At 46.2% G+C, this 57,671-nt stretch carries 57 protein-coding genes and 1 other annotated feature (2 of these 58 cut by a window edge); of the genes, 56 read left to right on the forward strand and 1 reads right to left on the reverse strand.

Annotation, left to right across the window (positions count from 1 at the left end):
• From KH172YL63_RS07255 to pyrE, 28 genes are all read left to right on the forward strand, one after another.
• On the forward strand, positions 1 to 134 hold the 3' portion of the coding sequence (locus KH172YL63_RS07255) for a DUF881 domain-containing protein (protein WP_173105480.1). 595 nt of this gene lie to the left of the window's left edge; only the last 134 of its 729 coding nucleotides appear in the window; its start codon lies beyond the left edge, outside the window; the stop codon is at positions 132 to 134.
• A gap of 1 nt (position 135) precedes the next feature.
• Positions 136 to 498 (forward strand): small basic family protein, encoded by a 363-nt coding sequence (locus KH172YL63_RS07260; RefSeq protein ID WP_034755840.1) that lies wholly within the window; start codon positions 136 to 138, stop codon positions 496 to 498.
• A gap of 115 nt (positions 499 to 613) precedes the next feature.
• The gene (gene ftsA, locus KH172YL63_RS07265; RefSeq protein ID WP_173105481.1) at positions 614 to 1,912 is read left to right on the forward strand and encodes a cell division protein FtsA; all 1,299 of its coding nucleotides are present in this window, start codon (positions 614 to 616) and stop codon (positions 1,910 to 1,912) included.
• 41 nt (positions 1,913 to 1,953) lie between these two features.
• Positions 1,954 to 3,114, forward strand: coding sequence for a cell division protein FtsZ (gene ftsZ, locus KH172YL63_RS07270; protein ID WP_173105482.1), 1,161 nt, complete (start codon positions 1,954 to 1,956; stop codon positions 3,112 to 3,114).
• 782 nt (positions 3,115 to 3,896) lie between these two features.
• Positions 3,897 to 4,823, forward strand: a complete 927-nt coding sequence (gene spoIIGA, locus KH172YL63_RS07275; protein WP_173105483.1) for a sigma-E processing peptidase SpoIIGA — start codon at positions 3,897 to 3,899, stop codon at positions 4,821 to 4,823.
• Between the two features lie 53 nt (positions 4,824 to 4,876).
• Entirely contained in the window at positions 4,877 to 5,596 is a 720-nt protein-coding gene (sigE, locus tag KH172YL63_RS07280; protein WP_173105484.1) for an RNA polymerase sporulation sigma factor SigE, read from the forward strand.
• 202 nt (positions 5,597 to 5,798) lie between these two features.
• The gene (gene sigG / locus KH172YL63_RS07285; RefSeq protein WP_098350949.1) at positions 5,799 to 6,575 is read left to right on the forward strand and encodes an RNA polymerase sporulation sigma factor SigG; all 777 of its coding nucleotides are present in this window, start codon (positions 5,799 to 5,801) and stop codon (positions 6,573 to 6,575) included.
• A 297-nt stretch (positions 6,576 to 6,872) separates the two neighbouring features.
• Positions 6,873 to 7,160, forward strand: coding sequence for a YlmC/YmxH family sporulation protein (locus KH172YL63_RS07290; RefSeq protein ID WP_173105485.1), 288 nt, complete (start codon positions 6,873 to 6,875; stop codon positions 7,158 to 7,160).
• A 52-nt stretch (positions 7,161 to 7,212) separates the two neighbouring features.
• Positions 7,213 to 8,049, forward strand: a complete 837-nt coding sequence (gene pgeF / locus KH172YL63_RS07295) for a peptidoglycan editing factor PgeF (RefSeq protein WP_232066142.1) — start codon at positions 7,213 to 7,215, stop codon at positions 8,047 to 8,049.
• A complete protein-coding gene (locus KH172YL63_RS07300; RefSeq protein WP_173105486.1) occupies positions 8,036 to 8,710 on the forward strand; it encodes a YggS family pyridoxal phosphate-dependent enzyme in 675 nt (224 codons plus the stop codon). The genes pgeF and KH172YL63_RS07300 overlap by 14 nt, the downstream gene beginning before the upstream one ends.
• A gap of 16 nt (positions 8,711 to 8,726) precedes the next feature.
• Positions 8,727 to 9,173 (forward strand): cell division protein SepF, encoded by a 447-nt coding sequence (locus KH172YL63_RS07305; RefSeq protein ID WP_173105487.1) that lies wholly within the window; start codon positions 8,727 to 8,729, stop codon positions 9,171 to 9,173.
• A gap of 8 nt (positions 9,174 to 9,181) precedes the next feature.
• A complete protein-coding gene (locus tag KH172YL63_RS07310; RefSeq protein WP_173105488.1) occupies positions 9,182 to 9,445 on the forward strand; it encodes a YggT family protein in 264 nt (87 codons plus the stop codon).
• 184 nt (positions 9,446 to 9,629) lie between these two features.
• A complete protein-coding gene (locus KH172YL63_RS07315) occupies positions 9,630 to 10,400 on the forward strand; it encodes a YlmH family RNA-binding protein (protein ID WP_173105489.1) in 771 nt (256 codons plus the stop codon).
• Between the two features lie 89 nt (positions 10,401 to 10,489).
• Positions 10,490 to 11,005 carry a DivIVA domain-containing protein gene (locus tag KH172YL63_RS07320; protein ID WP_173105490.1) on the forward strand — a complete coding sequence of 172 codons (516 nt, stop codon included), beginning with the start codon at positions 10,490 to 10,492 and terminating at the stop codon, positions 11,003 to 11,005.
• A 49-nt stretch (positions 11,006 to 11,054) separates the two neighbouring features.
• Positions 11,055 to 11,288, forward strand: a binding site (T-box leader).
• 104 nt (positions 11,289 to 11,392) lie between these two features.
• The gene (gene ileS / locus KH172YL63_RS07325; RefSeq protein WP_173105491.1) at positions 11,393 to 14,164 is read left to right on the forward strand and encodes an isoleucine--tRNA ligase; all 2,772 of its coding nucleotides are present in this window, start codon (positions 11,393 to 11,395) and stop codon (positions 14,162 to 14,164) included.
• Positions 14,165 to 14,297: 133 nt separating this feature from the next.
• Positions 14,298 to 14,579, forward strand: a complete 282-nt coding sequence (locus KH172YL63_RS07330; protein ID WP_173105492.1) for a hypothetical protein — start codon at positions 14,298 to 14,300, stop codon at positions 14,577 to 14,579.
• Between the two features lie 107 nt (positions 14,580 to 14,686).
• On the forward strand, positions 14,687 to 15,181 hold the full coding sequence (gene lspA, locus KH172YL63_RS07335) for a signal peptidase II (protein ID WP_173105493.1): 495 nt from the start codon (positions 14,687 to 14,689) through the stop codon (positions 15,179 to 15,181).
• The gene (locus KH172YL63_RS07340) at positions 15,153 to 16,064 is read left to right on the forward strand and encodes an RluA family pseudouridine synthase (protein WP_173105494.1); all 912 of its coding nucleotides are present in this window, start codon (positions 15,153 to 15,155) and stop codon (positions 16,062 to 16,064) included. The genes lspA and KH172YL63_RS07340 overlap by 29 nt, the downstream gene beginning before the upstream one ends.
• 186 nt (positions 16,065 to 16,250) lie before the next feature.
• On the forward strand, positions 16,251 to 16,796 hold the full coding sequence (pyrR, locus tag KH172YL63_RS07345; protein WP_173105495.1) for a bifunctional pyr operon transcriptional regulator/uracil phosphoribosyltransferase PyrR: 546 nt from the start codon (positions 16,251 to 16,253) through the stop codon (positions 16,794 to 16,796).
• Between the two features lie 148 nt (positions 16,797 to 16,944).
• Entirely contained in the window at positions 16,945 to 18,276 is a 1,332-nt protein-coding gene (locus KH172YL63_RS07350) for a uracil-xanthine permease family protein (RefSeq protein WP_173105496.1), read from the forward strand.
• A gap of 164 nt (positions 18,277 to 18,440) precedes the next feature.
• The gene (locus tag KH172YL63_RS07355; RefSeq protein WP_173105497.1) at positions 18,441 to 19,373 is read left to right on the forward strand and encodes an aspartate carbamoyltransferase catalytic subunit; all 933 of its coding nucleotides are present in this window, start codon (positions 18,441 to 18,443) and stop codon (positions 19,371 to 19,373) included.
• Entirely contained in the window at positions 19,333 to 20,619 is a 1,287-nt protein-coding gene (locus tag KH172YL63_RS07360) for a dihydroorotase (RefSeq protein ID WP_173105498.1), read from the forward strand. Before KH172YL63_RS07355 ends, KH172YL63_RS07360 begins: the two co-directional genes overlap by 41 nt.
• Positions 20,616 to 21,707: a carbamoyl phosphate synthase small subunit gene (locus KH172YL63_RS07365; protein ID WP_173105499.1), complete on the forward strand. Its 1,092-nt coding sequence runs from the start codon at positions 20,616 to 20,618 to the stop codon at positions 21,705 to 21,707. The genes KH172YL63_RS07360 and KH172YL63_RS07365 overlap by 4 nt, the downstream gene beginning before the upstream one ends.
• Positions 21,700 to 24,912 carry a carbamoyl-phosphate synthase large subunit gene (gene carB, locus KH172YL63_RS07370; RefSeq protein ID WP_173105500.1) on the forward strand — a complete coding sequence of 1,071 codons (3,213 nt, stop codon included), beginning with the start codon at positions 21,700 to 21,702 and terminating at the stop codon, positions 24,910 to 24,912. The genes KH172YL63_RS07365 and carB overlap by 8 nt, the downstream gene beginning before the upstream one ends.
• Positions 24,909 to 25,676 carry a dihydroorotate dehydrogenase electron transfer subunit gene (locus tag KH172YL63_RS07375; RefSeq protein WP_173105501.1) on the forward strand — a complete coding sequence of 256 codons (768 nt, stop codon included), beginning with the start codon at positions 24,909 to 24,911 and terminating at the stop codon, positions 25,674 to 25,676. Before carB ends, KH172YL63_RS07375 begins: the two co-directional genes overlap by 4 nt.
• Positions 25,673 to 26,614 (forward strand): dihydroorotate dehydrogenase, encoded by a 942-nt coding sequence (locus KH172YL63_RS07380; RefSeq protein WP_173105502.1) that lies wholly within the window; start codon positions 25,673 to 25,675, stop codon positions 26,612 to 26,614. The genes KH172YL63_RS07375 and KH172YL63_RS07380 overlap by 4 nt, the downstream gene beginning before the upstream one ends.
• Positions 26,586 to 27,296 (forward strand): orotidine-5'-phosphate decarboxylase, encoded by a 711-nt coding sequence (gene pyrF / locus KH172YL63_RS07385; protein ID WP_173105503.1) that lies wholly within the window; start codon positions 26,586 to 26,588, stop codon positions 27,294 to 27,296. Before KH172YL63_RS07380 ends, pyrF begins: the two co-directional genes overlap by 29 nt.
• Entirely contained in the window at positions 27,293 to 27,916 is a 624-nt protein-coding gene (pyrE, locus tag KH172YL63_RS07390; protein ID WP_173105504.1) for an orotate phosphoribosyltransferase, read from the forward strand. Before pyrF ends, pyrE begins: the two co-directional genes overlap by 4 nt.
• Before the next feature lie 88 nt (positions 27,917 to 28,004).
• Here pyrE and KH172YL63_RS07395 read toward each other — a convergent pair whose 3' ends face one another.
• Positions 28,005 to 29,708: an Rqc2 family fibronectin-binding protein gene (locus KH172YL63_RS07395; RefSeq protein ID WP_173105505.1), complete on the reverse strand. Its 1,704-nt coding sequence runs from the start codon at positions 29,706 to 29,708 to the stop codon at positions 28,005 to 28,007.
• A 206-nt stretch (positions 29,709 to 29,914) separates the two neighbouring features.
• Between KH172YL63_RS07395 and KH172YL63_RS07400 the strand changes: the two genes are divergently transcribed.
• The 28 genes from KH172YL63_RS07400 to rnc form a co-directional block, all read left to right on the forward strand.
• Entirely contained in the window at positions 29,915 to 32,596 is a 2,682-nt protein-coding gene (locus KH172YL63_RS07400; RefSeq protein ID WP_173105506.1) for a calcium-translocating P-type ATPase, SERCA-type, read from the forward strand.
• 120 nt (positions 32,597 to 32,716) lie between these two features.
• The gene (locus KH172YL63_RS07405) at positions 32,717 to 33,592 is read left to right on the forward strand and encodes a YicC/YloC family endoribonuclease (RefSeq protein ID WP_173105507.1); all 876 of its coding nucleotides are present in this window, start codon (positions 32,717 to 32,719) and stop codon (positions 33,590 to 33,592) included.
• Between the two features lie 56 nt (positions 33,593 to 33,648).
• Positions 33,649 to 33,921, forward strand: a complete 273-nt coding sequence (remA, locus tag KH172YL63_RS07410) for an extracellular matrix/biofilm regulator RemA (protein ID WP_034755776.1) — start codon at positions 33,649 to 33,651, stop codon at positions 33,919 to 33,921.
• On the forward strand, positions 33,922 to 34,536 hold the full coding sequence (gene gmk, locus KH172YL63_RS07415) for a guanylate kinase (RefSeq protein WP_173105508.1): 615 nt from the start codon (positions 33,922 to 33,924) through the stop codon (positions 34,534 to 34,536).
• On the forward strand, positions 34,537 to 34,758 hold the full coding sequence (rpoZ, locus tag KH172YL63_RS07420) for a DNA-directed RNA polymerase subunit omega (RefSeq protein ID WP_173105509.1): 222 nt from the start codon (positions 34,537 to 34,539) through the stop codon (positions 34,756 to 34,758).
• Positions 34,759 to 34,894: 136 nt separating this feature from the next.
• Positions 34,895 to 36,124: a bifunctional phosphopantothenoylcysteine decarboxylase/phosphopantothenate--cysteine ligase CoaBC gene (gene coaBC, locus KH172YL63_RS07425; RefSeq protein WP_173108085.1), complete on the forward strand. Its 1,230-nt coding sequence runs from the start codon at positions 34,895 to 34,897 to the stop codon at positions 36,122 to 36,124.
• Positions 36,111 to 38,534, forward strand: coding sequence for a primosomal protein N' (gene priA / locus KH172YL63_RS07430; RefSeq protein ID WP_173105510.1), 2,424 nt, complete (start codon positions 36,111 to 36,113; stop codon positions 38,532 to 38,534). Before coaBC ends, priA begins: the two co-directional genes overlap by 14 nt.
• 31 nt (positions 38,535 to 38,565) lie before the next feature.
• On the forward strand, positions 38,566 to 39,051 hold the full coding sequence (gene def, locus KH172YL63_RS07435) for a peptide deformylase (protein WP_173105511.1): 486 nt from the start codon (positions 38,566 to 38,568) through the stop codon (positions 39,049 to 39,051).
• Positions 39,048 to 39,998: a methionyl-tRNA formyltransferase gene (gene fmt / locus KH172YL63_RS07440; RefSeq protein ID WP_173105512.1), complete on the forward strand. Its 951-nt coding sequence runs from the start codon at positions 39,048 to 39,050 to the stop codon at positions 39,996 to 39,998. The genes def and fmt overlap by 4 nt, the downstream gene beginning before the upstream one ends.
• The gene (gene rsmB, locus KH172YL63_RS07445) at positions 39,991 to 41,328 is read left to right on the forward strand and encodes a 16S rRNA (cytosine(967)-C(5))-methyltransferase RsmB (RefSeq protein WP_173105513.1); all 1,338 of its coding nucleotides are present in this window, start codon (positions 39,991 to 39,993) and stop codon (positions 41,326 to 41,328) included. Before fmt ends, rsmB begins: the two co-directional genes overlap by 8 nt.
• A gap of 164 nt (positions 41,329 to 41,492) precedes the next feature.
• Entirely contained in the window at positions 41,493 to 42,242 is a 750-nt protein-coding gene (locus KH172YL63_RS07450) for a Stp1/IreP family PP2C-type Ser/Thr phosphatase (protein ID WP_173105514.1), read from the forward strand.
• Positions 42,243 to 42,246: 4 nt separating this feature from the next.
• On the forward strand, positions 42,247 to 44,250 hold the full coding sequence (gene pknB, locus KH172YL63_RS07455) for a Stk1 family PASTA domain-containing Ser/Thr kinase (RefSeq protein ID WP_173105515.1): 2,004 nt from the start codon (positions 42,247 to 42,249) through the stop codon (positions 44,248 to 44,250).
• Positions 44,251 to 44,396: 146 nt separating this feature from the next.
• A complete protein-coding gene (gene rsgA / locus KH172YL63_RS07460) occupies positions 44,397 to 45,278 on the forward strand; it encodes a ribosome small subunit-dependent GTPase A (RefSeq protein WP_173105516.1) in 882 nt (293 codons plus the stop codon).
• A 2-nt stretch (positions 45,279 to 45,280) separates the two neighbouring features.
• A complete protein-coding gene (rpe, locus tag KH172YL63_RS07465) occupies positions 45,281 to 45,931 on the forward strand; it encodes a ribulose-phosphate 3-epimerase (protein ID WP_173105517.1) in 651 nt (216 codons plus the stop codon).
• 60 nt (positions 45,932 to 45,991) lie between these two features.
• The gene (locus KH172YL63_RS07470) at positions 45,992 to 46,636 is read left to right on the forward strand and encodes a thiamine diphosphokinase (RefSeq protein ID WP_173105518.1); all 645 of its coding nucleotides are present in this window, start codon (positions 45,992 to 45,994) and stop codon (positions 46,634 to 46,636) included.
• Between the two features lie 111 nt (positions 46,637 to 46,747).
• Positions 46,748 to 46,828: a stage V sporulation protein SpoVM gene (gene spoVM / locus KH172YL63_RS07475; RefSeq protein ID WP_032088878.1), complete on the forward strand. Its 81-nt coding sequence runs from the start codon at positions 46,748 to 46,750 to the stop codon at positions 46,826 to 46,828.
• A 563-nt stretch (positions 46,829 to 47,391) separates the two neighbouring features.
• Complete coding sequence (gene rpmB / locus KH172YL63_RS07480) at positions 47,392 to 47,580, forward strand: 50S ribosomal protein L28 (RefSeq protein WP_034755741.1); 189 nt, start codon at positions 47,392 to 47,394, stop codon at positions 47,578 to 47,580.
• Between the two features lie 199 nt (positions 47,581 to 47,779).
• Positions 47,780 to 48,142: an Asp23/Gls24 family envelope stress response protein gene (locus KH172YL63_RS07485; protein WP_173105519.1), complete on the forward strand. Its 363-nt coding sequence runs from the start codon at positions 47,780 to 47,782 to the stop codon at positions 48,140 to 48,142.
• Between the two features lie 15 nt (positions 48,143 to 48,157).
• The gene (locus tag KH172YL63_RS07490) at positions 48,158 to 49,822 is read left to right on the forward strand and encodes a DAK2 domain-containing protein (protein WP_173105520.1); all 1,665 of its coding nucleotides are present in this window, start codon (positions 48,158 to 48,160) and stop codon (positions 49,820 to 49,822) included.
• A gap of 97 nt (positions 49,823 to 49,919) precedes the next feature.
• Positions 49,920 to 50,582, forward strand: coding sequence for an L-serine ammonia-lyase, iron-sulfur-dependent subunit beta (sdaAB, locus tag KH172YL63_RS07495; RefSeq protein WP_173105521.1), 663 nt, complete (start codon positions 49,920 to 49,922; stop codon positions 50,580 to 50,582).
• A gap of 45 nt (positions 50,583 to 50,627) precedes the next feature.
• The gene (gene sdaAA / locus KH172YL63_RS07500; protein WP_173105522.1) at positions 50,628 to 51,521 is read left to right on the forward strand and encodes an L-serine ammonia-lyase, iron-sulfur-dependent, subunit alpha; all 894 of its coding nucleotides are present in this window, start codon (positions 50,628 to 50,630) and stop codon (positions 51,519 to 51,521) included.
• Positions 51,514 to 53,559, forward strand: coding sequence for an ATP-dependent DNA helicase RecG (gene recG / locus KH172YL63_RS07505; protein ID WP_442858774.1), 2,046 nt, complete (start codon positions 51,514 to 51,516; stop codon positions 53,557 to 53,559). Before sdaAA ends, recG begins: the two co-directional genes overlap by 8 nt.
• A 92-nt stretch (positions 53,560 to 53,651) precedes the next feature.
• The gene (gene fapR, locus KH172YL63_RS07510; protein WP_173105523.1) at positions 53,652 to 54,233 is read left to right on the forward strand and encodes a transcription factor FapR; all 582 of its coding nucleotides are present in this window, start codon (positions 53,652 to 53,654) and stop codon (positions 54,231 to 54,233) included.
• The gene (gene plsX / locus KH172YL63_RS07515; protein WP_173105524.1) at positions 54,234 to 55,232 is read left to right on the forward strand and encodes a phosphate acyltransferase PlsX; all 999 of its coding nucleotides are present in this window, start codon (positions 54,234 to 54,236) and stop codon (positions 55,230 to 55,232) included.
• Entirely contained in the window at positions 55,225 to 56,169 is a 945-nt protein-coding gene (fabD, locus tag KH172YL63_RS07520; RefSeq protein WP_173105525.1) for an ACP S-malonyltransferase, read from the forward strand. The genes plsX and fabD overlap by 8 nt, the downstream gene beginning before the upstream one ends.
• The gene (fabG, locus tag KH172YL63_RS07525; RefSeq protein ID WP_173105526.1) at positions 56,170 to 56,913 is read left to right on the forward strand and encodes a 3-oxoacyl-[acyl-carrier-protein] reductase; all 744 of its coding nucleotides are present in this window, start codon (positions 56,170 to 56,172) and stop codon (positions 56,911 to 56,913) included.
• A gap of 94 nt (positions 56,914 to 57,007) precedes the next feature.
• Positions 57,008 to 57,241, forward strand: coding sequence for an acyl carrier protein (gene acpP, locus KH172YL63_RS07530; RefSeq protein WP_173105527.1), 234 nt, complete (start codon positions 57,008 to 57,010; stop codon positions 57,239 to 57,241).
• 189 nt (positions 57,242 to 57,430) lie between these two features.
• Positions 57,431 to 57,671, forward strand: the beginning of a protein-coding gene (gene rnc / locus KH172YL63_RS07535) for a ribonuclease III (protein WP_173105528.1). 506 nt of this gene lie beyond the right edge of the window; 241 of the gene's 747 nt are visible here — the first part of the coding sequence; the start codon lies at positions 57,431 to 57,433; its stop codon lies beyond the right edge, outside the window.

Genomic DNA, 57,671 nt, shown 5'->3' on the forward strand with positions numbered 1-57,671 from the left:
TAGAAGACTTCTTTATCGATAATCTCCGGGTCAGTATTTCTAAACCATTAGAAGAAGTGGTGTTACCACCATATCAAGAAACAATCCGTGTCCGTCTCATGGAACCGGTTAACGAAAGAGGAGGGGACGATTAATATGTGGCTTCCCGTTTTAGGGTTGCTGGTAGGGGTTGTCTTGGGGCTTCTTACAGACATAAGGATCCCGGAAGAGTACTCGAATTATTTATCGATCGCCGTTCTGGCAGCATTGGATACATTATTTGGCGGTATACGTGCCCACCTGCAAAATATTTATGATGACAAAGTCTTTGTTTCTGGATTCTTTTTTAATATTCTGTTGGCAGCAAGTTTAGCTTTTCTAGGTGTACATCTTGGTGTAGACTTATATTTGGCTGCTGTGTTTGCTTTTGGAGTGAGATTATTCCAGAACATTGCAGTGATTAGACGAATCATGATTAGCAATTGGTCAAATAATCAAGAAAAAAGAGAAAAAAATTAGAATTTTAAAAGGGAATCGTTTTTGTTACGACGAATATCATAATAAGATATACTTAGAATCAGGTTTTTCTAGGATTGTTGTTCCAAACAAACATTCTTTAAGGAGGTGCCATAGAGTGAACAGCAATGAAATTTACGTTAGCCTTGACATCGGTACATCCACAGTGAAAGTGATCATTGGTGAAATGACAAATGATTCCTTGAACATAATCGGTGTAGGAAATGTGAAATCAGAAGGAATCAGAAAAGGTTCCATCGTAGATATAGACGAAACTGTTCAAACGATTAAGAAGGCAGTTGAACAAGCTGAAAGGATGGTCGGTTTATCGATAAACCAGGTCATCGTCGGCATTACTGGAAATCACGTCGCACTTCAATCTTGTCATGGCGTGGTGGCTGTTTCCAGTGAAAACAGGGAAATAGGCGATGAAGACGTCCTGAGGGTGATGGATGCTGCCCAGGTTGTGTCCATCCCGCCGGAAAGAGAAATCATCAATGTAATCCCAAGACAGTTCATTGTTGACGGACTGGATGAGATTACAGATCCCCGTGGAATGATCGGAGTCCGATTAGAAATGGAAGGCACCATCATCACGGGATCGAAGACAATCTTACATAATACTCTCCGTTGTGTAGAAAAAGCAGGACTTGAAATCGTGGATATCGTCCTTCAGCCTTTGGCGGCCGGAACTGTCGCATTATCCAAGGATGAGAAGAGTTTAGGCGCTGCTTTGATCGACATCGGAGGCGGGTCGACCACAATCGCGGTGTTTGAACAGGGTCACCTGAAAGCAACCACTGTACTGCCTGTAGGTGGAGAGCATATTACAAAAGACTTATCCATCGGTTTGCGTACGTCAACCGATGACGCTGAAAAAATCAAGACGAAGTATGGACATGCTTTTTATGATCATGCGTCAGAAGATGAAGTGTTCAGTGTACCGATCATCGGCAGTGATCAACATCAGCAATTTAACCAATTAGAAATTTCTGATATCATAGAAGCAAGGCTGGAAGAGATCCTGGATCTCATCAGCCATGAGTTGAAGCGACTGGGCATCAGGGACCTTCCAGGCGGCTATGTGCTGACTGGCGGTGTAGCTAATCTTCCAGGTGTGTTAGAATTAGCTCAAATCGTTTTCCAAAATCGTGTGCGGGTGGCCATTCCTGATTATATCGGAGTGAGAGAACCCCAATATACGACTGCGGTTGGTTTAATCAAATACGCCCAAAAGAATGCTAGATTGCAAGGAAGATCTGTAAGTGCAGAACCAGTGGCTGTCGAGGCTGCTGAGAAACGTCAATCTAAACCTGTAAATAAAAAGCAGAAGCCTGTAAAGGTAAAAGAAGAAGAACATGAAGATGAAAAGGCCATGTCAAAAGTGAAAAAGTTCTTTGGATACTTCTTTGAATAAATAAAGGAATCCATAGATTCGACGAGTTAGGAGGATTTGTCATGTTGGAGTTTGATACAAATTTAGATTCTTTAGCGACAATTAAAGTTATCGGTGTCGGTGGTGGAGGTAACAACGCTGTCAACCGGATGATCGAACACGGTGTGCAAGGTGTTGAGTTCATTGCCGTCAATACGGATGCTCAAGCTTTGAATCTATCAAAAGCTGAAATAAAAATGCAAATCGGCGGTAAATTAACACGAGGACTGGGAGCAGGTGCAAACCCGGAAGTCGGTAAAAAAGCTGCTGAAGAAAGTAAAGAGCAGATCGAAGAGGCGCTTAGAGGCGCAGATATGGTCTTCGTTACTGCAGGAATGGGCGGAGGTACTGGAACTGGTGCAGCCCCGGTCATCGCTCAAATCGCACGTGAAATCGGTGCTTTGACAGTTGGTGTCGTGACAAGACCGTTTACATTCGAGGGCAGAAAGCGTTCAAATCAGGCAAGCGGTGGTATCGCTGCAATGAAGGAAGGCGTAGATACCCTGATTGTCATCCCGAACGATCGCCTGCTGGAAATCGTAGACAAGAGTACGCCGATGCTCGAAGCTTTCCGTGAAGCGGATAACGTGCTTCGTCAGGGTGTACAAGGTATTTCGGATCTTATCGCAACACCTGGTCTGATCAACCTGGACTTTGCAGATGTTAAGACAATCATGTCTAACAAAGGTTCTGCTTTGATGGGTATCGGTGCAGCATCAGGAGAGAATCGTGCAACAGAAGCAGCGAAAAAAGCTGTATCAAGTCCATTGCTTGAAACATCGATCGACGGAGCCCAAGGTGTACTGATGAACATTACAGGCGGAACGTCATTGAGCCTTTACGAAGTTCAAGAGGCTGCTGATATCGTAGCGTCAGCTTCTGATCAGGAAGTTAACATGATCTTCGGTTCTGTCATTAACGAAGAATTAAAAGATGATATCGTCGTAACCGTCATCGCTACGGGCTTCAACGAAGAAGTCATCCAGCCACAAAAGCAAACAAGACCAACATTTGGCGGAGTGAAGCCGAATCAGAGTCAAAACACAAGCCAACCTGTAAAGCGGGAGCAGCCTAAGCGTGAAGAGCAGCCTCAGCAAGAGCCTGTGAGAACCTCTTCCAACCAAGGTGCTGAAGAAACGTTGGATATCCCAACTTTCCTAAGAAACCGTAACCGCCGCCGATAGGCGACAAGCATAAAATGAGCCACCCGAAAAGGCGCTTTTGCCTTTATGGGTGGCTTATCTTATGACCTCGAGCCCACTAAGCCCGCAGCTGGATAAAATAAAAGCGAAGGGGCTTTGAACAGAGGCGACAAGCATAGTATGAGCCACCCGGAAAGGCGCTTTTTGCCTTTAAGGGTGGCTTATCTTATGACCTCGAGCCTCTAAGCCCCGCAGCTGGATAAATAAAAGCGAAGGGGCTTTGAACAGAGGCGACAAACATAAAAAAATTATAGGCTGGGACGAAAGGGTCCCCGCCAATGGAAAAACCGAGCAATTGATTTGTTGAAAATCAAATTTGGTCGGTTTTTTTGTGTGCGATCACGTTATATATGTATGCAGCGGGTTCCAGCAGTTGATTGGAGTGCTAGTCGAAGACTCCTTCGGAACAGCGGTATTCCAATAAGAATTCCATCTTGTTTTGAATAGGAGGGTACTGAAATGTCCCAGCCCAGTGTCATACATAGATCTTCCCCTCTAAGTCTATCAATGATTTCTCAGCCTAATTCCCTTCTAACCACACTTCTCTTACCACTATGAAAAGACGCCATTCTATTTAAACAATATGACAAAAATATAATGACATAATTCGCTTTTATCTCTGAAAAGTTTTCCTCTCGGGCATACAAAAAATGACAACTTTTAAACGGTATGTAGGATATACTTCTGATAAGTCATTCCCATCGTCAGAAACATTGCTTATGGTATGTATAGAACTGGGTGAAGTTTCAAAAGGAGGGTAGAGATTGGCTTTATATTTAGATGTCATCTGGTTGTTAAATCTGTTAGTGGACTTTTTCTTACTATGGTTTACAGGGATCATCTTAAAGAGACAATATACCCTCTGGAGGATCGGGGTCGGAAGCCTGATCGGGTCGATCATCATACTCATGGCGTTTTCACCTTATGCACACGTAACAGGAAATCCTTTTGTGAAGTTATTGTTTTCAGTTTGTATGGTATATGCAGCATTCGGTTATAGAAGATTGCGCTATTATTTATCAAATCTATTGATGTTTTATTTCGTTACCTTTTTTACTGGAGGAATATTAATCGGTTCCCATTACTTTATCCGCTTCGATCCGGGGGCGGAATCGTCAGTTTTGTTGGCGAATATCCGGGGCTTTGGAGATCCGGTGAGCTGGATCTTTGTCATGCTGGCATTGCCGGTTGCCTGGTATTTTTCAAAAGGTAGGTTCGAAAGCATCGAACATGTGAAGCTTCAATACGATCAATTGCTGAAAGTGGGCATCGTCATCGACGGGTATCACCTGACGGTTGACGGACTAGTCGACAGCGGCAATCAGCTTCAAGATCCCATTTCAAGGAGCCCAGTGATGATTTTATCTATAGCCGGATTGGAAGGGGACCTGCCTGAAGAAGTGAAAATGCTTTGTCAGGATGTGGATGAACTGTTTTCTGGGGAAAAGAGCCTCGATGCCTCATGGTCTGATCGGATGAGGATTGTGCCTGCCCAGTCGGTCGGCAGGAAGAGTCAGCTTCTTGCTGCGATCAAACCGGATTCTCTTGTATTAAGGGATCACGAATCTGAATGGTCCGTTCCGAACGGACTGATCGCCTTCAGGGAAGAGCCCCTTTCAGCCGACGGCACCTTCCGGGCAATCATCCATCCTAAAATGGCATCGCAAAAGCCGGTACAACACGTTTCTTAGGTTAATTATTATTACTATACTCACATTTTTAAGAAATAGAAGGGGGAGCAACAATGAAAAAGATTAAATTCAAATTTTTATACTATTGGTACAAACTGTTAATCAAACTTGGTCTGAAGACGGATGAGATATATTACATAGGGGGTAGTGAAGCGCTTCCCCCTCCTTTGACGAAAGAGGAAGAGGAAGTTCTTCTCACTAAATTGCCTAATGGTGACAAAGCGGCACGCTCATTATTGATTGAACGGAACCTGAGGTTGGTCGTCTATATAGCAAGAAAGTTTGAAAATACGGGCATCAATATTGAAGATTTGATTTCAATCGGGACGATCGGTCTTATTAAGGCAGTCAATACGTTCAATCCGGAGAAAAAAATAAAATTAGCGACCTATGCGTCCAGATGTATCGAAAATGAAATCCTGATGTATCTTCGCAGGAATAATAAAATACGTTCAGAAGTATCCTTTGATGAACCCCTTAATATCGACTGGGACGGAAATGAACTTCTGTTATCTGATGTACTGGGTACCGATGAAGATATCATTACGAAAGACCTGGAAGCGACGGTGGATAAAAAGTTGCTGTTCAATGCCCTGCATCAGCTGTCAGACCGTGAAAAGCAAATTATGGAGCTCCGATTCGGATTGATGGGTGAAGAAGAAAAGACTCAAAAAGATGTAGCGGATATGCTCGGGATTTCCCAATCTTATATTTCAAGGCTCGAAAAAAGGATCATCAAGCGATTGAAAAAAGAATTCAATAAAATGGTATGATTCATCCGTAAAGCTGACCTTCTTGATCGAAGAGGTCAGCTTTTTTTCATTTCTGTTTAACTGAAAAAAATTTCTTTGAAATATCCAGTCTTCATAAGGGTCCGGACGTTTTCTGTTATCGCCTGTTCTGATGAAATGCATATTTTTCCTCTTCAAGGAAATACTGAAATTTGTACAGCAGCTCCTACAAGGAGGGGAAAGAATGACACGCAATAAAGTCGAGATTTGTGGTGTAGATACGTCCAAATTACCTGTTCTCAAAAATGATGAAATGAGAATATTATTCAAGGAAATGCAAGCGGGTGATATAACCGCCAGGGAAAAACTTGTAAACGGAAATTTGCGCCTCGTCTTAAGTGTAATTCAACGCTTTAATAACCGTGGTGAGTATGTTGATGATTTATTCCAAGTAGGGTGTATCGGATTGATGAAATCGATCGATAACTTTGATCTTGGACAAAATGTACGATTCTCTACATACGCGGTACCGATGATCATCGGAGAGATCCGTCGATATTTACGTGATAACAACCCGATCAGGGTTTCCCGTTCTCTGCGTGATATCGCGTACAAGGCACTGCAAGTGAGAGAAAAGTTAATGGGTGAAACATCGAAGGAGCCGACAGCCGAAGAAATTGCGAAGGTACTGGATGTCTCCCACGAAGAAATTGTATTTGCCCTGGATGCGATCCAGGATCCTGTATCGCTCTTTGAACCGATCTATAATGACGGGGGAGATCCAATCTTTGTAATGGATCAACTGAGCGATGAGAAGAACCGTGATTTCCACTGGATAGAAGAAATTGCCCTTCAAGAAGGCATGCGGAGATTGAATGACCGTGAAAAACTCATCATCAGCAAGCGCTTCTTCCAAGGGAAAACCCAAATGGAAGTAGCCGACGAAATCGGTATCTCACAGGCCCAAGTATCCAGACTGGAAAAAGCAGCAATCAAACAAATGAACAAAAATATTCAGTAACAACTAAAAGCGGAGCCGGCTTGGTCAGCCCCGACAAGCCCAACAGGGAAATCCCAAAAGGCGCACTTTGCCTTATGGGATTTTTCGGTTGTGACCTCGAGGGGCTAGCCGGTGGAGCTGGACAAGAAAAGCCCAGCCTGTTCCCATCATACCCATGCCAAAAAAGGAAGATCTTCTAACGGGAGGTCTTCCTTTCTTTTTGTTGCATACATATAGTATATAGCTCTGTTAAATAGGTGAAGGTACGCCAACACCATTTCAAATACAGAAGAAACAACCGGGAAAGAGGGGAAGGTTATGGTACGCATATCTGAGTTTCAGGTGAAGGATGTCGTCAGTATTTCTGATGGACGGAAATTAGGGAATATAGGAGACATTGAAATCAACCTGGATACGGGTAGGATTGATGCCATTGTGATCGGCAGCGGAGGCAAGCTTCTTGGTTTTTTCGGTAAGGAAGAAGATATTGTGATACCGTGGAGCAGTATCGTAAAGATTGGTGAAGATGTGATCCTTGTCAGATACAAAGATACACATGTTATACAAGGGCAGCTGCAGGAGCCGAAACAATCCACAGATACATGACGGGTCTTTGGGGTCTGTGGTACACTTAATAATAAAAAGAAGGAGAGTAGCCGTGTCCAAAGAACCCTTTGTGAAGAAGACTGAATCATTTTATAGCATTGAAGATTGGAAAAAGGGCAATCAGTCGCTGGTCGCCGGAATCACGTCGAGGCATGGTGGAGTCAGTGAACCGCCATTTGACACATTCAATATGGGACTTCATGTCGGGGATTCGATGAAGGACGTCACTTCTAACCGGCAGCTTCTTGCGAATGGGATCAGTATGCCGGTGGAAAGCTGGGTGGCGGCTGAACAGACCCATGGGAGCAATCTCTACACCCCGGGTCTGAAAGATGCTGGAAGAGGAGCCACAAACTATGAAAGCAGTGTAAAGGATACTGACGGTCTCCTGACTGATGAAAGCGGTTTGCTGTTGACCATGTGTTATGCCGACTGCGTCCCCCTATACTTTTGGGACAAAGAGACGGGCATGATCGGGTTGGCGCATGCTGGATGGAAAGGCACCGTGCAGGAAATAGGACCAAAGATGATTGAGGCGTTTAAGCATAATGGATCAAAGATTTCCTCTATTGACGTTGTGATCGGGCCTTCCATTTGCGGGGAATGCTATATCGTTGATGATTATGTCATAGACAAAGTGAAAAAAACACTAGAAGATGAAAACGACTTACCCTATAATTTAAAAGAAGAGGGACAATATCACCTCGACTTGAAAAAGCTAAATCAAAAGCTGCTGATTCAGAGTGGATTGAATACAGCGCAAATTCATACTTCTGGTTATTGTTCGTCCTGTCACGCCGATTTTTTCTCGTATAGAAGAGACGGGGGGAAGACGGGAAGGATCATGAGCTACATTGGCTGGAAGGAGAGTAAACATGAAAGTTTCTGAGAACTTGAAAATCATCAAGGAAAATATCCATGCTGCCTGTGAGCGCAGTGGAAGGTCACCTGAAGATATCAATATTGTAGCGGTGACAAAGTATGTATCTGCAGACCGGGCAAATGAAGCGCTTGAAGCAGGACTGATCCATCTCGGTGAAAACAGGGACGAGGGGCTCGAGTCGAAGTGGGAAGTATTAAGGGACAAGCCGTACTGGCACTTTATCGGTTCCCTGCAATCACGGAAAGTAAAGAACATCATTGATAAAATATCATACATACATTCTCTCGATCGCCTGTCACTGGCAAAAGAGATCGACAAAAGGGCAGACAAGCCTGTTTCTTGTTTTGTACAAGTCAATGTTTCCGGTGAACAATCGAAACATGGACTTTCACCTGATAAAGTGATGGAATTTATCGGGAACTTAGCCGATTACGCGAACATTAAAGTCGTCGGCTTGATGACGATGGCACCCAATACAGACGATGAAGAATTTTTACGCACATGTTTCCGGCAGTTGAGACATCTTCAGGAAGAAGTAAAAGCCCTTGGATTGGACTATGCTCCGTGCACGGAATTATCGATGGGCATGAGCAATGATTTTGGGATCGCGATTGAAGAAGGAGCGACGTTCATCCGTATTGGAACGGCATTAGTTGGAAATGACTGAAAGGAGATGAGCACACATGGGCATTAAATCGAAGTTCAAAACATTCTTTTTGCTTGATGAAGATGAATATGAATACGAAGACGAACAGTATGAAGAACAATATGAGGAGAAGAAGCCTATGAAGTCACAGCCGGCTGCGGGTTCTAAACAAAATGTGGTGAGCCTTCAAAGTGTACAGAAATCTTCCAAGGTGATTCTTGTTGAACCGAGGGTATATGCAGAAGCACAGGAAATCGCAGATCATTTAGTGAACAGGCGTTCCGTTCTTGTGAACTTACAGCGCATCCAGCACGATCAGGCAAAACGGATCGTCGATTTCCTGAGCGGGACGGTCTATGCAATCGGCGGCGATATTCAACGGGTAGGGGATAATATTTTTCTATGCACCCCTGACAACGTTGAAGTGAGTGGAAATATCTCCGAGTTTTTAAAAGAGGAAGATCTATCAGATTCGAGGTGGTAATGTAAATTATGATCATGCTTTATGAAATACTAGCAAAATTAATCCAACTTTACAGCTGGGCGTTGATTATTTATATCCTGATGTCATGGTTCCCGAGTGCAAGGGAAACATCGATCGGTCAGTTTCTGGCCAGAATCTGCGAACCGTATTTGGAACCGTTCAGACGCATCGTTCCATCAATCGGGATGATCGATATTTCTCCGATCGTCGCATTCATCGTATTGAATCTGGCGCAGAGCGGCTTATATCAATTATTCAGATGGCTCATTTAATTTAGAAACAACGCTTATTAAAATGTTAACTAAAAAAGAACTGAAACAGTTGATACAGTTTCAGTTCTTTTATTTTGAAGGCTGTATTTAAACCTGCGGTGGAGGTGATTTTCCTCTCCAACTCCCAGTCGAGGGGTAATCGCTACACGTGTGATACAGAATAACCTTAAAGGAGGTGTCATCCATGTCATCACTTCATCAACACTTCCGACCTGATGAAAAAGAGTTTGTAGATGCGGTCCTGGAATGGAAGATGAATGTAGAGAATCAATATGCACCAAAGCGGACCGACTTCTTAGATCCGAGGCAGCAGCATATCATGAAGTCTATCATCGGCCAACAGGAAGACATTCTTCTTTCCTTTTTCCCGGAGGCGGGTGAGCGTAAGCGGGCATTATTATACCCCTCCTATTTTCATCCTGAGGAAGAAGATTTTGGGATTAAACTTTTTGAAATACAGTATCCGTCAAAGTTTGTTACAATAGAGCATAGGCAGGTGCTCGGCACGCTCATGTCAATCGGTTTGAAAAGGGAGAAATTCGGGGACATCATCGCAGAAGATGATGCCATCCAGCTTATGCTGGCAGAGGAAATTGCAGATTACGTCCGGATGGAACTGACTCAAATCGGAAGGGCGAAGGTGTCGCTAAAAGATCTCGCTCTCAACGAAAGGCTCGAGAGCCAGGAACAATGGCAGGAAAAAGTGACGACCGTAAGTTCCCTCCGGCTGGATGTCGTCCTTGCATCCATTTATAATGACTCCCGTCAAAAAGCACAAACATTGATCAAGAGCAGCCTTGTGAAAGTCAATTGGAAAACCGTCGAATCGGCATCATTTGAAGTTGAAGAAGGAGACGTCATATCTGCCAGAGGATACGGAAGAAGCAAGTTATTGTCTATCGAAGGAAGGACAAAACGGGATAAATGGCGAATTTCTGTGGGAATCCTGAAATAATTTAAGAAAAATAAAGGAATTCTCCCACATGTTGTCGAAATTTTAGTTATAATAAATATGTAATTCACCAAGTACTGGAGGTGGCTCCCATGCCTTTAACGCCATTAGACATACATAATAAAGAATTTAGTCGTGGCTTTCGTGGTTATGATGAGGATGAAGTCAATGAATTTCTAGATCAGATCATCAAGGATTATGAAATTCTGATCCGTGAGAAGAAAGAAACGGAAGAACGTTTGAACTCATTGAATGAACGTTTAGGTCATTTTACCAGCATCGAGGAGACGTTGAACAAATCGATCGTCATAGCTCAAGAAGCAGGTGAAGAAGTAAAACGAAACGCCATGAAAGAGTCCAAGCTGATCATCAGGGAAGCTGAGAAAAATGCGGATCGAATCGTGAATGAATCGTTGTCGAAAGCACGGAAGATTGCGATTGAAATCGAAGAGCTGAAGAAGCAATCCAAAGTATTCAGAACCCGTTTCAAGATGCTGATCGAAGCTCAGTTGGATCTTCTTGATACAAATGACTGGGAACAATTGATGGAATTCGACCTGGATGCAACAGAACTAAAAACTTTAAAAGAAGAAGAGACATTGTCTTGACGAAAAGCGCAATACTTTCATATAATTGAACAACAATCTTAATTGTCATATTGAAGCTTTGACAGGGACAGTACGTTCTTATTATAAATCCTTATAGCGAACCGGGGATGGTGGAAGCCCGGTGAGGATCATAAGTGCGGAAGATCACCCTCGAGCCCTGCTCATGAAATCCTTTTAGGAAAGTAAAGAGCAGCGTCTTATTCACGTTACGAATCTTAACGAGTGAAGGTCGTCTGCGATCTTTATGAGGGTGGTACCGCGGGAAAGCTTTCTCGTCCCTTTTGTGGGATGAGGAAGCTTTTTTTTGTGTGGTGGAAGATTCCCTGATTAAGAAGTAATCGATTTAGAAATGATGGCAATAAAGAGAAATGTCTAGGAGGAAAATTCATGGAATACAAAGATACATTATTGATGCCAAAAACTGAATTCCCGATGAGAGGGAATTTACCGAAGCGCGAGCCTGAAACCCAACAGAAATGGGAAGAGATGGATATCTACAAAAAGGTACAGGAAAGAACGAGCGACCGTCCTTTATTCATCCTTCATGACGGACCTCCGTATGCAAATGGAAACATTCACATGGGGCACGCATTGAATAAGGTGCTAAAGGACTTCATCGTCCGTTATAAATCCATGAGCGGGTTTCATGCACCGTATGTGCCAGGCTGGGATACGCACGGTCTTCCGATCGAGCAGGCACTGACGAATAAAGGTGTAAAGCGAAAAGAAATGACCATCGCAGAGTTCCGTAAATTGTGTGAGGAATATGCATATGAGCAGGTTAACAACCAACGTGAACAGTTCAAGCAATTAGGTGTGCGCGGTGACTGGGATAATCCATATATCACGTTGAAGCCTGAATATGAAGCACAGCAGATCAAAGTATTCGGAGATATGGCCAAAAAAGGGTATATCTACAAAGGTAAAAAACCTGTCTACTGGTCTCCTTCGAGTGAGTCGGCTCTGGCTGAAGCGGAAATTGAGTATCAAGATAAACGTTCTCCATCGATTTATGTTGGTTTCTCCGTTGCGGAAGGGAAGGGTGTCTTAGAAGAAGAAACTCAATTGATCATCTGGACCACGACACCTTGGACAATCCCTGCCAACCTTGGAATCGCCGTTCATGAAGATTTAAGCTACGTTGTTGTGAACGTTGATGGAAACAGCTATGTCGTTGCAGAGGAACTTCTTGAAGACGTTGCCCAAAATCTTGAATGGGAAGATTATACGGTAGCGAAGAAAGTCAAAGGTGCGGAACTTGAGCATATCGTTGCCAAGCATCCATTATATGAGCGTGAGTCACTTGTTGTCCTTGGTGATCACGTCACGACAGATTCAGGTACTGGTTGCGTCCATACAGCCCCTGGACACGGGGAGGATGACTTCCTGGTAGGAAAGAAATACGGCCTTGACGTCCTGTGCCCGGTAGATGATAAAGGTGTCATGACAGCCGAAGCTCCAGGATTCGAAGGTTTATTCTATGACAAAGCCAATAAACCGATCACAGAAAAACTCCAAGAAGCAGGCGCTTTACTTAAGTTGAACTTCATCACCCATTCATACCCTCATGATTGGCGCACAAAAAAACCGGTCATTTTCAGAGCAACGGCTCAATGGTTTGCGTCAATCGATAAGTTCCGTAAAGAACTGCTTGAAGCGGTAAACGAAACACAATGGGTACCTGCTTGGGGCGAGACACGCCTTTATAATATGGTGAGAGACCGTGGAGACTGGTGTATTTCTCGTCAGCGTGCATGGGGTGTGCCAATCCCTGTGTTCTATGCGGAAAATGGTCAGGAAATCATCACCGATGAAACCATCGAACATGTTTCCAAACTCTTCCGTGAACATGGATCAAATATCTGGTTTGAAAAGGAAGCGAAAGAACTTCTGCCTGAAGGTTTCACTCATGAGGGAAGCCCGAATGGAAAATTCACCAAAGAGCAGGATATCATGGATGTTTGGTTCGATTCAGGATCGTCACATCAGGCTGTCCTCGAAGAAAGAGATGATTTACAGCGTCCGGCAGATCTTTACCTTGAAGGCTCCGACCAATACCGCGGGTGGTTCAACTCGTCATTGACGACATCTGTTGCCGTCACAGGCAAAGCCCCTTATAAAGGTGTATTGAGTCACGGATTTGCCCTTGACGGTGATGGAAGAAAGATGAGTAAATCACTCGGCAATGTCATGGTACCGGAAAAAGTCATGAAACAGCTTGGTGCCGATATCCTTCGTCTGTGGGTGGCATCCGTGGACTATCAGGCCGACGTTCGTGTATCAGATGCGATCCTTAAGCAGGTGGCGGAAGTTTATCGTAAAATCCGTAACACATTCCGTTTCCTATTGGGGAACCTTTCTGACTTTGATCCAAGTACAAATGCAGTATCATATGATCAATTGCGGGAAGTAGATCAATTCATGCTCGTGAAGCTGAATGATCTTGTGAAAAATGTAAAGAATTCCTACGATAAGTATGAATTTGCAAGCATCTATCACGCAGTGAATAACTTCTGTACACTGGACTTAAGCTCATTCTATCTTGATTTCGCAAAAGACGTCCTTTATATCGAGTCTGAAAATCATGATGACCGCCGTGCGATTCAAACAGTTCTGTATGAATGCCTGCTTGCATTGACGAAATTAATGTCTCCGATCCTTTCTCACACAGCTGACGAGGTTTGGGCATACATCCCTGGTGTTGAAGGGGAAAGTGTTCAATTGACCGATATGCCTGAAGTCAAGGAATATGCGAATACAGCCGAGCTGAAGAAGAAATGGAGCGCATTCCTTGAATTAAGGGATGATGTATTAAAAGCGTTGGAAGAAGCCCGTAATCAGAAGCTGATCGGGAAATCTCTGACGGCTAAAGTGACGCTTTACGTGAATGATGAAACGAAAGCGCTGCTGGATTCAATCACTGAAGACCTGAAGCAATTGTTCATTGTATCTGCCTTTGAAATCGGCGGCAAAGTGGCTGATGCCCCAGAAAACGCGCTTAGCCTCGGTGATAATCATATCGTCGTGGAAAAAGCGGAAGGTGAAACATGTGACCGCTGCTGGATCGTCACACCGACTGTCGGCGAAGACAAGGATCATCCGACCCTTTGTACCCGCTGTGCTGCCGTTGTGAAAGAAAGCTATTCCCACTTAGCGTAATGAGAAAAAGGATTTGATCAGGATAAACTGATCAGATCCTTTTTTGTATGACTGGGAGGAATTCCATAATTGCTATATCTTGCAACACAACTTTTCTAGTCGATTCCTCCATACTATGAATGGAGGGATCAAGATGACATATGACCGATATACATCCATTGTTCAAGAACTGATACTATCCTTGAAAGAGCTGGAGGCCAGTCACTCTCAACATCCTTTAATACAGCAATATATCGACCGTGAAATCTTGGAAGTAAAGCAGGCGCTGATGCGTGTGGAAAATCACCAATATGGATACTGCGAGCGGAGCGGGGAAGAAATTCCTTTTGACTTCATTCAGATGACCCCTACCTGTGCAACACTCGATGAAGCATTGGAGTGGAGGCAATTCGGCAAAATATCCACCTATTCGTAAAGCTTAAAAGCCGTTTTCTTTGTTCTTCCCGAGTTTAAGTGTCTTTATTTCCCCTTTTGTGCTAAAATGCAAAGGTAATCATTTAACGATGTTCGGAGGTTGCCTTTGTGTATTATTATTTAGTGGCTTTGGTTGTGATTGGACTTGATCAATTAACAAAATGGTTGGTTGTCAAACAAATGGCCGAGGGGGAAAGTATTTCGATAATCGACAACGTCTTTTATCTCACTTCCCACCGGAATCAAGGTGCAGCATGGGGAATACTTCAAGGTCAAATGTGGTTTTTTTACATCATTACTTTAGTCGTGATTATAGGTATCGTGTATTATATGCAGGTCCATGCGAAGGGACATTCACTGTTCAGCCTGAGTCTTGCATTCATGCTTGGTGGAGCGATTGGAAACTTTATTGACCGTGTTCTTAGAAAAGAAGTGGTTGATTTCTTAAATACATACATCTTTTCCTATGATTTTCCGATCTTTAATATTGCGGATGCAGCATTAACCATTGGGGTCGCACTTTTACTAATTTATATGTATGTAGATGAAAGAAAAGCAAAGAAGGAGAACAAAAATGGAAGTAATTCAGCACAACATACTTGAAGAAGACAAGGGAGAACGAATTGATAAGGTAGTAAGTCAATTAAATAAAGAATGGTCACGCTCCCAGGTTCAACAATGGATCAAAGACGGTCATATCAAGGTGAATGAGGAATCGGTCAAGCCGAATTTCAAATGCCCGTTGAATGCCGTGATCACTGTTGAGATCCCGGATCCGGAGGAATTGGATGTAGAGCCTGAGGATTTGAATCTTGATATTGCGTACGAAGATGGGGATGTCATCGTTGTGAATAAACCAAAAGGGATGGTCGTCCATCCTGCACCTGGTCATTATTCAGGCACGATGGTCAATGGATTGATGCATCATTGCACAGATCTTTCCGGCATCAACGGCGTACTGAGACCGGGGATTGTCCATCGTATCGATAAAGATACGTCCGGTTTACTGATGGTTGCGAAGAATGATATGGCCCATGAGCATCTTGTAAATCAGCTAGTGGCAAAAACGGTCACAAGAAAATATACAGCCATCGTCCATGGTCTGATTCCACACGAATACGGCACGATTGATGCGCCGATTGGAAGGGACCCTAAAGACCGTCAAAGTATGGCAGTTGTGGATAATGGGAAGTCTGCCGTCACCCACTTCAAAGTACTGGATCGCTACAAGGATTTCACGCTTGTTGAATGTGAGCTGGAGACAGGAAGAACCCATCAGATCCGTGTTCACATGAAATATATCGGTTTCCCTCTTGCGGGAGATCCGAAGTACGGTCCAAGGAAAACGTTAAGTATCGAAGGCCAGGCCCTTCATGCAGGTGTACTCGGCTTCATTCATCCTAGAACGGAAGAATACATGGAGTTCAAGGCGGAATTGCCGGAAGAATTCATGAAAGTGATCAAGCATTTAGAAAATAACCGTTGACAATCGTCGACATGACCATTATCATGAAATTAATCGAATAAGTAACCTTTAATACGGTCCAGAGAGGCTGAGAAGGAGCAATGTACGACCAATTCAATTTGGCGTGCAATCAGATCATAACGATAAGTGTGCCCTCTCATCTTCCCGGTGAGAGGGATTTTTTATGAGAAAAATGAGGTGGCGCAAATGACAAAGAAAGCGACGGTTTTGGATCAGCCGGCAATTAGACGGGCATTGACAAGGATCGCCCATGAAATCATCGAACGAAACAAAGGGATTGAAGATTGCATCCTCGTCGGAATCAAAACAAGAGGCATATACATTGCAAATCGACTGGCTGAAAGGATCCATGCCATCGAAGGTGAAGAAGTCCCTGTTGGAGAAATTGACATCACCCTGTACAGGGATGATTTAACAAAGAAGACAGACGATCAGGAACCGGAAGTGAAAGGATCTGACCTGCCGGTAGATATCACGAATAAAAAAGTCATCCTGGTCGATGACGTCCTGTTTACAGGAAGAACGGTCCGGGCAGGACTTGATGCGTTAATGGACATTGGCAGACCAAGCGGGATACAACTGGCAGTACTGGTTGACCGTGGTCATCGGGAGCTCCCGATCCGGGCAGATTTCGTCGGAAAAAACATCCCGACATCCGGTTCTGAAAAAATCATGGTCGAACTGACCGAAGTAGACGGGGAAGACGCAGTAAGCATACACGAAAATGAATAAAGTTGTCCTTTTAAGAGTGGTCCTGTGAGGCTGACAAAGGATGGGATACAGGCAGAATGCAGGCCGACGTATACCCTCTTTGTAACCTCATGGAGACAAAGAGGGTTTTTTTATTGGGAAAATTGGAATATAAGAGGAGGAAACATACATGAGTCAAAATCAACAGGTCGTGCTAGACGTAGAAGAAGTTCCGAATATAGGGAAGTGGATCACACTCAGCATACAGCATTTATTCGCGATGTTCGGGGCAACGGTACTCGTTCCGTTCCTGGTAGGATTAAGCCCGGGGGTCGCACTGATCTCGAGCGGTCTTGGAACACTCGCTTACCTCCTGATCACGAAAGGCAGGATCCCCGCTTACCTCGGCTCCTCCTTTGCATTCATCGCACCGATCATCGCAGCTAAAAGTTTAGGCGGTCCCCAGGCAGCCATGATGGGAAGCTTTCTCGCTGGGATCGTATACGGACTTGTGGCCTTGCTGATCTCGAAGTTCGGTATCAAATGGCTGGTCAGGATCCTTCCCCCGGTCGTGGTGGGACCGGTCATCATGGTCATCGGTCTGGGTCTTGCCGGAACTGCGGTCAATATGGCCATGTACGAAAATCCTGGTGCTGAACAACTTGTTTACAGTAACACACACTTCATGATCGCCCTCGCCACACTGGGCATCACGATCGTCTGCTCCATCTACTTCAAGGGATTCCTTGGGATGGTGCCGATCCTTGCCGGCATCATCGGAGGCTATGTCATCGCAGTGTTTGCAGGAATCGTGAATTTTCAGCAGGTGATCGATGCCCCGGTCTTTGAAATGCCGGACTTCTTTGTCCCGTTCCTTGACTACACGCCAAGCTTCTCATGGGAAATCGTATCAATCATGGTGCCGGTCGCTATTGTGACGCTCGCGGAACATACGGGGGATCAAATGGTGTTAAGTAAAGTAGTGGGAAGGAACTTCATTGAAAATCCTGGCCTGCACAGATCGATTCTCGGGGACGGGGTGGCAACCATCATCGCATCATTCCTTGGCGGTCCGCCGAATACGACTTATGGAGAAAATATAGGCGTGCTCGCGATCACCCGGGTATTCAGTGTATTCGTCATCGGGGGGGCGGCGGTCCTCGCCATCCTGTTCGGCTTCATTGGGAAAATCACAGCCTTGATCGGATCGATCCCAACAGCCGTCATGGGAGGGGTTTCAATCCTGCTGTTCGGTATCATCGCTTCCAGCGGACTGCGGATGCTGATAGATAATAAAGTGGATCTTGGCAACAAGCGCAACCTGGTGATCTCGAGTGTCATCCTGGTCATCGGAGTGGGCGGGGCATTCGTGAAAGTCAATGAAAACGTGTCTCTATCCGGGATGGCACTCGCAGCCATCGTCGGGGTAACACTCAACCTTGTCTTGCCTGGCAGAAAGGAAAGCCAAGGGGAGAACAACCTGTTCGCAGAAGAAAATACAAATCAGCATGATGTTGCATAGATACACCTTTTAACATAGTCCAGAGAGTCTAGGAAGGGTGAATGTGAACAAGACAGGTACGGTGAAAGCCGGCTGTCCTTCTTGTCATGTCCACAAACACCCTGTCAGGAAAATGGCAGGGTGTTTTTTAATAAAATTTCATATAAATAGGGGGCCGTTTGGAGATGAAAAGCTTACTGACGATGAACGAATTATCAAAGGAAGAGATCATCGGAATTTTGGATGAGGCCGAACAATTCAGAGAGGGAAAAGTGTGGAAGGAAGGGACAGACAAATATGTAGCCAACCTTTTTTTTGAAGCAAGTACGCGTACAAAATGCAGCTTTGAAATGGCACAAAGAAAGCTTGGTCTTGAAATCATTCCCTTTGAAGCACAGACTTCAAGCATCCAAAAAGGAGAAAGCCTGTATGACACAGTGAAAACGCTCGAAAGCCTCGGTGTTGAAGCGGTTGTCATCCGCCACTCATTGGAAAGGTATTTTGAACAGCTCGCTCCGCTTAAGATCAGTGTCATCAACGGCGGTGATGGATGCGGAAATCATCCAACACAATGCCTGCTCGACCTTATGACGATCCGGCAGGAATTTAATGGATTCGAAGGCCTCAAAGTATCCATCGTCGGAGACATTGCCCACAGCAGGGTGGCCAGGTCAAATGCAGAAGCGCTTTCGAAACTCGGCGCCCATGTCATCTTCTCCGGGCCGAGGGAATGGTTTCCCGCCCAGGACCGGCATCCCTATGAAGAACTCGATGACTGTATAGTGGATTCGGACGTTGTCATGCTTCTCCGGATCCAGCATGAAAGGCATGAAAGTACCTCACATCTGACAAATGAACGATATCTTGAGAAATTCGGCTTGTCGGAAGAGCGTAAAGCAAACATGAAGCCGGACGCCATCATCCTCCATCCGGCACCCGTCAATCGGGGGGTGGAGATTGCACCGTCGCTTGTTGAGTGTGATCAATCAAGGATATTCAAGCAAATGGAAAATGGCGTCTACGTCAGGATGGCTGTATTAAAAAGGGCGCTTGAAAAAAATGAATGGGGGAATGGAAATGAATTGGTTCATTCGAAATGCACGCATGCTGTCAGGTGATGGTCAGCTGGAAACTGTTGATGTGAAAATAGAAAATAACAAAATTGCTGAGATCGGAGTCAATCTTGAATGTGCCGATCACCAGGAATACGACGTAGAAGGTTTGATGATTTCCCCGGGCTTTGTCGATCTACACGTCCATCTGCGGGAGCCGGGTGGCGAGCATAAGGAAACAATCGAGACCGGTACGAAAGCTGCGGCAAAAGGCGGATTCACGACCATCGCCGCTATGCCGAACACAAGGCCGGTACCCGATTCAGCAGAGCATTTGCAGGCACTGAACAAAAAGATTTCCGAAACAGCCGCTGTACGGGTGTTACCGTATGGTGCGATCACTGAACGACAAATAGGCAAGACGCTCAATGACTTATCTGCCTTAAAGGAACATGGCGCATTTGCATTCACCGATGATGGAGTCGGCGTGCAAAGTGCAGGGGTGATGTATGAAGCGATGAAAAAGGCCGCTTCCATGTCCGCCTCGATTGTCGCCCATTGTGAAGAGAACACATTGATCCAGGGCGGCGCGGTCCATGAAGGGGAATTTTCAAGGAAACATGATCTTCCCGGCATCCCGTCCATTTGTGAAGCTGTACATATTTCAAGGGACGTCCTTCTTGCAGAAGCAGCAGGAGTCCATTATCACGTCTGTCATATTTCAACGAAAGAGTCGGTAAGGGTCGTCCGCGATGCAAAGAAAGCCGGCATACATGTGACTGCAGAAGTGACCCCCCACCATCTCCTTTTATCAGAAGAGGATATTCCGGGGCTTGATCCGAATTTCAAAATGAATCCGCCACTCAGAAGTGAAAGTGACCGGCAGGCCCTCATTGAAGGGTTGCTTGACGGTACGATCGATTTCATCGCAACAGATCATGCCCCCCATACAGAGGCAGAAAAATCTGAAGGGATGCTTCAGGCACCATTCGGCATCACAGGATTGGAGACGGCTTTTCCCCTGCTCTATACAAACTTTGTGGAAAAAGGAATTTTTACACTGAAACAGTTGATCGACTGGATGACGATCAAACCTTGCTCAAGCTTCAGGCTTCCGTATGGACGACTTGAAGTGGGGGGAGAAGCTGATTTTACTCTGCTCGATTTAGAGGATCAAAAGGCTGTAGACCCTGCTGCCTTCTTGTCAAAAGGAAGAAACACCCCCTTCAAAGGGTGGGAATGCAAGGGATGGCCGAAAGCGACGTTTTATCAAGGGAGACTTGTATGGAATGAAGGAGGAGATCAAGCATGAAGCGGCAGCTCATATTAGACGACGGAACAGTATTCATGGGTGAAGGATTCGGTGCGAATGAAGAAACGATCGGTGAAGTGGTATTCAATACCAGCATGACAGGCTATCAGGAAATTTTATCAGATCCGTCCTATTGCGGACAGCTCGTCACGATGACGTATCCCCTGATCGGCAACTACGGGATCAACCGGGATGACTTCGAATCGATCACACCTGCTGTCAAAGCAATCATCGTGAGAGAAGTGGCTGACTTCCCGTCAAATTGGAGAAATGAGTCTACATTGGATGAGTTGTTAAAGATCAAGGGGATTCCGGGGATAGCGGCAATCGATACGAGAAAGTTAACGAGAGTCATCAGAAAGCACGGGGCGATGAAGGGGATCATCTGCAGTGGGGAAATAGAGGCAGAAACCATGCTTGCGAGATTAAGAGAAACTGAATTACCCTTTGATCAAGTTCAACAGGTTTCAACGAAAACAGCTTATGCAAGTCCAGGCAGAGGCTTTCGGGTCGTGTTGATGGATTTCGGGATGAAGCACGGAATCCTGAGGGAATTGAATAAAAGGGATTGTGATGTGATCGTCGTCCCCTATGATACAACAGCAGAAGAAATCCGTCGCCTGCAGCCTGACGGCATCATGCTGTCTAACGGGCCGGGGGATCCGAAAGATGTACCGCAAGCCATCGGGACCATCAGGGCGTTGATCGGTGAATTTCCAATCTTCGGCATTTGCCTCGGGCATCAGTTATTCGCCCTTGCCTGCGGCGGTGACACTTTCAAAATGAAATTTGGCCACAGGGGCGGCAATCACCCGGTGAAAGATCTATTAACAGGAAAAGTCGCACTCACATCACAAAATCATGGATATGCAGTCGATGAAAAATCACTGACAGAATCGAGGCTTCAAGTGACACATACGGCCATCAATGATGGGACGGTGGAAGGGCTGAAGCATCGGGATTATCCAGCTTTCACGGTTCAATATCATCCTGAAGCATCACCAGGACCTGAAGATTCGAACTACTTATTTGATGATTTCCTTCAACTGATGAAAGAGGAGAAACGAAAGGAGCTTCAACATGCCTAAACGTACAGATATCAAGAGCATATTAGTGATCGGAAGCGGACCCATCATCATCGGCCAGGCGGCAGAATTCGACTACGCCGGAACACAAGCATGTATCGCATTAAAAGAAGAAGGCTATCGGGTGATCCTGGTGAATTCGAATCCTGCCACCATTATGACTGACGCAGAAATGGCAGATAAAGTGTACATTGAACCGTTGACGCTCGAGTTTGTCAGCAGGATCATTCGTAAAGAGCGGCCGGACGCTGTCCTTCCAACATTGGGGGGACAAACAGGATTGAACCTGGCTGTTGAGCTCGCACAATCCGGTGTGTTGGAAGAATGTGGGGTGGAGATTCTCGGTACAAAGCTTTCTGCCATTGAAAAAGCAGAAGACCGGGACCTTTTTAGAAACCTGATGAATGAACTGGAAGAACCGGTGCCGGAAAGTGAGATCATCCGGACGGTGGAGGAAGCCTTTCAGTTTGTGAAAGAAGTTGGCTTCCCGGTCATTGTGCGCCCTGCATACACGCTCGGGGGCACAGGCGGTGGAATCTGTCATACGGAAGAGGAACTGAAGGAAATCGTTGGTTCCGGGTTGAAGTACAGCCCGGTGACCCAATGCTTACTGGAAAAAAGCATTGCAGGGTTTAAAGAAATAGAGTACGAGGTCATGAGGGATGCATCCGATAACGCCATCGTCGTATGTAATATGGAGAATGTCGACCCAGTGGGGATCCATACAGGGGATTCGATCGTGGTGGCACCGAGTCAGACTTTAAGCGACAGGGAATATCAGATGCTCCGTAATACGAGCCTGAAAATCATCCGTGCCCTTGGGATCGAAGGAGGGTGTAACGTACAGTTGGCCCTCGATCCGGATAGCTTCCAATACTACATCATCGAAGTGAATCCCAGGGTGAGCCGTTCATCTGCCCTCGCTTCCAAGGCAACAGGCTATCCGATTGCCAAGCTTGCAGCAAAGATCGCCGTCGGACTGACGCTCGATGAGATGATGAACCCTGTTACCGGTAAAACCTATGCATCGTTTGAGCCTGCACTGGATTACGTCGTGACCAAAATTCCGAGATGGCCATTTGACAAATTTGAAGCGGCCAAGCGCAACCTGGGCACCCAAATGAAAGCGACCGGTGAAGTCATGGCAATCGGCAGGACGTTTGAAGAGTCGCTTCTGAAGGCGATCCGCTCACTTGAATGCAACACGTATCATCTTGAATTGAACGACGCTGAACAATTTACCGACGAATGGATTGAAAAGAGGATACGTAAAGCAGGGGACGAAAGGCTCTTCTATATCGGCGAAGCACTCCGAAGAGGGGTGACGATCGAAAGAATACACGAATGGAGCAGAATCGATCTATTCTTCTTGTACAAGATGAATAGAATCGTAGAATTCGAAAGGGAACTGGCCAATGAACCTTTCGATCTTGAACTGGCAGGGAAAGCGAAGAGAATGGGCTTTGCAGATCATAAGCTCGCAAGACTGTGGAACTGTACGGAAAGGGAGCTTTATTACTGGAGAAAGGAAAGTGGATTGATCCCCGTATATAAAATGGTGGATACATGTGCGGCAGAATTTGAATCAGAAACGCCCTATTTCTATGGCACGTACGAGGACGAGAATGAGTCTCAGGTCACCGCACGGGAGAGTGTCATCGTCCTTGGGTCAGGCCCGATCAGGATCGGGCAGGGGGTGGAGTTCGATTATGCAACGGTGCATTCTGTCTGGGCAATCAAGGAAGCAGGGTATGAGGCGATCATCGTAAATAACAACCCAGAAACGGTTTCAACTGATTTCAGCATATCGGATAAACTATACTTCGAGCCGCTGACCGTAGAAGATGTGATGCATATTATCGATCTTGAAAAACCAAAGGGCGTCGTCGTCCAGTTCGGCGGTCAAACTGCGATCAACCTTGCAGACGAACTCGTAAGCAGGGGCGTCAAAATTCTTGGAACTTCCCTTGCGGATCTCGACCGGGCAGAGAACCGGGATAAGTTCGAGCATACGCTGAAGGAACTCTCCATCCCGCAGCCCGAAGGAAAAACAGCTGTATCCGTCGAAGGGGCCATCCTCATTGCCGAAGATATCGGATACCCGGTGCTCGTCAGACCATCATATGTGCTGGGGGGAAGGGCGATGGAAATCGTCTACCGGAAAGAGGAGCTTTTGCAATATATGCAAAATGCCGTGAAGGTCAATCCAGAGCACCCTGTATTGATTGACAGGTATTTGATCGGGAAGGAAATTGAAGTCGATGCCATCTCTGATGGAGTGGATGTGGTCATCCCGGGGATCATGGAACATATCGAACGGGCCGGGGTCCACTCCGGGGATTCCATTGCTGTATATCCGCCGCAACAGCTGTCATCTGAACAGAAGCAGACGATCGTTGATTACACGACCCGTTTGGCCAAAGGCTTGAACATCGTCGGCTTATTGAATATCCAATACGTCATCTCAAAAGGAGAGGTATTCGTCCTGGAAGTGAATCCACGCTCCAGCCGGACAGTACCGTTCATCAGTAAAATCACCAATGTACCAATGGCGAATATGGCGACAAAGGCCATACTCGGAATCTCCTTGAAAGATCAAGGCTATGAGTCAGGTTTGATACCCGAGAAACACGGTGTGTACGTGAAGGTACCTGTCTTCTCCTTTGCTAAACTGAGACGGGTTGACATCACCCTTGGCCCTGAAATGAAATCGACGGGGGAAGTGATGGGGAAAGACTCTACCTTGGAAAAAGCCCTGTACAAAGGAATGGTAGCGGCGGGGATGCAGATGAAAGAATACGGTTCGGTGTTAATGACGGTGGCTGATAAAGATAAGGATGAAGCGGTCCGACTCGCTAGGCGCTTTATCGATATCGGATACAGCATCCTTGCGACGAAAGGGACTGCCGGGCATCTAAAGCAAGCAAATATCGCCGTCAGTGAAGTGGATAAGATCGGGTCAAAAGGACCGACCCTGCTGGATATCATCCAAAGTGGAGAAACGCAGCTTGTAATCAATACGCTCACGAAAGGGAAACAGCCGGAAAGGGATGGATTCAGGATCCGGAGGGAATCGGTGGAAAATGGAATCCCATGCCTCACATCACTCGATACAGCGGAAGCCATCCTGCGGGTGATTGAATCGATGACATTCTCGGCTGAAGCGCTTCAGTCACAACAGAAGACAAGAGAGGCGGTCTATCAATGATCATGAATGAAAAGATGAAAGTGCTTGATCATCGAAGGATCGCCAGGAATATCTTCAAACTCGTATTACACGGAGAGTTAGCCGGTGAAATCAAGGCACCTGGTCAATTTGTCCATGTGAAGACAGGGAGCGGAATCGATCCGTTATTAAGAAGACCGATTTCCATTGCAACCTATGATCAAGAAGAGCTGACGCTGATCTACCGGGCAGAGGGAAAGGGGACGGTGCTTCTTTCCCAGGCGGAAAAGGGAGATACCGTCGATATATTGGGACCGCTCGGCAATGGGTTCCATCTGGAAGAGGGGAAAAAGACAGCGCTTCTCGTTGGCGGAGGGATTGGCGTCCCTCCCCTTTATGGGCTGTCAAAATCTCTTGTCGCTAAAGGATGGGATGTGCAGCACATTCTGGGTTTTCAAAGTGAAGATGTAAGTTTTTATGTGGAACAATTCAAGGAGCTCGGCAGAACATCCGTAGCAACGGTTGACGGAACGCTCGGAACGCGAGGCTTCGTTACCGATATCATACAGGAGGAACAGCCTATATTCGATGTCTTTTATTCATGCGGTCCGACACCGATGCTCAAAGCCCTTCAATCGCAACTGGAAAATAAAAGGGGATACATTTCACTGGAAGAACGGATGGGCTGTGGAATCGGCGCGTGCTTTGCCTGTGTCTGTCATAAGCAGGATGATCCCCACGGTTCAAGCTATGTGAAGATTTGCAGCGATGGGCCGGTATTTCAAGCAGGGGTGGTGCAGTTATGAATTCATTGAAAATCGAATTGCCGGGATTATCATTGAAGAATCCGGTCATGCCGGCTTCAGGCTGTTTCGGATTCGGCAGGGAGTACAGCCAGTTCTATGATCTGAGTGCGCTTGGGGCGATCATGATCAAAGCGACGACGGAAGAATCAAGATTCGGAAGTCCGACCCCGAGAGTCGCCGAAACAAATGCCGGTATGCTCAATGCAATCGGGTTACAAAACCCGGGCCTTTCAAGCGTGATGGAACATGAACTTCCATGGCTGTCCCGATACGATGTCCCGATCATTGCCAATGTTGCTGGTTCACAGATGGACGACTATGTTCAGGTGGCGAAGGTCATTTCCAGTGCTGAAAACGTAAAGGCTCTCGAGTTGAATATTTCCTGTCCAAATGTCAAAACAGGGGGGATCGCCTTCGGTACCATCCCTGAAGTGGCACAGGAATTGACAGAAAGAGTAAAGGAAGTTTCCCAGGTACCTTTGTATGTAAAGCTGTCGCCGAACGTCTCGGATATTGTGGCGATGGCCAAAGCGGTTGAAAAAGGAGGGGCGGACGGACTGACGATGATCAACACGCTTCTCGGAATGAGGCTTGATATCAAAACAGGTAAGCCGGTCCTCGCCAATAAAACAGGTGGACTATCCGGTCCTGCCATCAAGCCTGTCGGCATCCGGATGATATATGAGGTGAGTCAGCATGTGGACCTCCCGATCATCGGGATGGGCGGAATACAGTCAGCTGAAGACGTGATTGAATATTTCTATGCAGGGGCAAGTGCCGTCGCTGTCGGAACAGCGAATTTCATCGATCCATTCATCTGTAAGAGAATCATTGATGATCTGCCGCCTTTACTTGATGAACTCGGCGTGGCGTCCATTTCAGAACTGACGGGAAGGAGTTGGGGCAAGCATGAACCAAAAGCCGTTTATCGCGCTTGATTTCCCGACGTGGGAAAGAACAGAATCGTTTTTGGCTCTTTTCCGAGAACCATTGAATGTGAAAGTCGGCATGGAGCTCTATTTTCAACATGGTCCATGGATAATTGAGGAAATACTCAAAAAACAACATCGCATTTTCCTGGATTTAAAACTGCACGATATTCCCAATACGGTTTATCGGGCCATGAAAGGACTAGCCGGGTACGATCTGGAGATGGTCAATGTTCATGCCGCAGGCGGCAGCGCTATGATGGAAAGGGCGCTCGAGGGCCTTTATGCCGGTGTGAAAGCCAACCAAAAGCGTCCGAAACTGATCGCTGTCACCCAATTAACTTCAACATCTGAAGAGCAAATGCAGAAAGAGCAGCTAATACGGGGTTCCATCAATGAATCGGTCCTTCATTATTCGAAGCTTGCGAAAAATGCGGGGCTTGACGGGGTGGTATGTTCCCCTCATGAAGCCAATATGATAAGGGAGCATTGCGGGGAAAAATTCATCAGGGTGACCCCGGGGATCAGGCAGCCCGATGACCGTTTGGATGACCAAACAAGGGTGACGACACCACGGATGGCAAGAGAATCAGGTTCGTCCTATATCGTCGTAGGCAGGAGCATCACGGGTGCCGCTGATCCGGTCCTTACTTATGAAAGGGTTATGCATGAATGGGAGGGAAAAGAATGAAGCATGAAATCGCGAAACAACTATTGGATATCAAAGCAGTGTATTTAAATCCGTCTGATCCGTTTACGTGGTCTTCAGGGATCAAGTCCCCGATTTATTGTGATAACCGTCTGACGCTTTCTTATCCTGGTGTAAGAAATGATATTGCGACAGGCCTTGCAGAGATGATCAAGGAGCGTTTCCCGGAAACAACATTGATTGCCGGAACAGCAACGGCAGGCATTCCCCATGCTGCCTGGGTAAGTGAGAAACTGAACCTTCCGATGTGTTACGTAAGGTCAAAACCGAAGGCACACGGAAAAGGGAAGCAGATCGAAGGACTGACCGCACCGGGACAAAAAGTGGTCGTGGTGGAAGATTTGATTTCCACCGGAGGTAGCTGCATCACAGCCGTGAACGCATTAAGGGAAGCAGGCTGCGAGGTGCTGGGGGTCGTCGCGATCTTTACATATGAATTGGAAAAAGGGGTAAACATGCTTGAAGAGAATGGGATCACCGCTTATTCTCTTTCGGATTATTCAAGCCTGTTGGAAGTAGCTTTAGAAAAAGGCGTCATCGGAGAAGAGGAATTGTCCGAGTTGCACAGGTGGAGAAAAGATCCTGAGTTGTGGGGGAACTAGCTATTCTTAAAAGAAAATCCGGACCCAGTCCATGCTAATGGAATGGGTCCGGATTATTTATTAATAGTGAGATGTAATAGGCGTTTCCTCAATCCCTCAAAGATCTGACCAAATCCAAATCAGGGGTAACATACATGGTTTGCTGCCCTTCGTAAATGACAAAACCGGGCTTGGCGCCTTTTGGTTTCTTTACCTGTTTCACTTCGGTGTAATCAACCGGCACCGAGCTTGATTCCCGGGCTTTACTGAAGTAAGCTGCAATGTTGGCCGCCTCCTTGATCGTCTGCCCGGAAGGATTTTTACTCCTGATTACAACGTGGGAACCTGGTATATCCTTCGTATGAAGCCAGATTTCTTCCCGGCCCGCGACCTTATTTGTCAGATAGTCGTTTTGTTTATTATTTTTCCCAACCAGGATGGGTGTCCCGTCAGAGGAGGTGTATGCTTCAAGGACAGGCTTCAGGTTGGCTTTCTTCTTTTTCGTTTGCTTTCTCGCTCTCAGGTAGCCTTCTTCTTCAAGCTCTTCCCTGATTTCCTCGACGTCCTTCGTCCCTGCTGATTCCAGCTGCTGCATCAACTGCTCGAGGTATGCAATTTCTTCCTCGGCTTTTTCTATTTGTTCATGAACGATTTTCACTGCGTTCTTCGCTTTTTGATAGCGTGAGAAATAGAGCTGTGCATTGTCTGATGGGGATTTTTGCGGGTTGAGTGGAATCGTGATGCTCTCCCCGTTCTCATCATAGTAATTGACGACACTGACCTCGGTCATGCCCCGTTCGACGGCGTAAAGGTTCGATGTTAGAAGTTCACCGAGCAGTTGATAGCGGTCGGCGAGTTTTGCATCTTCCAACGTTTGTTTTAACTTCTCGATTTTATTGACATTCTTATCCCGTTCATTCCGGATGAATTTTTCCAGGTCATTTCCTTGCTGCTTTACACGGTCCCGTGCCGCTTTTTGGTAAAAGAACCGGTCCAATAATTCGCTTAAAGAAGAGAATGCCTGCTTTTCCCCCTGAAGGTGCTGCAGGTCGAGCCAGTAAAAGCTTTCTTTGTCCCCTGCCGTCAGCGTCGGTGTGACCTTGTCCGACTTTGCCAAATCCATCATGTGAAGAAAAGCATCCGCGATCCCGGACTGATGGCCGATGCCTGCCCGGTGAACCACTTCTTTTGCAAGAAGGGGAGAGACCCCGGCGAACGACTGGACAATCTGCTTATCGAGCTTGCCTGAGTTAAAGTCCAGTGCCCGTAAGACGTCTTCGCCTGTCACTTCAAGAGGATTCTTCTTATCCTGCTGAGGCGGAAGTACGTACGTATGGCCGGGAAGGACCGTCCGGTGGGAATTCATGCTCGGTGGAAGATGCTTGATGCTGTCAAGGATCATGTTCCGTTCTTTGTCGACCAGGATGATATTGCTGTGCCGGCCCATGATTTCAACGATCACCTGCTTATAAGAAATATCACCGATTTCATTCCGGCCTTTCACCTCGAAGATGATCATGCGGTCGAGGGCGACTTGATTGATGCCCTCGATGATATACCCTTCAAGATGCTTGCGAAGGAGCATGCAGAACATCGGGGGAACAGACGGGTTTTCATAATTTTCATTTGTGATCTGTACCCGTGAATAGCTCGGATGTGCGGATAACAGCACTTTATGATTCTTTCCGTTGGCACGGATGATCATGATGATTTCATTTTTATATGGTTGATGTATTTTGTTGATTCGTCCATGTAATAAGTTCTCATTTAATTCTTGCGTCATGCTTTTTGTGAATAATCCATCAAATGACATAAACAACATCCTTTGCTCTAAACGATTTCAATTCGTTCTCCTTAATCACCCTGACAGTTCATTCTGCCAAATGTAATCGATTTTACCCTCCGGGGGGATAAAATGCAAAACGTAATTAAATCATATCATTTTTTAGGACGAGTCTGAATAAGAATGCTATGAGAAGGACAACTTTTCGTATCGTAGGAGGAGAGTGAAATGGTTGCATGAAATTTCATGAGATGAGACAAGAGGACATAGAACAGTCATTGAATACGGACTATAAAGAAGGGCTTTCCACAAAAGATGTAGCCGAGAGAAGGAAACAATATGGCTATAACCAATTAGAAGAAGCTGAGCAGCAATCAGCTTTATTATTGTTTTTCAGCCAATTCAAGGACTTCATGGTTCTCGTGTTGCTGGCAGCCACTCTCATTTCCGGATTGCTCGGTGAGTATATCGATGCGATTGCCATCATTGCCATTGTTTTAATCAACGGGTTCCTCGGCTTTTTCCAGGAGAGAAAAGCAGAAAGGTCCCTACAAGCATTAAAGGAGCTTTCAGCCCCGCAGGTGACGGTGTTGAGGGATGGGAAATGGATGAAATTGGCTTCAAAGGAAGTGATGATCGGGGATGTGATCCGTTTTGCAAGCGGAGACCGGATCGGTGCTGACGTCAGGCTGATTGAAGCGAATAACCTGGAGATAGAAGAGTCTGCATTAACCGGGGAGTCTTTACCTGTTACCAAAACAACCGCTCCTGTCTCCGGTGAAAATATAAGTCTCGGTGATTTGGAAAATATGGCGTTCATGGGCACGATGGTCACAAGGGGCAACGGGATTGGCGTGGTGACCGCGATCGGGATGAAAACGGCAATGGGTCAAATTGCTGATATGATCCAAAAGGCGGAAACGATGATCACCCCTCTTCAAAGAAGACTTGAGGAGTTGGGGAAAATCCTCATTACGGTTGCCCTGATTTTGACGGCTCTCGTTGTCGGCATCGGGGTCATTCAGGGCCATGACATGTATACGATGTTCCTTGCTGGCGTTTCACTTGCGGTGGCAGCCATTCCGGAAGGCCTGCCGGCGATCGTGACCGTGGCTCTATCCCTCGGTGTGCAGAGGATGATCAAGAAAAAAGCGATTGTCAGGAAGCTGCCGGCAGTCGAAACACTCGGGTGTGCATCGGTCATTTGCTCGGACAAAACAGGTACGCTCACGCAAAATAAAATGACCGTCACCCATCTGTGGAGCGGCGGCCGGATGTGGACTGTCAGTGGATCAGGATATGAGCCGAACGGGCAATTTTATGACGGGGAACAAAGGGTGGCACCTCACAGTGAGCAGCCCCTTCACCAATTATTGACCTTCGGGATGCTGTGTAACCATGCAGAACTCATCACCCGTGAAGAACGTTTCGTCGTCGATGGAGATCCTACAGAAGGCGCGCTTCTGGTCGCAGGATTAAAAGCAGGCCTCACGAGGGAAGCATTACAGAAAAAATTTACCGTTGTGAAGGAATTTCCCTTTGATTCAACGAGAAAGTTGATGACCATCATCGTGACGGATCACAACGGGAAGTATTTCTCAGTCACAAAAGGGGCTCCTGACGTGCTGGTGGGGAAAAGTTCCACAATTTTGTGGGAAGGAAGGATTGTACCTATATCCTCAGAGTTTTCCAAAAAGGTCGAGGAAACGATTAGTGACATGTCATCACATGCACTCCGGAATATTGCCATCGCATATAAAACAATCGATGGAAGGTCGATAGAAACGCTGACAGAAGGCGATGTGGAACAGGGAGTGACATTCATCGGGCTGCAGGGAATGATCGATCCTCCCCGTCCTGAAGTGAAGCAAGCGGTCAGAGAATGCCGTGCAGCAGGCATCAAGACCGTGATGATCACAGGCGATCATGTCTTGACCGCAAAGGCGATAGCGAGACAGCTTGGGATCTTAAAGAATAAAGACCGGGTATTGGACGGCAAGGCATTGAATGAAATGGAAGTGTCTGAACTTGAAGAAGTCGTCGATCAAGTCTCAGTGTTTGCCAGGGTGTCCCCTGAACATAAGCTGAAGATTGTGAAGGCCCTCCAAAACAGGGGCCATATTGTAGCGATGACCGGCGATGGGGTGAATGACGCCCCGGCAATCAAATCGTCCGACATCGGTGTTGCCATGGGGATCACCGGCACGGATGTGGCCAAAGAGTCCTCTTCACTCGTATTACTGGATGATAACTTTGCCACAATCAAGTCAGCGATCGGAGAAGGGCGAAATATTTACGAGAATATCAGGAAATTCGTCAGGTACCTGCTTGCTTCAAACGTAGGGGAAATCCTTGTGATGCTGTTCGCGATGATTCTTGCACTGCCGCTTCCGCTTGTGCCGATCCAGATCCTCTGGGTCAACCTGGTAACTGACGGTCTGCCTGCCATGGCACTCGGCCTCGATAAGCCGGAAGATGATGTCATGAAGAGGAAGCCGAGACATCCGAAAGAAGGCGTATTTGCAAGGGGCTTGGGGTGGAAGGTCGTCTCCAGGGGATTCTTGATCGGCGGTGTGACATTACTTGCGTTCATGCTTTCCTACAAGACCCATCCTGATCACCTGGCCTATGCACAAACGGTGGCATTTGCCACGCTGGTCATGGCGCAGCTCATCCATGTATTCGACTGCAGGAGCGAAGTATCGGTCTTTTCGAGGAACCCGTTTGGGAATATGTATCTCGTTTTTGCCGTCTTATCTTCACTCGTCCTGATGCTCTTGGTCATATATATACCTTCTCTCCAGCCGATTTTCCATACCGTACCGATCGTACTGAAAGACTGGCTGTTGATCATCGGTTTAAGCTCTGTCCCTACCTTTTTACTCGCCGGGTCATTTTTTGCAAGAAAAAAACAGTGAAATATGGTATAATCCAAAAGGTAATAGAGTAAGTCCTCTATTACCTTTTTTATATCAATCACTACCGGAGTCATGACTTGATCTATACAGGTATCCCGTTAAAAGATTGGATGTGATCGAATGGTTGTGAGTATGACAGGCTTTGGACGAAGCAAAGTCGACTCAGATCAACATACTGTAACGGTAGAAATGAAGTCTGTTAATCACAGATTCAATGAATGTTACATAAGAATGCCCCGGCAACTGATGAAAATCGAAGAAAAAATCAAGAAACAAGTATCCCGTTTCGTGAAACGGGGAAAAGTGGATATTTTCATCACCATCAGCGGGGAAGGTCTGGTACATAAAAATCTACATATTGACTGGAAGCTCATTCAAGATTATTATCAGTTAGTAAATAAAGTGAAAGAAACCTACTCTTTACAAGATGAAGTACAATTATCCCATCTCCTGACCAGGGAAGAATTCATTGTGGTCGAAGAGATGGAAGATGAGAACGAAGAGCTTGAACTTTTGGTTTTGAAAGCTGTAAATAAAGCTTCGATGGATCTCAGGGAAATGCGTGAGAACGAAGGGAAGCTCCTCAAGGAAGATTTTCTTTCCCATCTCCGGCATTTTGAGAACAGTGTGGTCGAACTGAAAAAACATGCCCCTGAAGTGGTCAGGCAATACAGGGAACGATTGAGGAAGAGGATTGTCGAATACAACGAAATGCCTTTTGATGAAAGTCGTTTACTGACCGAGGTGGCAGTATTTGCAGATAAGTCCGATATCACGGAAGAATTGACCAGGCTCGAAAGCCATATTCAGTATTTCCACTCCGCATTGACTGGAGAAGGACCGGTAGGCAGGAAGCTGGATTTCATGATTCAGGAAATGAACCGGGAAGTGAATACAATCGGCTCAAAAGCAAATGATTCCTTCATCGCCACCATTGTCGTTGAATTAAAATCAACACTTGAGAAGCTGAGGGAACAAGTGCAAAATGTAGAATAACAAGTTTAGTTTCCATCCATTCAGGCGAAACTAGACTATTGATTAGGAGGAGCGTTATGTCGATCAAGCTCATCAATATAGGTTTTGGAAATATTGTTTCAGCTAACCGCATCATATCAATTGTCAGCCCTGAATCAGCCCCGATCAAGCGTCTGATCCAGGATGCGAGAGATCGCGGAACACTTGTAGATGCTACATATGGAAGACGGACGAGAGCGGTGATCATCACGGATAGTGATCATGTGATCCTTTCAGCTGTGCAGCCCGAAACCGTTGCTCATCGTTTGACTGATAAAGAGGATTTAGTAGAAGAAGGGCAGGGTAAATAAATGAAAGAAAAAGGATTGCTGATCGTGCTTTCCGGGCCATCAGGTGTAGGGAAAGGAACAGTACGTAAAGCGATTTTTTCCCAGGAAGATACCAAGTTTGAATATTCCATCTCCATGACAACACGGAGTCCCCGTGAAGGCGAAGTGGATGGTGTGGATTATTTCTTTAAATCAAGAGAAGAATTTGAAACACTGATTGAGCAGGGGAAACTCCTCGAGCACGCCGAATTCGTCGGGAATTACTACGGGACACCGGTGGACTATGTCCGCCAGACGATCGAGGACGGAAAAGACGTATTCCTCGAAATCGAAGTGCAGGGTGCCCAGCAGGTCAGGGATAAGTTCCCTGAAGGGCTGTTTATTTTCCTTGCGCCGCCAAGCCTTTCTGAACTTCAGAACCGCCTTGTGACAAGGGGGACTGAAACAGAGGACCTCATCGAAGGAAGAATGAACACAGCAAGAAAAGAAATCGAAATGATGAATCTGTATGATTACATTGTTGAAAATGATCAAATCGAAAATGCCGTCGGTAAGATCAAATCCATCGTTCAGGCGGAACACTGCAAGCGTGAACGCGTGCAACAAAGATACTTAAATATGCTGGAGGTTGAATAAATGTTAAACCCATCCATTGATTCTTTAATGAAGAAGATCGACTCTAAATATTCGTTAGTCAGTATTGCAGCGAAGCGTGCAAGAAACCTGCAGGATACAGGTGATTTCCGTTTGAACAGCTATGATTCCCATAAATTCGTAGGGAAAGCGCTGGAAGAAATCCAGGCTGGACAATTATCCATGAAAGAAAGAGATGCCAAAGCCGTTTATTCCGATGAATAAAACACGGTAAGCTGAATGAATAACTCTACGGGGTTGACTCGAAAGATTTCATCGTCTTTCGAGACAACCCTATTTTCTTTTTCTATCACTATCCTTCATAATATAGGGAGGATAAAGAGTAATGGGGGAAAATGAAATGATGCAGGGGAAAAAAATATTATTGTGTGTTTCAGGAGGCATCGCTGTATATAAAGCAGCAGCCTTAACAAGCAAGCTCGTTCAAAACGGGGCGGAGGTAAAAGTCATCATGACCGAGTCGGCAAAGAAATTTGTCGCACCTCTCACATTCCAGGCCCTGTCCCGTCAAGATGTGTATTGGGATACGTTTGATGAAAAGGATTCAGAGAAAATCGCTCATATCGATCTCGCCGATTGGGCCGATCTGGTGCTTGTCGCTCCGGCAACCGCTAACATCATCGGGAAACTTGCGAACGGAATTGCAGATGATATGATTTCCACGACGATCCTTGCCACAACGGCAGACGTCTGGATCGCCCCGGCTATGAATGTACATATGTATGACCATCCGGCAGTGAAACGCAATCTCGATACCCTTTATGAGTATGGTTATCGATTTGTCGAACCGAGTGAAGGGTATTTGGCCTGTGGCTATGTTGGAAAGGGACGGTTGGAAGAACCTGAAAAGATCGTCGATTTGATCGACCGCCATTTTTCTGAGGATGATCAGTATAAGCATCTCCTGAAAGGAAAGAAAGTCGTCATCACCGCCGGTCCGACGAGGGAAATGGTCGATCCCGTACGCTATTTCTCAAATCGCTCGACAGGGAAGATGGGATATGCCCTCGCTGAAGCGGCAGCCTCCTCAGGTGCCGATGTCGTTCTCATTTCCGGCCCTTCCGGATTGCAGGTACCCAAGGGTGTGGAGTTTGTTTCTGTGACAAGTGCTGAAGACATGTATCAAGCCGTTCTTGAAGCATTCCCGACGGCAGATATTGTCGTGAAGAGCGCTGCGGTTGCCGACTATCGACCGAAGGAAACCCTCGGGGAGAAACTGAAGAAAAAAGAAGGAAATCTTGTGATTGAATTCGAACGGACAAAAGATATCCTGATGAGTCTAGGTGAACGAAAGAAGCATCAATTCCTGATTGGATTCGCCGCGGAAACACAGGATGTTGAGAAATATGCAAAAGCGAAGCTCGAGAAGAAAAGGGCAGATATGATTGTCGCGAACAATGTGAAAGAAACCGGTTCAGGATTCGGGACAGATACGAATAAAGTGTCGATTGTCACAGGTGACGGTAACGTAAGGAACCTCCCGCTCATGACGAAGGGCGAGGTAGCAAGGGAGATTTTCAAGGAAGCAATGAATCAAATGAAGAAGGGTGCCGAACATGAACGTAGCTAGCGTCATCGTCGATGTTCCTGCAATGCAGACGGACCGGACCTTTGATTACACCATACCGAAAGAGTGGAAAGGCATCATTGTTCCGGGAATGCGGGTCGTCGTCCCATTCGGTCCGAGGAAAATCCAGGGATTTGTCATCGATCTCAAAGAAAAAGGCGAGGTTTCCAAACTCAAACCGATCCATGAACCGATGGACCTCATTCCTGTATTGAATCAAGAGCTGCTCACATTGGGAGATTGGCTGACAGAGAAAACCCTGTGTTTCAAGATCTCAGCATTTCAGGCGATGCTGCCTGCAGCCATGAAGGCAAAGTATGAAAAATTCTTTCATCTCGAAGACAATAAGCGGCCTGATGACCTCCATCAAAAGCTTCAGCCGGTCTTTCAGAGCGGAAGGGAAGTTTCCTGGAAGGCTATAGAGGAGATGGGACTTCTTCCCCTCATCCAAAAAGAGGTGAAAAGCGGCGCTATTGAGGTCATTTACAGAGTAAAGGCCAAGGGTAAAAAGAAAACGGTCCGAAAACTGTATCTTGCCATCCCTCAGGAAGAACTGGAGGAAGTGTTGCGTGCACTTCCGCCCCAGGCAAGTAAACAAAAGCAGATCATAGAGTACATGAATGACGCTGCACCTGGAGGGGACGGGGTCCTTGCTTCAGTGCTCCTTGAAGAAATGGCCACGACTTCAAGCACGATCAAGACGCTTGTCCACAAAGGATACTTGAAGGAAAAAAACGTTGAAATCTACCGGGATCCCTTTGAAAACAGAACGTTTGAAAAGACCTCGCCGCTTCCGCTAACCACCCAGCAGGCCGAATCGATTACGCCGATACTGGGGTCGATCGAGGAAAAGGAGCATCACACATATCTCCTTTACGGCGTGACCGGGAGCGGGAAAACAGAAATCTATCTTCAGTCGATTCAGCGCGTGTTGGAAGACGGAAAAGAAGCGATCGTAATGGTTCCTGAAATTTCCCTGACTCCACAGATGGTCCATAGGTTCAAAGGGCGCTTTGGTAACGATGTTGCCGTCCTTCACAGTGGATTATCGACCGGTGAAAAATATGATGAATGGAGAAAGATTCAGCGAAAAGAAGTCAAGGTCGTCGTTGGTGCACGCTCGGCTGTTTTCGCGCCATTTGAAAACCTTGGCATCATCATCATCGACGAGGAGCATGAAACGAGTTACAAGCAGGAGGAAAATCCCCGATATCATGCAAGGGATGTAGCCATTTACCGGGGGGAATACCACAGATGTCCGGTCATTTTGGGAAGTGCGACCCCTTCCCTTGAATCATTCGCACGTGCATCCAAGGGCGTCTACAGGCTCCTCACCTTGGACAAACGGATGAATGATGGACCGCTTCCCTCTGTTGAGATCGTTGATATGAGGGAGGAATTGAGGAAGGGGAACCGCTCGATGTTTTCAACCGAACTGTTCGAGAAGCTGCAGGACCGGTTGGAAAAGGGAGAGCAGACCGTATTGTTTCTAAACAGGAGGGGACATTCCTCTTTCATCATGTGCAGGGACTGCGGCTTTGTCCTTCAATGTCCTCATTGTGACATTTCCCTTACCTATCATCGTTTCTCGAACGGGATGAAATGTCATTACTGCGGCTACGAAGAAGGAGTGCCGGCATCGTGCCCTGAGTGTACGAGCGAACATATCCGTTATTTTGGGACAGGTACACAAAAGGTAGAGGAAGAATTGACGAAACTGCTGCCTTCTGCCCGCATCATCAGGATGGACGTCGATACGACCTCCCGGAAAGGGTCCCATGAGAAGTTGCTGACTGCCTTTGGGGAAGGAAAGGCGGATATCCTGCTTGGGACACAAATGATTGCCAAAGGTTTAGACTTTCCGAACATCACGCTCGTAGGCGTGCTAAGTGCAGATACGATGCTCCATCTTCCTGATTTCAGGGCAGCAGAGAAGACGTTCCAGCTGTTGACCCAGGTGAGTGGGAGAGCCGGCAGGCACGCGCTGCCCGGGGAAGTGGTCATTCAGACTTACACACCGGAACACTATTCAATCGAACTTGCCTCGAATCATGATTATAACCGCTTTTATCAACAGGAAATGATGATGAGGAAAATGGGGTCCTACCCGCCATTCTTCTACATCACCCTCCTCACATTAAGTCATGAGGATCTGTTGAAGCTTGTGGACATCACGGAGAAAATGGCTGGGTATATCCGCTCTAAGCTGTCAGATACGACCATCATCCTTGGGCCCAGTGCATCACCCATCCCCCGGATAAAGAATAGATATCGTTATCAATGTTTGATAAAATACAAGCGGGAGCCAAATCTTGGTATCACGTTAAAAACAGTGCTGGATCAATTCCAACAGCAATATGCATCAAGCGGACTGACCGTTTCGATTGATGTGAATCCTTATATGATGATGTAAGGTCATTTTTACAGAAAGATGGAGGACAGATATGGCAATACTTCCAATTGTAATGCATCCGGACCCGATCCTGGAAAAGGAATGTGAAAAGGTTACGGATTTTGATAAGAAATTAAAAAAATTATTAGCTAATATGTATGATACGATGCTTGAAGCAGATGGAGTAGGACTTGCAGCTCCCCAAGTGGGAGTTGACCTGCAGGTGGCCATCGTCGACATCGGCGATGATACCGGTACGATCGAATTGATCAACCCTGAGATCATTGAAACGAAAGGTAAGGATACAGATCTTGAAGGCTGCCTCAGTTTCCCAGGTTTATACGGCGAAGTGACCCGTCCATATGCGATCAAGGTCCGCTCCTACGATCGAAAGGGAAGAATGGTTGAGTTTCATGCCGAAGACTTTTTGGCAAGGGCGATCCAGCATGAAATTGATCACCTTCACGGCATCCTCTTTACATCGAAAGTAGAGAAATATATTACAGAAGAAGATTTAGAAGGGTATGAAGCAAAATGACGAAAGTGATTTTTATGGGGACGCCGGATTTCTCGGTTCCCGTTCTTCAATCGTTGGTAGATGAAAAGTATGATGTGATTGCGGTTGTCACACAACCGGACAGGCCGGTCGGCAGAAAAAGGACACTGACACCTCCGCCGGTGAAGGTAGCAGCCGAACAACTGGGCATCCCGGTCTATCAACCTGAAAAAATTAAAAACGAAGATGAGTTGAATGAAGTGCTCGCTTTGAAGCCGGACCTTATCGTCACGGCCGCATTCGGACAGATCCTGCCCAATGCGCTGCTTGAAGCGCCTAAGTATGGATGCATCAATGTGCATGCCTCCCTTCTGCCTGAACTAAGAGGCGGAGCACCAATCCATTATTCCATCCTTCAAGGGAAGGAAAAGACCGGTATTACCATCATGTACATGGTGGAAAAGCTTGATGCAGGGGATATCATCAGTCAGGTCGAAGTAGAAATCGATGAGCGTGATCATGTCGGGACGCTTCATGATAAATTGAGCATTGCAGGTGCCAAACTGCTCGTTGAAACGGTGCCGGCATTATTAAAAGGAGAAATCTCCCCAGTGAAGCAGGATGATGCGAAAGCAACGTTCGCCAGAAATATCAAACGTGAACAAGAAGTGATCGACTGGACGAAAGACGGTGAAGAGATTTATAACCACATCAGAGGGCTTCACCCTTGGCCGGTTGCTTACACGACGCTTGAAAACAACGTCATGAAAGTATGGTGGGGAGAAAAAGTGGAAGCAGAAGCCAAAACCCCCGGGGAAATCCTGAGCATCGAAGAAGATGGCTTTGTCGTTTCTACAGGTAATAACGTAGGAATCAAAATTACCGACCTGCAGCCGTCAGGCAAAAAGCGAATGAGCGCGAAAGATTACCTCAGGGGAGCAGGTTCAAACTTAAAAGCCGGAATGATTGTAGGAGAAAAAAATGAGTAAACGAACCAAGACAGTCCGTGAAGCAGCGCTTGAGGTGATCGAGGCAGTCGAAAAAAATCAATCTTACAGCAATTTATTGCTTCATTCAGTGATCGAAAAAAATGAGCTTCCAAGGAAAGACATCGGCTTATTGACAGAGCTGACGTACGGGACGATTCAACGGAAGATGACCCTCGATTTCTATCTGGCGCCTTTCATCAAAGGGAAACTCGATGACTGGGTGCGCCAATTACTCCGTTTATCTCTTTATCAGCTAGTCTATTTGGACCGTATCCCGGACCGTGCGGTATTCCACGAAGCAGTCGAAATCGCCAAAAAGCGGGGGCATAAAGGAATATCCGGGTTGGTCAACGGGGTGTTAAGGTCTGTACAGCGAAAAGGACTTCCTTCCCTTGACTCCATAAAGGATCCGGTCGAGCGTGTGGCCATTGAAACAAGCCATCCTTACTGGCTCGTGAAGAGATGGGAAGAACAATTCGGACTTGCAAAGACGAAAGAAATGTGTGAGACCAACCTGATTGCCCCTAAGCAGACTGCCCGTGTAAATACGACCAAAATTGCCCGCGAAGAACTGATGAAGCTTCTTTCAGACAATGGAAATGAAGTGAAAGAAAGTCCGGTCGTACCGGTAGCGATTCAGTCACTCCGGGGCAACCTTGCGAAAACAGAGGCATATAAAGAAGGTCAATTGACCATCCAGGATGAAAGCTCAATGCTTGTTCCATATGCATTGAAGCTTGAAAAAGGCATGAAGGTGCTTGATGCCTGCGCTGCTCCTGGCGGGAAAACGACCCATATCGCGGAAATGCTGTCAGGAACCGGGGAAGTGAACGCCCTGGACCTTCATAAGCATAAAGTGAAATTGATTGACGACAATGCTGCCAGATTAGGATTGGACAATGTGAAAACGGCCACCCTTGACAGCCGGAAGGCGGCAGAAAAATTCGAGAAGGAAAGCTTTGACAGAATCCTTGTCGATGCCCCGTGCTCCGGGTTAGGCGTCCTGAGAAGAAAGCCCGATATCAAGTATGCAAAAAAAGAAGCAGATCTGGTTTCATTGCAAAAAATTCAGCTCGATATCCTGTCGGCTGTTGCCCCGTTGCTAAAGAAAGACGGCCTGCTTGTTTATAGTACATGCACAGTGGATCAAAATGAAAATGAAGGGACCGTCTCGGCTTTCCTGCGTGATCACCCGGGATTTGAAGTGCATCCCCTTGATGTTCTCCCGGAAACGGTAGCGCCGTTTATCGAAAATCATCAGCTGCAAGTATTTCCTCAGGATTTCGGTGGGGACGGATTCTTTATTTCCTGTTTCCGGAAAAAAGCTTGAGTCGAATCGGATCAAATGTCGAAAGAAAAGCAGGAAATTTGGACGGATGAGTCGTAAAAGTATTAGAGCCCTTAATGATTTTATGTATGACTGAATGAAGGATGCGCCCATGATGTTAAGGAGCTGCTTGAATCAGGTGCAGAAGAAGAGACGAGGTGACCTAAGTGAAGACGGTTTATTTTACGGACAAAGGGAAAGTGCGTCAACATAACGAAGACAGTGCCGGGGTGTTTGTCAACCCTCACGGAGATCATTTAGCGATTGTGGCAGACGGGATGGGCGGCCACAGGGCAGGGGATGTGGCGAGCCAGCTGACGATTTCAATCCTAAAAGATTTCTGGGAAAATACGGAGAAATTCAATACCGCTGATGAAGCGGAAAATTGGTTAAAATCGACTATTAACGAAGTAAACAACAAAGTATATACTTATTCCCAATCCAATTCAGAATGTGAAGGGATGGGCACGACGCTTGTCGGGGCCATCTGTACGTCCCTGTTTGCGACCATCGTGAACATCGGTGACAGCAGGGGGTATATCCTGAATGAAAACGGCTTTCATCAACTGACAGAGGATCATACCCTTGTCAATGAATTGGTGAGAAGCGGGGAAATCACCAAAGAAGATGCCGAGCATCATCCCCGGAAAAATGTAATACTGAGAGCGATTGGAACGGAATCGTCCATATCGATGGATATCAAGACGATCATGTTTGAAGATGACGATGTCATTCTTTTATGCTCAGACGGCCTGTCTAACAAAGTATCTGAAAAAGAAATGAAGGATGTATTGGTGCAGGATCAGTCTCTTGAATATAAAGGGGAGTCGCTCGTTCAGTTAGCCAATGAATATGGCGGTGAAGATAATATTACCGTAGTAATTGTCGAGTTTGCCGCTGAAACGGAAAGCGGGTGATACCATGATGGAAGGAAAACGCATCAGTGGGCGTTACAGGATCATCAAATTAATTGGCGGCGGGGGCATGGCCAACGTATACCTGGCACATGATGTCATATTAGATCGTGAAGTGGCGATAAAAATGCTCCGGATCGATTTCGCCAATGAAGAAGAATTTATCAAAAGGTTCCAACGTGAGGCCCAATCTGCGACCAGCCTGACGCACCCGAACATTGTGAGCATCTATGATGTAGGGGAAGAAGATGATCTTTATTATATCGTCATGGAATATGTCCATGGGATGACGTTGAAGCAATACATACAGCAGCACTCGCCGGTCGATGTGGACAAGGCGATCGATATTATGAAGCAGCTGACACTTGCGATGTCACATGCCCATCAAAATCATATCGTTCACCGTGATATCAAGCCTCACAATATCCTCCTTGATGAAGAGGGGAATGTGAAAATAACCGATTTCGGGATCGCGATGGCCTTGAGTGCCACTTCGATCACACAGACCAATTCAGTCCTCGGTTCGGTTCATTATCTCTCGCCTGAACAAGCGAGGGGAGGCATGGCGACGAAGAAGTCGGATATCTATTCACTTGGTATCGTGATGTTCGAATTATTAACCGGAAGATTACCATTTTCAGGGGAGTCAGCTGTTTCGATTGCCTTGAAGCACCTTCAATCGGAAACACCGTCCCTGAAAAGATGGAATCCAGATATCCCTCAAAGTGTAGAAAATATCGTCTTGAAAGCAACGGCGAAGGATCCTTTCCGACGATACGAGAGCTTGGAGGAAATGGATGAGGATCTCTCGACGGCCCTGGATTCCGACCGGATCAATGAGCCGAAATTTGCCGTGCCTCTTGATGACGAGGCGACGAAGGCGATTCCGGTGATCACGGATCAGAAGGCCTATTCTAACCTGGATGATACAATCGTCCATCAGGCGAATACCGATGCCGTCCAGACGAAACCGACGCCTCCTGTTCAAAATGGGAAGAAAAAGGGGAAAAAGAAAGATGCCACCAAAACAAAGAGTAAAAAGAAATGGCCGATCGTGATTGTCAGCCTTTTCTTCCTCTTGATCCTATTGGGGGTTGCAGCGGTCACCCTCGTACCGGATCTGCTTGGCCCTAAAGAAATCAAAGTACCGGATGTTACAGGGAAAGATATGACCAAAGCTGTGTCGATGATTGTGTCTGACGGATTTGTTGTAGGCGAAACAAAAGAACAAGCAAGCGACAGTGTGCCGGAAGGGCAAGTGATCAGAACGAATCCGAAAGCAGGACGATTGGCAAATGAGGGATCTGCGATCGATGTTTATGTCAGCACAGGCAAAGCGAAGCTGGAGGTCGAGGATTACACCGGCAAGGACTTTGAAGAAGTTGCTTCCGAGCTTGAGGAAGCGGGCTTCAAGGTGGAAAAAGAAGACGAGTACAGTGAAGATGAAGCGGCAGGGACGATTTTGGATCAAGATCCTTCCCCGGGTGTCGAAGTCGTGCCTGAAGAGACGACGATCACCTTAACGGTCAGCAAAGGGCAGGAATCTTTCGACCTTGACAGTTTGGAAGGATTCGACCAAACCGCCCTTGATAAATATGAAGCGTCAAAAGGCATCAACATCATTGTACAGGGCCAACAATTCTCTTCCGATGTGGAAGAAGGACGGGTTATCTCCCATAAGCCTGTTGCAAGCACACCAATCAAAAAAGGTGACACGGTGTATGTGATCATGTCTAAGGGGCCGGAGGAAATCCCTGTGAAGGAAGAAACGTTAGAAGAAACCGTCCCATACAGCGGACAGGATGGAAACCCGCAGACAGTGGAAGTTTTCATTGAAGACAAAGACAGTCAATTAAACGGAGATCCTGACCAGATTCAAGGAATCATCGAGGATACAAAAATTACTATGACGTTTACACTAGAGCAAGGTAAACAAGGGAAATACCGGATCCTTGTGGACGGAAAAGAGTATAAATCCGGGACTGTCGAATATCCTAAAGAAGATGAATGATTAAAATGCAAAGGACTGTACCCTGGTGAATAATGAACCTGACGGGACAGTCCTCTTGTTTTCATTTATAATGATAGGTAATCAGGATACATAATGTGCATTTTTTTATGTGTGATGGATATAAGCAGATGAACAGGAGGTTTCGAATGCCTGAAGGAAAAATTGTTAAAGCGTTGAGTGGATTTTATTACGTACTTTCAGAAGGCACGATTACGCAGTGCCGGGGGAGGGGAGTATTTCGTAAAAATAAAGTGACCCCTTTGGTTGGTGACTATGTTGAATTCCAGGCGGAGAATAAGACGGATGGATATCTCTTGAAAGTATTTGAACGTAAGAACGAATTGGTCCGGCCGCCGATTGCCAACGTGGATCAAGCCATATTGGTTTTCTCCGCCAGTGAACCGGATTTCAGTCCGGCTCTGTTGGACCGCTTTCTTGTGCTGATTGAAAGCAAGGGGATCGAACCGCTTATCTGCGTAACAAAGATGGATTTATTAAGCCCTGAACAATCAGAAAAGATCGCTGCCTACGTGGAAGAGTACCGCTCATTCGGTTATGAAGTCCTCATGACTTCCTCAAAAACCGAGCACGGGGTAGAAGAGCTGACACCTTATTTAAAAGATAAAATCTCCGTATTTGCAGGACAGTCCGGGGTGGGGAAATCATCCCTCCTCAACGCGTTGAAGCCTGAGCTTGAGCTGAAAACGGCGATGATTTCCTCCCACTTAGGCCGTGGGAAACATACGACCCGGCATGTTGAACTGATAGATATTGAAGATGGTCTGGTGGCGGATACGCCTGGGTTCAGTTCATTGGAATTCACTGTGCTTGAAGCCGAGGAGCTTCCGGCATGCTTCCCTGAGATGGTCTCTGTGGCAGATGATTGTAAATTCAGGGGCTGCCTTCATATCAATGAGCCGAAATGTGCCGTGAAAGCGGCAGTCGAATCTGGGGAGATCCCAGCATACCGGTATGATCACTACTTGACGTTCCATAAAGAAATCAAAGATAGAAAGCCGAGGTACTGAATATGAAAATCGCACCATCGATCCTTTCTGCCAACTTTGCAGATTTGGGAAATGAAATCAAAGATGTTGAAAAAGGCGGAGCGGACTATATCCATGTAGACGTCATGGACGGACATTTCGTTCCGAATATTACCCTTGGACCGATGATCGTACAGGCGATCCGCCCGATTACGGAGCTGCCGTTGGATGTCCATTTGATGATTGAAAATCCTGACCAGTATATCGAGGCCTTTGCAGATGCAGGGGCGGATTATATCACTGTTCACGTCGAAGCGGCAAAGCATCTACACAGGACGATTCAGTTGATCAAGGGCAAGGGCGTCAAGGCGGGGGTTGTGTTGAACCCGGCCACACCGGCTGAGTCGATCAAGCCGATAATAGCAGATGTGGATATGGTCCTCCTGATGACCGTGAATCCAGGTTTTGGGGGGCAGTCCTTCATCCCTTCTGTTGTGCCGAAAATCAGGCAAATCCGTGAATGGGCGAATGAAGTGAACCCGGGCTTGGAAATCGAAGTGGACGGGGGGATCAACCCGGAAACAGCCGCCCTGTGTGCACAAGCTGGAGCCGATGTGTTTGTTGCAGGATCCGCCATATATAACCAGAGCGACCGCCGGGCTGCGATCGAACAATTAAGAAAGTCTCTTTCATAAGAGTGTATTAGGGCTGATCCTCCTGGGTCAGCCCATTTTTAATAGAATGGGAGTGGGAATATGAATATCAATATCGTGGCAGGTGCCCCTGAAAGATACATCCCCGACTTGAAAGAATATGGAGAAGGTGACTTCTGGATAGGCGTAGACCGTGGTGTCTATACGCTTTTGAAACAAGGCATCACCCCGACGGTTGCCTTTGGGGATTTTGATTCTGTTTCCGAAAAAGAGTGGGATGAGATAATAGAAAAAGTGGGGGAAGTGAATCGAGTTCAGCCTGAAAAAGACGAAACGGACCTTGAGCTCGCCCTTAATTGGGCCGTTGGACAGAAGCCGAAAACCATCACCATTTTTGGTGCCACCGGCGGAAGGCTCGATCATTTTATGGGCAACCTCCAGCTGCTGATGAAGAATGAGCTCATGGAAACGGATATAGCGGTTGAAATAATCGATGTTCAAAACCGGTTATACCTTGCCAAACCGGGTGAACATACGATCTATGAATCGGCTCGATTAAAATATATTTCCTTTGTGCCTGTGACCGGTACCGTCGAAGGAATCACCTTGAAAGGCTTCAAATATCCGTTAAAAAACCGGAATATTTCGAGGGGATCCACACTATGTATTAGTAATGAACTTATACAATCATCTGGTACTTTTTCCTTTTCAGACGGCATATTAATGGTGATAAGGAGCAGTGATTGAAGCTCCTTGAATCAGGGGGAAAGAAGACGTACTTAACCGAGACTGCTTGCATAGACTAACATGTTGTCAAGCGAAACATTACGTTCTTTAGATTGTGGGGAGGGACTTTAAATGCGCTTTTATACAATCAAATTACCAAAATTCCTTGGGGGACTTGTAAGAGCGATGTTGGGAACGTTCAAAAAAGAATAAACAAAAGGTGGGAGATGGCTTGTGGCCATCTTCTTTTTTATGTGGTAGGTATTTTCTTTGTGTTGCTGAGGGCAGTAATAGAAATATGGATTGGTAGAGTGGATGTTGGATGCTAAGGGAACGGGGGGAATCTAATTTGTGAGATCAGGCTTCGCCTTGGGTGGTGTTTCAGCTCCGGCGGCTAGAGGCTCGAGGTCATATTCGGAGTAACACAAAAAGGCAAAGAATGCCTTTCCGGTTACTCCCAATATGCTCGTCGCCTCAGGGCGAGCCCCTTCCGCTTTTCGTGGTGTCCAGCTCCAGGGGCTTGAGGCTCGAGGTCATATTCGAAGCAACCCAAAAAGGCAAAGAACGCCTTTCCGGGTTACTCCGAATATGCTCGTCGCCTCAGGGCGAGCCCCTTCCGCTTTTCGTGGTGTAAAGTATTTTTTCTTGAAAGGTTTTAAATGTGGTATTGCATTATAGAAAGTTGTGTGATAAATTATTAAAGTATCTTTATGATAAAAGCGAAATGTGGAACTGAAATTAACTTCAGCTTCTTGTTAGTGAGGAGGGAATATATTATGGCAAAACAATGCGTAGTAACAGGCCGTAAAGCCAGCTCAGGTAACGCTCGCTCTCACGCAATGAATGCGAACAAGCGTACTTGGGGTGCAAACCTGCAAAAAGTTCGAATTCTTGTAGACGGAAAGCCTAAGAAAGTATGGGTTTCTGCAAGAGCGTTGAAATCTGGTAAAGTAGAACGCGTATAATACTTAAAATGGAAAGGCGCCTGATGCAGGCGTCTTTTTTCATGAAAGGGATCTGTATGATTATTCTTTTCATAAAAAGGAAAAAATAGAGGGGAAACCCAACAATTGAAGCTTGGGATAATACTTTAGCTTTCAAAAACACCATACTTATAGTAAAATGTTTTTAGCCAAGCATGTAATTAAAGGGGGAAAACATTCCATGTCCATCGAATTGAAAAATCAGTACGGACAAATTGATATTACGAATGATGTCATTGCAATGATTGCTGGAGGTGCAGCGGTGGATTGCTACGGAATTGTTGGAATGGCTTCAAAAAACCAGATCAAAGACGGTTTCACAGATATCTTACGTAAAGAAAATTTCACTCGCGGAGTGATCGTTCGTCAAGATGAAGAGGAAGTACATATCGATATGTATATTATTGTGAGTTATGGTACAAAAATTTCTGAGATCGCTCATAATGTACAATCCAAGGTTAAATATACTCTTGATAAGACCGTCGGCTTGGCGGTAGATTCAGTAAATATTTTTGTGCAGGGGGTTCGTGTCACGAACCCGTAGTGAGGAGGAAGATTCGTGTCGATTACATCTTTGGAAGGAAAACGTTTTGCCCAAATGGTGATACAAGGTGCCACCAAGTTATCTGCCAATGCGCAGTTGGTAGATGCGCTTAACGTCTTTCCTGTTCCTGATGGTGATACTGGAACAAATATGAATTTATCAATGACTTCTGGAGCCAAGGAAGTCCAAAACAATATTCAAGATCATATTGGAAATGTAGCTGCTGCTCTTTCTAAAGGACTATTGATGGGGGCAAGAGGTAACTCAGGTGTTATCTTATCCCAATTATTCAGAGGCTTTGGCAAAGTCATTGAAGGTAAAGAATCCTTATCGAGTGCAGAGTTTGCCAATGCACTTCAAACAGGTGTGGAAACAGCTTATAAAGCGGTCATGAAACCTGTTGAAGGAACGATTTTAACGGTTGCGAAAGATGCTGCCAAACACGGTGTAACTGTTGCTGAAACAGAAACGGATTTCGTGAAGGTCATGCAGGCAATCGTTGAAGAAGCACAGGCTTCGTTAAATCGTACACCTGATTTACTTCCTGTATTAAAGGAAGTTGGCGTAGTAGATAGTGGTGGTCAGGGACTTCTGTTCGTATATGAAGGTTTCCTGGCTGAACTGAAAGGTGAAAAAGTGTCGGATCAGGCATCCCTGCCGTCCATGAATGATCTTGTAAGTGCGGAACATCATAAGTCTGCACAGGACTTCATGAGTACTGAGGATATTGAATTCGGTTACTGTACAGAATTCATGGTGAGATTCGAAGAAGATAAACAAGCGTTTAACGAAGAAGATTTCCGCCAGGATTTAAGTGCATTCGGTGATTCACTGCTTGTCATCAGTGATGATGAATTGGCGAAGGTACATATCCACTCCGAACAACCGGGTGACGTGTTGACATACGGTCACCGATATGGAAGTCTCATCAACATCAAGATTGAAAACATGAGACAACAGCACAGCAGTATCGTAGGGGAATCAAAGCCGGTCAAGGCTGAAGTCCCTGCTCCTGCAAAGGAAGTCGATTTTGCGATTGTCACGGTTTCAATGGGTGAGGGCATTGCGGAATTATTCAAGAGTATCGGTGCTACTTCTGTCATTGAAGGCGGTCAAACGATGAATCCGAGCACGGAGGATATCGTGAAAGCCGTGGAAGAAGTGAACGCGAAGAAAGTCATCATCATGCCGAATAACAAGAATATCATCATGGCTGCTGAGCAGGCTGCTGAAATTCTTGAAATGGAAGTGGCTGTCGTTCCGACGAAAACCGTACCTCAGGGTATGGCTGCTCTGCTTGCATTCAACCCGTCGGCATCGGTTGAAGACAATAAGCGCTTCATGACGGACGCTTCAAAGCAGGTGAAAACGGGACAGGTCACGTTTGCTGTCAGAGACACAAACATTGATGGCGTGTCTATAGCCAAAGATGACTTTATGGGGCTCGAAGAAGGCAAGATTGTCATTTCTGATCAAGATCGTCAGAAAACAGCACAAAGCCTACTTGAGAAAATGCTCGATGAAGACGCTGAAATCCTTACCATCCTATATGGTGAAGATGTAGCTGAAGAAGATGTACAATCACTTAAAGAGTATGTAGAAGAAAATTATGAAGATGTTGAAGTGGAAGTTCATAATGGTAAACAACCACTTTACTCCTATATATTCTCAGTTGAATAAGGAATAAAGAAAGGGGGCAGCTCTATTATAGGGTTTGTCCCCTTCATCTATGGTAATATATATGTATGGATTTGATGATAGTCTGGGGGAGAACAGGATGAAATACAAAAGTGTTTTCGATATTATCGGTCCCGTCATGATCGGTCCGTCGAGCTCTCACACAGCAGGCGCTGCGCGGATAGGAAGAATGGCAAGGACGCTTTTTAGGCGCGAACCGAAATGGGCAACGATTTCATTTTATGGTTCCTTTGCCAAAACGTATAAAGGTCACGGCACCGATGTGGCAATCGTCGGAGGGATCCTTGATTATGATACATATGATGAACGGATCATAGAATCAATCAATGTCGCGAAGGAAAAAGGAATAAAAATCAGATTCCTTGAGGAGGATGCCATAACGGATCATCCGAACACAGCCCGTATCAGGATGGGGGATGACCAGGGTGAGATTGAGCTCGTCGGCATCTCAATCGGGGGCGGCAAAGTGGAAATCACTGAGCTGAACGGCTTTGAACTTAAGCTTTCCGGGCATCACCCGGCAATTCTTGTCGTTCATGACGACCGCTTCGGTGCCATAGCATCCGTCTCAAATGTCATTGCAAAGCACCAATTGAATATCGGTCATATGGACGTTTCCCGTAAAGAAAAGGGGCAGATGGCATTAATGACCATCGAGGTGGATCAGCCGATTGATGAGGCTGTCATAACTGAGCTGACATCGCTGCCGAATATCACACAAGTCACACGCATTACCGATTAAGCAACTATTATAATGATAGCGTTTACAGGTGAGGAGGTTTTATAAATGTTTCGAAATGTAGCAGAGTTGGTCGAACTTGCCGAGAGTCAGAACAAAAAGATTTCTGATATCATGATTGAGCAGGAAATCGAATTTACAGGAAAAACATTTCAAGAAGTATACAGTCAGATGGAAAAGAACCTGGAAGTGATGGAGCAGGCCGTTGCGAGAGGGCTTGAAGGGGTCAAATCACATTCAGGACTCACGGGTGGAGATGCTGTCCTGTTGCAGAAATATATTGAAAGCGGTCGTTCTCTTTCAGGAAATACGATTTTAGATGCTGTAAGCAAGGCGGTTGCAACAAATGAGGTGAATGCAGCGATGGGTACGATCTGTGCCACACCTACCGCCGGTTCTGCCGGTGTGGTGCCAGGGACCTTATTCGCAGTGAAGCACAAGCTGAATCCTACCAAGGATGATATGATCCGTTTCTTATTTACATCAGGGGCATTTGGATTTGTTGTGGCAAATAACGCTTCGATTTCCGGGGCTGCAGGTGGATGTCAAGCGGAGGTCGGATCTGCAAGCGGTATGGCTGCAGCTGCAATCGTCGAGATGGCCGGGGGTACCCCGAGTCAATCAGCGGAAGCGATGGCAATCACGCTTAAAAATATGCTCGGTCTCGTCTGTGATCCAGTGGCCGGGTTGGTTGAGGTGCCCTGCGTGAAGCGTAATGCGATGGGGGCTGCCAATGCAATGGTTGCAGCTGATATGGCGCTCGCCGGCATCACAAGCAGAATCCCTTGTGATGAAGTAATTGACGCCATGTATAAAATCGGACAAACGATGCCGGTGGCTCTTCGTGAAACAGCTCAAGGGGGACTGGCTGCAACACCGACCGGCCGGGAGCTTGAAGCGAAAATTTTTGGGGTTTCCCTGAATAAACGTGCAGATTCATAATGAATCAGTGACGATCCAGAACATAAAGGGGATCGGCGAAGAGACTGCCGCGCAGCTGAATGCCATGGGAATCCATACGGTTATGGATCTACTGGAATATTTACCGTATCGGTATGAAGATTACAGCCTCCGGGATTTAGAAGAAGCAGCCCATGATGAGAGGATCACAGTGGAAGGGAAGGTTCATTCGGAACCTGCCCTCATGTTCTACGGAAGAAAGAAATCCCGGCTCACCCTCCGTATATTGGTTGGAAGGAATCTGGTACAAGCCGTTTTCTTCAATCAACCTTATCTGAAGAAGAAAATCAACCTTCACGATACGGTGACGGTCACAGGTAAATGGGATAAAAACCGCCAAATCATCACGGTCCAATATTTTCAGGCAGGGCCCCACAATAAACAGGGCGTGTTCGAACCTGTTTATTCCGTGAAGGGATCTGTGAAAAATAATACACTGCGTAAATTCATCAAGAAAGCCTTTGAAGATTATGGTCATTTGATCGAGGAGAATCTCCCGGGTCACTTGATGGAAAAGTATAAGCTCTCAGGACGGAAGGAATCACTGCATCATCTCCACTTCCCTGATTCTGCCAATGATATGAAGCAGGCGAGAAGGAGATTTGTGTACGAAGAATTTTTGCTGTTCCAACTTAAGATGCAGGCACTCAGAAAGTTTGAGAGGGAGCACTCATCAGGTATGCAGCAGCATTATGACCTTGATAAGGTGAAAGGATTCATCGAAGCTTTGCCCTTTCCATTAACGGAAGCGCAAAAACGGGTCGTCAACGAGATCTCAACCGATATGTTATCGCCTTATCGGATGAACCGTCTGCTGCAGGGGGATGTGGGATCAGGTAAGACAGTGGTCGCTGCCATTGCCCTGTATGCCAGTGTGACGGCAGGCTGTCAAGGGGCGTTGATGGTCCCGACAGAAATCCTTGCCGAACAGCATGCCAACTCGCTCAGTGAGCTGTTTGCCCCTGTCGGCGTATCAGTCGCCTTGTTGACGAGCTCCGTCAAAGGGAAAAAAAGAAGACTGCTCCTGGAGAAGTTGGAAGAGGGCGAAATTGACATACTCATCGGTACACATGCCCTCATTCAGCAGGATGTAGTATTCAAGGAGCTCGGTCTGGTTGTAACCGACGAACAGCATCGTTTCGGCGTGAATCAAAGACGTGTCCTCAGGGAAAAGGGTGAAAGTCCCGATGTGCTGTTCATGACGGCCACCCCAATCCCCCGGACGCTTGCGATTACTGTGTTTGGGGAAATGGATGTGAGTATCATCGATCAGATGCCGGCCGGCCGAAAAGCGATAGAAACCTACTGGGCCAAGGCGGATATGCTCACGCGGGTGCTGTCATTCATGGACAAGGAATTAGATCAGGGAAGACAGGCCTATGTGATCTGCCCGTTAATCGAGGAATCGGACAAACTGGATGTACAAAATGCGATTGATGTTTATAATCAGATGCTTCATTATTTTGAAGGCAGGTATAAGGTCGGTCTGATGCACGGACGGCTGCATCCTGAGGATAAGGATGGCGTCATGAGGGAATTCAGTGCCAATGAGATTCAAGTACTTGTCTCCACCACGGTAGTCGAAGTAGGGGTGAATGTGCCAAACGCGACTTTCATGCTCATTTATGATGCAGAGCGGTTCGGATTGTCCCAGCTGCATCAGCTGAGAGGAAGGGTCGGTCGCGGCGAGCACCAATCCTATTGTATCCTCCTTGCTGAACCAAAGACCGAGGTCGGAAAAGAACGGATGAAGATCATGACTGAAACAAATGACGGCTTCGTTCTTAGTGAAAAAGACCTTGAACTCAGGGGACCGGGGGATTTCTTCGGGAGAAAGCAGAGCGGACTCCCGGAATTCAAGGTCGCCGATATGGTGCATGATTATCGTGCCTTGGAAGTAGCACGTGATGATGCATCCCATCTGATCGCATCTGATCGTTTTTGGAAAGATGCCGAATATGCTCCCCTCAGGAGCTATTTGGCTGAATCAGGTGTGTTAGAAGGGGAGAAGCTTGACTAGAACGGCAGATTGTAAGATTATTTCTTGCAATCTGCTTTTTTAGATTATATACTACTATTAGTACCTAGTACTAATACTGGACGGTGTTGATATTGAGACTTTCAAAAAAAGAAAGACAGGGAAACCTGACAGACACGATAAAGGACAATCCTTTCATTACTGATGAGGAACTGGCCGACCGTTTCCGGGTCAGCGTCCAGACAATACGCCTGGACCGTATGGAACTGTCTATACCGGAACTCAGGGAACGGATTAAAAATGTAGCAGAGAAATCGTTTGAAGATGAAGTGAAATCATTACCCATTGAAGAAATCATTGGGGAAATCATTGATATAGAATTAGATCAAAGTGCCATATCCATTTTCGATGTGAAAAGGGAGCATGTATTTATCAGAAACGGCATCGCGCGGGGGCATCACTTGTTTGCACAGGCGAATTCCCTTGCAGTTGCCGTCATCAATGATGATCTGGCACTGACTGCCAAATCAACCATCCGCTTCACCCGGCCTGTTAAAGAAGGCGAGCGGGTAGTAGCGAAAGCGAAAGTGATACATACGAAAGACCAAAAAGACCGGACAACGGTGGAAGTCCAGAGTTTAGTCGGTGGAGAGGTCGTTTTCACAGGTGAATTTGACATGTATCGCTCTAAAAAATCTGTAAAGGATGAAGACTAGATGAAGTTAGCCGTTGATGCAATGGGCGGAGATCATGCCCCAAAAGAAATGGTATTGGGTGTAAAAAGGGCATTAAGTGAATTTCCCGATGTGGAAGTCCTCCTTTACGGAGATGAAAATAAAATCAAGCAGTACATATCTGATCATGACCGCCTGACGATCATCCATACAGATGAGGTCATCGAGGCTACTGACGAACCGGTGAGAGCTGTCAAACGCAAAAAGAATGCGTCCATGGTCCTGATGGCCCAGGCCGTGAAAGACGGTGAAGCAGATGCATGCATTTCTGCAGGGAATACAGGTGCGCTCATGACGTCAGGGTTGTTTGTTGTCGGAAGGATTGAGGGAATAGAACGTCCAGCTCTCGCGCCTACCCTTCCAACCCTCGACGGCAGCGGATTTTTGATGCTGGATCTGGGTGCCAATGTCGATGCCAAGCCGGAACATCTCGCTCAATATGCCATCATGGGGAGTATATACGCAGAGAAGGTAAGAGGGGTCGCAAACCCCCGGGTCGGATTATTGAATATCGGTACGGAAGATAAAAAAGGAAATGAATTGACTAAAAAAGCGTTCCAGTTATTGAAGGATGCGCCGATCAATTTTGTCGGTAATGTTGAGTCGAGGGATCTCCTCGAAGGACCTGCAGATGTAGTCGTCACTGACGGATTTACCGGGAACATGGTGTTGAAGACGATCGAGGGAACGGCCCTTTCCATGTTTTCCATGCTGAAAAAGACGTTTACCGCTTCAACAAAAAATAAAATCGCTGCCGGCCTGGTGAAAAATGATTTAAAATCGCTAAAAGGCATGCTTGATTATACCGAGTATGGAGGAGCCGGTCTTTTCGGTTTGAAAGCACCTGTCATCAAAGCCCACGGTTCTTCAAATGAAGTCGCTTTTTATAATGCGATGAGGCAGGCGAGGGAAATGGTCAAACAGGACGTTTCCAATACAATCAAAGACGCTGTTAAGGGGAGTGTGGAAACAAATGAGTAAAATCGCGTTCATCTTTCCCGGTCAAGGTTCACAGACGGTCGGGATGGGAAAGGAATTGGCTCTGGAATATCCTGAAGTGCAGGCGTATTTCACGAAAGCCGATGAAAGATTAGGTGCAAATCTGTCGTCCATTATTTTTGATGGTCCTCAAGAGGAACTGACACAGACGACCAATGCCCAGCCTGCATTGTTGACGACGAGTATAGCCATTATGGATCGTTTGAAGGCAGAGGGCATACAGCCTGATTACACGGCCGGTCACAGTCTGGGAGAATATTCGGCTCTTGTGGCATCAGGTGCGATCGGGTTTGAGGATGCCGTTTATGCTGTCCGTAAAAGAGGCGAATTCATGGAAGCTGCTGTACCGAACGGAGAAGGTACGATGGCTGCCATTCTCGGAATGGACAGGGATGCGCTGAAGGAAGTAACCGATGGGGTAACAGCCGAAGGAGATACAGTCGGCCTTGCCAACCTGAACTGCCCGGGGCAGATCGTCATTTCAGGGACGGTGAAAGGAGTGGAGCTTGCTTCTGAAAAAGCGAAAGAAGCAGGGGCCAAGCGTGTGATCCCCCTTCAAGTAAGTGGTCCGTTCCATTCTCAATTAATGGCACCCGCTGCAGAAAGTTTCAGTTCCATCCTCGATGACATATCGATTGAAGATGCAAAAATACCGGTCCTCGCAAATGTCACGGCGCTGCCGGTCGTTGATGCGGAAGAAATCAAGCGTCTATTGATTCAGCAATTATACTCCCCGGTGAAGTGGGAAGATACGGTAGAGCAATTATTGGAACTCGGTGTAGATACATTTGTGGAAGTCGGACCGGGCAAAGTGCTTTCCGGTTTGGTAAAGAAAGTAAACCGACGGGTAAAGACGTTTGCGGTCCATGACGAAGCTTCGTTGGAGCAAACGATTCAAGCCTTGAAGGAGGAAGCGTAAATGAATTTAGAAGGTAAAGTGGCCCTTGTTACAGGTGCCTCCCGTGGAATTGGCAGGGAAATCGCCCTTGAACTTGCACGAAAAGGCTGCAATGTTGTCGTGAACTACGCTGGAAGTGAAGCGAAAGCGAATGAAGTTGTCGATGAAATCAAGAGTATCGGCAAAGAGGCAATCGCAGTTCAGTGTAACGTTTCTGACAGCGAATCGGTTCAAGATATGGTCAAAAAAACGATATCTGAATTCGGCTCTATTGACATCCTTGTCAATAATGCCGGGATCACAAAGGATAATTTATTAATGAGAATGAAAGAAAATGAATGGGATGATGTCATCAACATCAATCTAAAAGGCGTTTTCCTCTGTACAAAAGCGGTTACCCGCCAAATGATGAAACAAAGAAGCGGAAGGATCATCAACATTTCTTCCATCGTCGGAGTGAGCGGGAATGCCGGGCAAGCCAATTATGTTGCGGCAAAGTCCGGGGTGATTGGCTTAACTAAGACAACTGCGAAGGAATTGGCGCCGAGAGGGATCACGGTCAATGCAATTGCTCCCGGGTTCATTTCTACGGATATGACGGATGAACTTCCTGAAGATGTACGGACAGAAATGCTTAAGCAGATCCCGTTGAGCCGTTTCGGGGCTCCGGAGGATATTGCACAGGTCGTATCTTTCGTAGCATCAGACGCTGCTTCATATATGACAGGGCAGACCCTCCATATTGATGGTGGAATGGTGATGTAACGACTTGAAACGGGTGATTTATTTACCGTTTTCATGTATACTCTTTTCATTAGAGGTCAAAATGCTCTATAATATTTGAGGGGAGGTGACAATAATGGCAGAAGTATTAGATCGCGTAACAAAAATTATCGTTGATCGTCTTGGTGTGGATGAATCTCAAGTAACGCTTGAAGCTTCTTTCAAAGAAGACCTAGGAGCTGACTCCCTTGATGTAGTTGAGCTGGTTATGGAACTTGAAGATGAATTCGACATGGAAATCTCTGACGATGACGCTGAAAAAATCGGCACAGTAGGTGATGCTGTGAACTACATAAACGCAAAGGCTTAATCGTTGATTGGATGGAAGGGTGGCCATGCCGCCTTTCATTCAAACCATTTTAAACTTGGTAGAGGTCCCACTTCTACCAAGTTTATTTGTGTTCTGACCCCTGTAAAAGAAAATTTTGCGTAATTGATTTTTTTAGAATAAACTTGATTAGTATACAATGAGAACATTTGGAACAAGGTGGAGTGCCTTATGCGAAAGCAAAGTCGAAATAATGGATTATCGAAACATAAACAGGACGCAAAGTTCAAAGCGTTCCAAAATCAAATGGGAATTCAATTTAAAGATGAAAGGCTGTTAAAGCAAGCCTTCACACATTCATCCTATGTGAATGAGCATCGCAGAAAGCCATATGAAGACAACGAGCGTTTGGAGTTTCTTGGTGACGCCGTGCTTGAATTGACGGTATCACAATTCCTTTTCAAGAAGTACC

Origin of the sequence: Bacillus sp. KH172YL63 (assembly GCF_011398925.1) — a bacterium.
In the GTDB taxonomy this organism is placed as follows: domain Bacteria; phylum Bacillota; class Bacilli; order Bacillales; family Bacillaceae_B; genus Rossellomorea.

Coding starts and splice junctions, on each gene's coding strand:
- KH172YL63_RS07260 (WP_034755840.1), top strand. CDS start 136: ATGTGGCTTCCCGTTTTAGGGTTGCTGGTAGGGGTTGTCTTGGGGCTT.
- ftsZ (WP_173105482.1), top strand. CDS start 1,954: ATGTTGGAGTTTGATACAAATTTAGATTCTTTAGCGACAATTAAAGTT.
- sigE (WP_173105484.1), top strand. CDS start 4,877: ATGAAAAAGATTAAATTCAAATTTTTATACTATTGGTACAAACTGTTA.
- sigG (WP_098350949.1), top strand. CDS start 5,799: ATGACACGCAATAAAGTCGAGATTTGTGGTGTAGATACGTCCAAATTA.
- KH172YL63_RS07290 (WP_173105485.1), top strand. CDS start 6,873: ATGGTACGCATATCTGAGTTTCAGGTGAAGGATGTCGTCAGTATTTCT.
- KH172YL63_RS07300 (WP_173105486.1), top strand. CDS start 8,036: ATGAAAGTTTCTGAGAACTTGAAAATCATCAAGGAAAATATCCATGCT.
- KH172YL63_RS07305 (WP_173105487.1), top strand. CDS start 8,727: ATGGGCATTAAATCGAAGTTCAAAACATTCTTTTTGCTTGATGAAGAT.
- KH172YL63_RS07310 (WP_173105488.1), top strand. CDS start 9,182: ATGATCATGCTTTATGAAATACTAGCAAAATTAATCCAACTTTACAGC.
- KH172YL63_RS07315 (WP_173105489.1), top strand. CDS start 9,630: ATGTCATCACTTCATCAACACTTCCGACCTGATGAAAAAGAGTTTGTA.
- KH172YL63_RS07320 (WP_173105490.1), top strand. CDS start 10,490: ATGCCTTTAACGCCATTAGACATACATAATAAAGAATTTAGTCGTGGC.
- ileS (WP_173105491.1), top strand. CDS start 11,393: ATGGAATACAAAGATACATTATTGATGCCAAAAACTGAATTCCCGATG.
- KH172YL63_RS07330 (WP_173105492.1), top strand. CDS start 14,298: ATGACATATGACCGATATACATCCATTGTTCAAGAACTGATACTATCC.
- KH172YL63_RS07340 (WP_173105494.1), top strand. CDS start 15,153: ATGGAAGTAATTCAGCACAACATACTTGAAGAAGACAAGGGAGAACGA.
- pyrR (WP_173105495.1), top strand. CDS start 16,251: ATGACAAAGAAAGCGACGGTTTTGGATCAGCCGGCAATTAGACGGGCA.
- KH172YL63_RS07350 (WP_173105496.1), top strand. CDS start 16,945: ATGAGTCAAAATCAACAGGTCGTGCTAGACGTAGAAGAAGTTCCGAAT.
- KH172YL63_RS07355 (WP_173105497.1), top strand. CDS start 18,441: ATGAAAAGCTTACTGACGATGAACGAATTATCAAAGGAAGAGATCATC.
- KH172YL63_RS07360 (WP_173105498.1), top strand. CDS start 19,333: ATGAATTGGTTCATTCGAAATGCACGCATGCTGTCAGGTGATGGTCAG.
- KH172YL63_RS07365 (WP_173105499.1), top strand. CDS start 20,616: ATGAAGCGGCAGCTCATATTAGACGACGGAACAGTATTCATGGGTGAA.
- carB (WP_173105500.1), top strand. CDS start 21,700: ATGCCTAAACGTACAGATATCAAGAGCATATTAGTGATCGGAAGCGGA.
- KH172YL63_RS07375 (WP_173105501.1), top strand. CDS start 24,909: ATGATCATGAATGAAAAGATGAAAGTGCTTGATCATCGAAGGATCGCC.
- KH172YL63_RS07380 (WP_173105502.1), top strand. CDS start 25,673: ATGAATTCATTGAAAATCGAATTGCCGGGATTATCATTGAAGAATCCG.
- pyrF (WP_173105503.1), top strand. CDS start 26,586: ATGAACCAAAAGCCGTTTATCGCGCTTGATTTCCCGACGTGGGAAAGA.
- pyrE (WP_173105504.1), top strand. CDS start 27,293: ATGAAGCATGAAATCGCGAAACAACTATTGGATATCAAAGCAGTGTAT.
- KH172YL63_RS07395 (WP_173105505.1), bottom strand. CDS start 29,708: ATGTCATTTGATGGATTATTCACAAAAAGCATGACGCAAGAATTAAAT.
- KH172YL63_RS07400 (WP_173105506.1), top strand. CDS start 29,915: ATGAAATTTCATGAGATGAGACAAGAGGACATAGAACAGTCATTGAAT.
- KH172YL63_RS07405 (WP_173105507.1), top strand. CDS start 32,717: ATGGTTGTGAGTATGACAGGCTTTGGACGAAGCAAAGTCGACTCAGAT.
- remA (WP_034755776.1), top strand. CDS start 33,649: ATGTCGATCAAGCTCATCAATATAGGTTTTGGAAATATTGTTTCAGCT.
- gmk (WP_173105508.1), top strand. CDS start 33,922: ATGAAAGAAAAAGGATTGCTGATCGTGCTTTCCGGGCCATCAGGTGTA.
- rpoZ (WP_173105509.1), top strand. CDS start 34,537: ATGTTAAACCCATCCATTGATTCTTTAATGAAGAAGATCGACTCTAAA.
- coaBC (WP_173108085.1), top strand. CDS start 34,895: ATGATGCAGGGGAAAAAAATATTATTGTGTGTTTCAGGAGGCATCGCT.
- priA (WP_173105510.1), top strand. CDS start 36,111: ATGAACGTAGCTAGCGTCATCGTCGATGTTCCTGCAATGCAGACGGAC.
- def (WP_173105511.1), top strand. CDS start 38,566: ATGGCAATACTTCCAATTGTAATGCATCCGGACCCGATCCTGGAAAAG.
- fmt (WP_173105512.1), top strand. CDS start 39,048: ATGACGAAAGTGATTTTTATGGGGACGCCGGATTTCTCGGTTCCCGTT.
- rsmB (WP_173105513.1), top strand. CDS start 39,991: ATGAGTAAACGAACCAAGACAGTCCGTGAAGCAGCGCTTGAGGTGATC.
- pknB (WP_173105515.1), top strand. CDS start 42,247: ATGATGGAAGGAAAACGCATCAGTGGGCGTTACAGGATCATCAAATTA.
- rsgA (WP_173105516.1), top strand. CDS start 44,397: ATGCCTGAAGGAAAAATTGTTAAAGCGTTGAGTGGATTTTATTACGTA.
- rpe (WP_173105517.1), top strand. CDS start 45,281: ATGAAAATCGCACCATCGATCCTTTCTGCCAACTTTGCAGATTTGGGA.
- KH172YL63_RS07470 (WP_173105518.1), top strand. CDS start 45,992: ATGAATATCAATATCGTGGCAGGTGCCCCTGAAAGATACATCCCCGAC.
- spoVM (WP_032088878.1), top strand. CDS start 46,748: ATGCGCTTTTATACAATCAAATTACCAAAATTCCTTGGGGGACTTGTA.
- rpmB (WP_034755741.1), top strand. CDS start 47,392: ATGGCAAAACAATGCGTAGTAACAGGCCGTAAAGCCAGCTCAGGTAAC.
- KH172YL63_RS07485 (WP_173105519.1), top strand. CDS start 47,780: ATGTCCATCGAATTGAAAAATCAGTACGGACAAATTGATATTACGAAT.
- sdaAB (WP_173105521.1), top strand. CDS start 49,920: ATGAAATACAAAAGTGTTTTCGATATTATCGGTCCCGTCATGATCGGT.
- sdaAA (WP_173105522.1), top strand. CDS start 50,628: ATGTTTCGAAATGTAGCAGAGTTGGTCGAACTTGCCGAGAGTCAGAAC.
- plsX (WP_173105524.1), top strand. CDS start 54,234: ATGAAGTTAGCCGTTGATGCAATGGGCGGAGATCATGCCCCAAAAGAA.
- fabD (WP_173105525.1), top strand. CDS start 55,225: ATGAGTAAAATCGCGTTCATCTTTCCCGGTCAAGGTTCACAGACGGTC.
- fabG (WP_173105526.1), top strand. CDS start 56,170: ATGAATTTAGAAGGTAAAGTGGCCCTTGTTACAGGTGCCTCCCGTGGA.
- acpP (WP_173105527.1), top strand. CDS start 57,008: ATGGCAGAAGTATTAGATCGCGTAACAAAAATTATCGTTGATCGTCTT.